We start from the raw sequence: 56,215 nt of genomic DNA, 5'->3' as shown, positions 1-56,215 counted from the left end.
CATTTTTTTCAATCAAAGATGATAAGGCTTGATTGATTGAATTTTGACAAACAGGTATCCCGCCACGATTTGAAATAAAGATAATATCGTCCTCTTTTAGATGCTCTCCATTGCTTAATTTCTTTTGTTTACACCAGGTCTTGTATTCTTTTAAAGGATTAAGTGTGTTATCATCAACGTGAATGGTTCGATAGCTATTTAACGTTTTCGGGGAACGGATTCCGTGTTCGTCTCGGGTCCATTCTATTTTTATGGTCTTGTTTTCAAAATCAATATCCCGCCAACGTAAACTATGTGCTTCACCTTTCCGCACACCTGTATTAGCTATAAACAAAATTAATGTTGACATTGTGAAGCTTGATTGTTTTTTAGTGGCAGTTAAAAGAGTATTTAACTCTGATTGGCTCAAGAAATTATCTAGTTTTTTACTTTTATCAGGAACAGTGATATGAGCTATATTATTTTCTTTTATAACTTTATTAGTTACAGCTGTATTTACGGCTATTCTAAAAATGTTATGATATAGCTTAACTGTACCTGATGAGTATGATTTTAAAAGTTTATTAATGAACTCTCTTTCGTATGTCATGCCGTCAAGCTTTGCTAGTTTGTATTTACCGATATTCGGTTTAAAAATATCTTCAATAAATCTTTTGCGGTCAGTGCGTGTGGTGATTTCCCAACCAACATGCTTGGTTTCATACCAAATATCAAGCCATTCTGATACCGTGATATTGCTATTTTCGACCTCTTTTGTGTCTCCATTACTAATAGCTATCCTTACTTCTAAAAGCTCTCTGTAAGCTTCATTTTCTTTCGTGAAGCTTTGCCTTGACTTTTCCCGACGATTACCCAAAGCATCATAATAGCGATGCCGGAACATCCAACGTTTTTCTTTTTTTGCTGTGAAATAATAAAACAGTTCCGGATCCTTCTTTGTTTTGTGTAACTCTGGTTTTTTTGACATTCTTATCTATCCCTTCGTGCGTGGACAGACGCTGTGTTTGGGGGATAGACAATTTTATCACCTCCTTAAATCATTGGTATTAATTATATATCGCTTTGCTTTCAGCGACAATTTGAGAACGGAACATCATATTTCTTTTTATATGGTCCATTCTTTTCTCACACAATTCTTCCGTTACTTTAAAATCGTTCGCCAAGTTTTGTATTAATAAAGGATCATCGAATTCATATTCCTTAACCATGTAGTAGGGGAGGGCAGCATACATTGTAAAAAGATTCGCATCCCATTCCTGCAATTCACGAAATGCTTTGGGCATCATGGACTGATGGCCGACATGTCGGAGGATATGGCAGAGTTCATGGAAAAATTGTTCACGTTGTTCTTCAATAGTAGATCTGGAATCTAATACAATAGACCGATATCGTCCAAATATGTCGTATCTAGCGTCCATTGGTCTGTAATGTAGGTAAATACTATAGATGCGAGCAATTCGCTCTAAATCGATATCCTGTGGCGTTTTTAACTGCATTCGTCGATATCGTGTATTTATCCAATCTTCTAAAGCTGTTTTTATGTAGGGCATTCTTAAATCATCCTTTCGCCAAATACAGGAATATACGTTCTGTTAATGGTGTAATAAAAGGTGTACAAATAAATGTACACCTTTTATGAGTTATTATTCTGAGTACACGGTATAAACTTTATCGCTGACTATTATAGTCCAATTCATAATTTGATAATCCCGGTTATATTCAATGCATTCTTTAAATATCAGGTCGCTAGAATTGTATTTGTGTGAGAAGTTAACCAAGATTATACTTTCATAGTTTTCTACTGATAAATCGAATGTTTCTCCTCCCTTTGACTGAATTTTTGCTATCAAGTCTAAATAATGATTTGTCGGTCTAAGTTTAATTTTTGTTGAATGTGACGATTGCATTTATAACTCATCCTCCTTTTTACCATATTCTTCTGTCCAGTATTTTAATTTTTCAATTACTCTTTCCTTTGCTACAGCATAATCAATGTTAGAGTATAATGATACGTTTTTTCCTGTTTGATCAAACAGTGACTGTCTAATATTTCTTGCTATATATCCTATATTATCAATTGGTTCATTGTCAACAAGTGAAGAGTCGCGATTTAGGTCAAAACCTTGTTTTTTAAGCTCAGATATCTTGAAAAACTCTTCAATTCGAGTGTTCAACCATCTAGTAAAATCTTCTCTTAGGGATTCAGAAACAATTAAATCTTCAAATTCAGAATAACTTTCATTAATATTCTGCTGAACATCTTTCTCAAATGCACTTAAGAGAATATCTGCTTCCTCTTTATTCAATACCCCATTTTCCACTTGCGTATCTAGTTTTTCTTTATAATCATTTAATTTGTTTTCCTGTTTAGATGTAATTTCACTTAAATGTTGTTTGTATTCTTGGTATCCAGTCGAAGTGAATGAGTCACTTCTTCCCAATCCTTCGGAAGAGTAACCGGAGACATTTAAGGTATTATTTACGGATACATTTGCTAAATCATATTCCTTCTCTTCAGAGTTAGATTTTTTTGATGATTCTTTTTCTACATAACCCAATTCACTAAAATCAAAAGTCAGTTGTTCTGATAAAAAGGCAGCTTGTTTTTTTATTAATTTCCCGTATTCTTCCTGATTTTTATAGTATTCCCATAGACTTTCTAATCCAAGTTCTTGGTGATATATAACATTACAATAATTATCTATAGGCATAATGTTCTCAGCGTGTATCTTTCTTAACCCTCTTCCAATCGATTGCGCATAAGGACCTAACGTTTTAAAAGGTCTGAACAAAGATATGATTGAAATGTTAGGATTATCGTATCCTTCACCTAACATTTGAATACTAACCATCACATCGTACTTTCCATTTGCATAATCAGTTAATCTTTGTTCAATCTCCCTCTCATTTAAACTCCTAGTACTAACATATGTCGCGCTCAAGCCTAAATCTTTATACCATTTACATACCTCTCTAGCATGCTCATCATTACAGGTAACTGCTAATACTTGATGTTTAGGGTAACTTTGTCTCTTTGCTGATAATACATCTTTAGTTCTTTCTATCACTTGTTTAGAACAAGTTTCAGACATTGCTATTGATTTACTTACAAACTCATTCCCTAATTCTTCTTTTGCTTCTTCAAGTGTGTATTGTTTATTGGTATCTTTATCGAAAAATACCAATTCCCCTGGAATATCTTCTTGTTTAACAATATTTTTAACTAGGCTATCATCAATCGCTTCACCTAGAGTATATTCAAAAATCGGATCGTAATCATGATTTGATATTTCTAATTTATCTCCTCTAAATGGAGTAGCAGTTAATTTTATTACTTTTGTTGCATCAAAATAACTTAATGTTTCTTGCCACATATTTGCTGCTACATGATGTGCTTCATCAATAATAATCATGTCAAAAAAGTCTCTTTCAACTAAATTTATTAAATTCACTTCTTCATTACTACTTACAATTTTATGTATATTAGTAACGACTACATCAGAAGCTTCTAGTTTTTTAATGGTTAACCCTTTCTCTCCTTGAATACGGGGATTGAAACCTTTATATAAATATGATTTTGGCAAGGAAAATCTATCATAAATAATATTTCTTTTCACCCAGAACGTTTGGTCGGGATTATTAACAGAATCGAAATGAGAAAATACTGTTTTCCTAACAATTTTTCCTGGAGTTATTATCAGTACTCTACCTTCAGCGATGCCAAAAGGGAGTAATGACATAACACCAGTTTTCCCAGTTCCTGTAGGCATGACTATGAGTGATTCTCTGTATTTGAAATCCGAAAACTCTGTGTAGTGGGATAATGCAGATCTGTAAGCATCTATTTGGGCGGGATATAGGTTACTGTTGTTAGTAATATTCGCTTTAATATCTTGAAATTTCATTTATAAAACCTCCAATAGAATTTTTACGAAAAAGAGAATAGTTGCAGTCACTGAGCAAAACAGACTAATGTCAAATAAATACCAACCCCTTCCAGAGAAATCCTCCTGATAAAAAGTACCTATTTACTATATATAAAAATCACACCAAAATAAAAGTTATCCTGGTGTGTTTTACTCGTTTTGTATTATTTCTGCATATCTGTCTTTAATATAATATTATTAAGTTATTGTTTATCTCAAATGCTGTTTATATGCTTATTTGTTGCATTTGTACGTACTTTTTTTACTTGAAATCAGTATGACTTTGCTCTTCATAACTGCTATAACCTGCAATTATTTGCTTTAAAACACAGTATGGTACTATTATTCTTTTAATCGGTATCAGATGAGGTGTTCTTATCTTTATTTTTCTTCTCTGCCTCAGATACGATAAATTGAAAATAGCTTTCCAATTGCTTAATTTCCTCAGGTCCCATCGATTTCCATTTCTCTATGTCGAAAAATCCAGATTGATCTATGTTGTATTTTTTGAGGAGTTTATTGATTTGTTCCAAAGAATCTTCTTGTTCTTCCTCTTGAGGAAAACTTGGATTATCTGTTCTACCTAAAAGATAATCAGTTGAAACATCATAAAAATCAGCTATTATCTCTAAGGTATCGTAATCAGGCTGTCTTGTTCCTTGCTCATAATTTGCAAGTTTACCACGTGAAAAGCCTAATCTTTCTGCAACCTCATATTGGCTATAACCCTTTTCTCTACGTAATAAAATCAATCTATCCTTTAACATTAAGCATCATCCTCTAGTTATATTATAGGAAACAAAAGGTTTCCAATCCATAAAAGACACAAAAAGTTTCTAAAAACCATTGACAGACACAGAGTGTTTCTATACACTAAGAATCAACAAGGAAACAAAACGTTTCCGGCGAGGTGAGGTGATTTTTATTGGTAAGAGAAAAGTTAATTGAATGCCGTGGTAAAGAATCCCGTAAAGATGTCGCAAAAGCATTGAATATCACGCCACAAATGCTAGGTGCTATTGAAAGGGGGGACAGAACACCGTCCTTAACATTGGCTAAAAAAATTGCTGATTATTATGGATTATCAATTGATGAAATTTTTTTTAATCATAACAGACACATTCCGTTTCTGTTATGAATTAAATTAAAATTAAAGGGAGGGGTTAAATTGCTAAAACTACATGATGATGAAAATGTTGTCATTCAGTCGGAACTTGGCTACTTCGAATTAAATTATGCCCAACTTGAATATGCAAGAAATCATGAAGATGGATCCGTCAATTAATAACGAAGCAACAGAAGGTATCGACTCATCATTAAATTTAACTGTAGAAGATGCAGAACAACTGGCATTTCATATTCTCGGTATCTGTGCTGCAGTTAAAAACGAATAAATTATATCCAGCCGACAGTTTCTAATTTAATTATAAGTCTTACCCTCAATGAATAATATTCCAATTCAGAATAAGGGGGTGAATTAGTGAAATACGGTGCGATTTTAAAAGCGTGCCGGACTCGATCAGATTTAAGTCAGGAGGAATTAGCACATCGGTTACACATCAACCAGTCTGATGTATCTAAATATGAGAACGGCACAAAGGAACCAACTATATCTTTATTCCAAGCATGGTTGAACAATACCCAAGCTCAGGAGGTAATGGTTGCATACTTATATGGCCTTGACGGGATTGCAATTATGCAGCAATTGATTGAAAGTCTACCGACAATAAGTACATTGGGGTCATTACTTTTAAGATTTATGTAAGAAAAAATAGATAATGAAATGGAGGGATGATGGTGATTCCGGCTGCAGAAGTAACGGTGAATATTAACCAAGAACAAGTTAAGGATTTTATTGAGGAACAACTCCAAAAACAAATAAACCAGCAACTGTTTCTAGTGGATATTAACAAGTTATCTGAAATGACTTGTATGTCGAAGTCATTCCTGGAACAAGAGATTCTCCATGATCCACGAATGAAATTACTGGAGCGTCGAAAAGAAAAAGGGAAACGATTTTGGTTTTATGAAGAAAGCTTAAATGTAATTCGCGAAATTATGGATGAATGGCAGTAAAAAAATAAAAAAACGCGTGGACAGACGCTTAATGTAATGGGGGCATGAAAATGACTCATGAAAAAATGACAAGAGAACTGCAATGTTATCACTACTGCATGGATACTGCTTTTGATCTAGTTGAAAGTAAACAATATGTGAAGGCAGCTGGATATTGAGATTTTAACAATGATTGATAGATCGAAGTTGAATAGGAACACTGGTGCTTCTGTATTATGCATTAATGACGGGGAGGGATTAAGTTGAATATAAAAGCAAACGAATGGTTAGAGATGAAGCCGATTGATAGGTACTTAGAAATCAGACGCGCTTACGTTAGAACACAATTAAAAAATAAAAAGGTAGCTAATTAGGAGGGGTTTTAGTGGATTGGAGCAAGTATACCGAGGATCTAACTAGAGAAGAACATCATATTTTTCTTCTCCATCTGAGTGGTGGAGTGCAAGGAATTGCGGAATATCATGAGGAAAATGGAGAAAGTGAAATTAAGTTAGCCTCTATAAAAAGAGTATTTGAAAATGCAAGGAGAGATGCAAAAAGATATGGGGATAAATATGCGAAAAAATTATAGAGATTACACAATCGGTGAGCTGTTGGATATGGGATATGAGATAAAAATGCAGAGATTTAATATCCCAACAATTAAAGAGGCTGAACAGGAAACGAGAATTTTCGATGGTGTAGAAATAAGCCTGGAAACTATTCGCCCTAGGGAAGATTGGGAAATGAATTTTTGCGTCGGAGAAAAAGAAAAGTTAAAAATCGTTAACAATGTGAAGCTAAAAAAATAACCCACGTTTGCAGACGTGAGTTACTAACTAATTTTGACGAATTAATTTAGTTAATTCAAGTTTACCACAACAGAATATTTTTGGGAAGGCTAGTCCTTCCTTCAGTGGGCAAGAACACCCCTTTTTTTCACACAATCCCCCTAGTTCTTGCTCGCTAAAGGGATGATTATCCCTTATTACATATTGGATTGGAAGGAGGATTAAATGTTGTATAAAATCGTCGGTCAAAACACCAAAAAAGTCTATGCGAAAGGTGATTATCGAGGGGATGCGTTGCGAAATTTGCAGCATAAATTTCCTTACACGAAAGACAATCATAGTAAGAGAGCGACGGCTGTACTTTATCCCGAACCTTTGCTGATCATGTGTAAGAAATAACCGTGGGTTTCTAACTAATACTGACGAATTGTAGGGGTTAATTATGATTGATACTTACAAGATATTATTGCCCAAGAGGATATTTGAACAGGCGAAATATGACAAGGACTTAAGGGGTTATATTCTGAATTACATGCTGCGTTACCCCCATTATGTATTTTTGTATGAAGAAAATGGGTTTGCAATATGTGAAAGAAAAGGAGTTGAATCTTAGAGTGCCTGCAGAGCCCATATTCTTTGAATCATATCAAATAAGCCCATGAGGAGGGACTGTAAATTGTCTCAAACAAAAAATATTCATCTACCTTTATCGCAACTTGGCAATGGATCCATACAAGGGAAACTAGACATTGAATTAGAGAAGGTTTTTGACAACATTCATGATAAAAACACCGAAGCTAAGCACAAGCGAACTATAACTATCAAACTAGAATTTCTTCCGGATGAAAATCGCCAAACAATTGCAGTAAACAGTGACTTCGTAACCAAACTAGCAAAAATTAAAGGAGTATCAACAACGGTTCTTACTGGAAAAGATATCAAATCTGGAAGGGTTGAGGCAAGAGAACTTAAGTCTTCCGTTCCAGGACAGACATATTTTGATGATGATTTGCAACAGAAAACAGATGTCGGTGATCCAGTGGATGAAGAGGAAAAAATAAAAGAAAAGAAAGTTATTAACCTACGGGAGGGTAATTAAAAATGATTAAAGACGCACTTCGATTTCTTATAAATGGTGGTATTAAGCCATCAGAAAGATTTGTTGACATGGTTGATGGAGATGGGATAGAACGTCATTTTGCAGTAGATGAAAGTGGTCAGCATAGAGAAATTAAACCTAGAATTGACCGGGCAGAAGAGACGCTAAACATTAATACATTAACTGGTTTATTAGATTATGTACATGCAAATATTGAAAGAATTGATCACAACTTATTTTTACAAGTTTATGATGAGAAAACAGTCCTTTTAAAGGGATTATTAGACAGTGAAGGTGGACGAGAAACTCTTGTAACAGCTAGAGCGATTGTTCCACAATTTAATTATGAACATTTTCAGGGTGTCGAAGAATTAATCGTTGGGCTGCAGTCTAATTTCGTATCGAATGAGGATTCCGGAGATAGGCCGAATGACCGTGGGCTCATTCTTAAAGTGATTGGAAACGTGAAGGAAGAAACTGTTCAGAACACGGGGGATGACGGCATCTCCCAAGCTGTAACAATTAGAAGTGGGTTATCAAGCGAAGACGATGTATTGGTTCCGAATCCGGTCACATTGATACCTTACCGGACATTTTTAGAAATCGAACAACCATCCAGTGAATTTATTTTTCGAATGAAAGGTGGTCCACGTGCTGCAATCTTCGAGGCAGACGGTGGAGCTTGGAGAAATCAAGCAATTATTAATGTCCGTGACTATTTGTCCGAACACCTAATAGAAGAAATTGAGAATGGAAGAATCACCATTATTGCTTAAATTCATATATCAAAAGGACCTTTAACCGGGTCCTTTTAAACACACCACTAGGAGGTACACAAATTGGCTAAATTTAGAATGGTTGAGACTGACTTCTGGAATGATCCAAGGGTTGTTGAGGAGATGACACCAGAAGATAAACTGTTCTTTTTATATCTTCTAACCAACCCAAACACGACACAGGTTGGTATCTATCAGATTACTAAAAAGCAAATGGCTTTCGACATCGGTTACTCCATCGAAAGTGTTAACTCACTACTAGATCGTTTCATACATCATCACGAAATTGTTATTTACAATCAGGAAACCAGAGAAATTGCTATTAAGAATTGGGGCAAATATAACCTAAAACGTGGTGGGAAACCAATGGAAGATTGTGTGCGTTCGGAATTGAGTGAGGTAAAAGATAAAAATTTAATTCCATATGTTGCAGAACGTGTTGAGAACATTAAGCTCAAGGGGTTATACGATACGTATGACGATACGTCCACGATAAGCCCACAAGAAGAAGAAAAAGAAAAAGAAGAAGAAGAATATACAGTCCGTGATTTGTTCAATCACTATTTATCTAAAAATATTATTAAACACATAAAAATAACGAATGCCATACGTTCAGCTATAAAAGCTAGATTAAGAGATTACTCCGTTGAACAGCTTATTCAAGCCATTGACAACTATGCAATTGTTTATTCCAGTGATGACTATTGGTTTACACATAAATACACGTTAGCTGATTTAATGCGTGATAAGGATGTCAGAAAGTTTATCGATGAGGCAGAGCCATTGAATAACTTCGCAAAACGAACTCCTCAAGGAGTTTCAGCTGCAAAAAGCAAGAGCAAGGAGGACTTTGATTTGTCATGAACAGAGAAAAAGTTTACGAAGTACTTAAATTAATAAGTGACGCTTATCCAAACTTTGACTTTGATCAGAGCAAGATTGATACCTGGGCAAGGTTACTAAAAAACCAAAATCCAGCAGTAGTCATGAATAATGCTGAGCGCTATGTTCTGGAAAACAAGTTTCCTCCAGCGCTGTCTGATCTAATTATAAAACCGCATGAAGCACATAATACAAATATTTTAAAAACCATTTCGGAATGGGAGCGTGATGCAGTTGGACGCAACCCTCGAAGCTGAGTACGGCTTGCTTGGCTGTGTTTTAAAGCAAGGAGAACTCATCAAAGAAATCACTTTACAAGAAAAACATTTCCACAATGCTAACAATCAAATTATATTTAAAACTTTACGAGAAATTGAGCAAGCAAACGAACCAATTGACCTAGTTTCTGTCGTTGTCCGATTAGGAAACACTAACTTATCCCGCATCGGTGGCAGAAAGCATTTATCTGACTTGATTAACAGTGTGGCCAGACTAGAAAGCTATAAGGCCTATGAGAAATTTATATTAGAATCTTGGAAAATACGTGAAGCCAGGAAAATTCAAGGGATGGAAATTCACAGCTTGGATGATCTGGCGGCTGTCGTTGAAAAGTACGATGAAATTGAGCTCGAAAATAATGATGATGACTATGATCACATTGAGGCAATGAGCCAGTTATATCAGAGCATCGAAGAGCAAGAGCCTGGGCTAAGTGGGATTGACACGGGATTCCAAGATTTGAACAGAATGCTAGACGGTTTCCAAAAAGGGGATTTAATCATTTCTGCAGCACGTCCATCCGTAGGGAAGACAGCTAAAATGCTTAACCACGCTAAAGTACACGGGGAAAACGGCGGAGTCTCTGCCATATTCTCGCTGGAAATGTTCAAGGACCAATTAAACAAACGAATGCTGTCCACGATTGGTCGTATTGATGGGCATAAGATGCGAAATCCGAAGCAATATTTTAATGCTGACGATTGGAGTCGATTCACAAATGCGATGGGGATTCTCAGCAACATGAACATGCATATCTATGACAAATCTGGACAGACCATTAATGAAATCCGGTCTAAAGTGAGTAAACTGAAAAAAGATTATCCAGACAAAGATATTTTAGTAATGATTGATTATTTACAACTGATTCGCAGTGATCGCCGTTATGAAAATAAAAATATTGAAGTTGGGGAAATCACTCGAAGCTTGAAAGAACTTGCTAGAGATATGGATGTACCAGTTTATCTTCTTTCCCAGCTATCCCGTGGCGTAGAAAGCAGACAAGATAAAAGACCTATGCTGTCCGATATCCGCGATAGTGGGAGCGTGGAACAGGATGCAGATGTTATCGAATTTTTATATCGGGATGATTACTATGATTCCAGTTCTGAAAAACAAAATATTATCGAAGTCATTATTGCTAAGCAGCGTAACGGAAAAGTAGGAACTGTAGAGCTTGCATTTCTCAAAGAATACAACTTATTCGCTGACTTGAAACATTGATGTAAAGAGGGTGGGTGAAGGAATGAATCTGAGGGAACTTTACACCGGGGCGATTGCAGAAAAATTCCACTCGCTCTGTTTATTAATTGAATTTCTCGTGTTTGAAAAACAAGTGCTGTCCTTTGAGTCCGATGCAAGAGAATTAGATTTATATTTCAGACCGAACAACCGAAGAAAAATGAATTATTTACTCCTTGAATATCGACAAAAAGTCGGATAGGAGGGAAAACTTGGGTACCGAGCAAATAAACGTGTACGAGATTCTAGGAAATGACACGGATCCAATTTATGAAAAAATATCTAAGTTAAAACAGGGAGAATCTATCCAAATTAAAGATTTAACTGTTTTTCTGAATCAATTCAAATTGTACGAGCTTTCGAGTGATTACCTGCATGAATGTTTTAGGAAAATGTGGGACTGTTATCAGTATGTTTGTCAGTTGCTTAATGTAAGAAAGGAGGAGGATAAAAAATGAATTGCTGCATAGATCCATACATGATTCAGGAGGATGAAGGAACATCTTATTGTGGTAATTGTTTCACCGAATATAATTTATCCGGCGAATATGATACGGATTATGATATTCATTACGGTGAAGATAAAATAATAGGTTGAAGGGGAGTGAGTGATATTTGGCTATTGTTGATGAAAGAAATGAAAAAGTAATAAGAAGAGTTAAAAGGCTCTTAGCTTTATCAGAAAATAATCCAAATGAAGAAGAAGCACAATCGGCATTCGTAATGGCCCAAAGAATTATGTTAGAAAATGATTTATCCATTTCCGAAATTGATATTGATGCTGATAATCAAAGACAGGTAGAGAGTGGACAGGTAACAATCCATAAAAAATTATATTGGTGGGAAAGAAAGCTTGCGAATATAATGGCGGGAAATTTCCGGGTTAAAAACTTTATAAATTGGAAGAGGCAACAGACTTCTAATAGAAAGAGCGCCATATGTTTTATGGGATATGAGTCAGATGTGAATTTAGCAAAAGAAATGTACTTATTGGCATATGAAGCTATTCTGCACTATTCAAATAAGTATGTTGAGGATTATTACATGGATCATTCCATAAATAGGAAACGTCGAATAACAATTGCGGTAAAAAATTCTTATATGAGAGGTTTCCTCGAAGGTCTTGAAAGTAAATTTGATGATCAAATAGAAGAATTAAGGTCGGAAGGTAATACGTTGATGGTGCTGATTCCTAAAGAGGTCGAAGAAAAGTTTGCCGAAGAAATAACCGGGAAGGCAGTACCTTTCAGGGTACCGTCTGTAGAAGAAAATCACGCCTACCATCAGGGATATGAGGATGGAAATCTCATTGACTATACCAAATCGACAATAGATGAGAAATAAAAAAAGCCAGGATTCCTCCCAGCCACTTCAAAAATAGTATACCATATATGGGAGGGTCCTGCATGAGATTACAAGATGTTGAAGTTAATCCGGTTACTAATAAGTTGGAAATTGATATAATGGATATACCTTCCAGTTGTGTGATAGTTATTTGTGATGGGAAAGCAAAACTAAGGGAACTCCCACCATTTGGCGAATATAAAATTGTCACACATCAAGGGAAAGTTAAACGGATGCGGAGGGAAGAGGGGGAGGAGTTTTAATGGAGTTATGGATAGCCCCAATATTTGCCTTAATCGGGACGGTGATAGGGGGATTTATTCCTGCAATTACAACTATTATGACCAACAAATCGACTACAAAACAAGCAAAAATAGAAACGCATGAAGCCTTCATCAGGAAAATAATGATTGAATTCGTTAGACCTTCTTGGGTAGTGTATAATGCAACTGACAATACTTTCGCATTTAAAGATTTTGCGAAGGTGCAAATAAAGTCAGTGAAGAATTTTTATGAAATGGAAATAATAAAAAGTTCACCGTTAGAACTACTGGAACTTTCATTGGACATAACAAATATCATAGAGAGATTAGACTTTGCGCTCGACTCAGTAGACAAGGTTAAACCAGAAACAAAACAAAAAGTGCTAATCGCATTGAATAACGAACGAAAAAGATTGAAAAAGAAACTAACAAAATTAGAGAATAAAATAAATAGAAATTTTATGTAGTTCTACCAGCCATCTGGAGGACACTAAGTAACGCTCATAGCGTTGTTTGGTGTCCTTTTTATATTATTAGGAGGGATTTGTATGCAATTGTCATTTAAACTACCTGAAATCGACAGAAATGGAACGAGAGCTGCAGTGGAATCAATATTAGAAAAATATCAGATATATTTACTGATGGATCCAGAAGAATTTGAACCAAAGATTACTTCATCCTTTAAATTAGTTTCCACAGCACCAAGTAATCAATTCCATTCTAGCACCGAAAAAACTGCAATTAAAAGAGTTGATACGGAAAGGAAAAGACGTGATTTCCTGAAAAGAATTCAAAGAGCTGTCAATCGGCTAGCCTATCAGGAACGATCTGTGATTATTAATCGTTATATGGCTGGTGATGATGTATATGATTATGAAGTATATAATGACCTTGGATTCAGTGAAAGGAAGTACTACAGAATCAAAGCCAGGGCTTTCTATAAGCTCGCCTTCATCTTACGTATAGAAGTTTATAAAAACAAGGATGGTGAGGCAGTATGAACTTTGTCCAGCCCATCCGGGACCCTGAATATATTAGGGCAATGAAAAGATATTTGAGGGAAAAAAGTGAAAGAAATTATATGATGTTCGTCACCGGAATAAATTCCGGATTGCGTATTTCCGATATTTTAAAGCTTAGAGTTCAAGACGTGAAGAGGCCATATTTTAATATCCTCGAGCAAAAGACGGATAAAATTAAAAGAATTGCAATGACTCCTTCCCTACAGCGTGAATTAAAGAAGTATGTTGCAGGGATGGAAGATCATGAATACTTATTCCAGAGCCGACAAGGCATCAATAAGCCAATCGGTCGTAGCATGGCCTACAAGATACTAAGAGATGCTGCAGAGTATGTCAGCTTGGACAGTGTCGGTACGCATACACTAAGAAAGACATTTGGATATCATTTTTATAAACAATATAAGGATCCAGCGCTGTTACAAGAGATATTCAATCATTCCAGTGAAGATATCACACTAAGATATATTGGAATCAACCAAGACATAATGGATAAAGCCATAAAAGACTTCAGAATATAGCACTTCTATTTAAATATAGAGGTGCTATTTTTATTTTGGCATAGGAATCTAAGGAACTCTTCAGTCTGCACATTGCTTAATGGAGGCTTGTTTCTTTGTTCTGGCTCTATGAGTTCTCTTCAAATAATCAACGGTGAACTCAATTTCCCGGAAGTGTGGTAGAATCAGGTGTAATAAGGGTTTTGCCTGTATTGGGGAGTTACACAGTATATAAGATATGGGTAACTGGTAAAGGGAGTAGAAGATGTTCAATTTTATAACGAAATTAATTCAAGAGTTTGTAAAGTATACCTCTAAATTTGTTCAGCAACTAGCGGACTTTATATATAAACCTATTAACATAATTGGAACTGCACAAAATGAATTGCTATCACAATTGTTTTCATTAATAACTGGAAGAAATAGCGGGTTAGAAAGATTAAACGAAAGTATTGAACAGACAAACAAATCTATTGAAGATAAGATAGAAGAAGCACAACAAGCATTAATCACTACATCTAGAGTGATTAATGAACTAAATGAATTAATAGATACCAATCAAAAAGAATTGAAGAGAGTAAAATCTGAATATGAACATATCAATGAATTAAATGAGATATCCTTAGAGCAAGCTAAACCTTTATTGAAAGAATTAGATAGTACAGTAAAAAAAGATAGCAAAAAGAACTTATGGATTAGTATTGCAATCTCATTTATTTTCTTTTTAGCTGGTGCAATTTTAGGACCCATAATTTATGATGTTTTCATCAGTTTTTTTAGTATTAAATAAGTGACAGACAAATGGCAGGATAATTGCAGGTTATAGGGAAATTAAACAGTTATGATTGTAGTGTCGAAAGAATTGCATAAACACGCTTCCCCTTTCACGAGCCACTCATAATCATTGGGTGGCTCAAATAATATTATTATAGTAATATGACATCAGGAGGGGATACGATGAAGAGGATATTATTTGTTTTAATAGCTGCATCGTTTTTGGTGGCTTGTGGAAGTAATGACAAAGAAGAAAAATCCGATGTAGGAAACAACGAAATGAATATTAAAGTACATGAAAACATAGGTGAAGAGATAGTTGAAGAGTCCTATGAGGCCATGAGTATAGTAGAAGAAGCTGTAAATAATGGAGCTGAAGTGAATCGAAAGATACTTAAAGATTACCAGGATAAGTATATTGAATTGTGGCATCATGAAGATGAAAGTCTGAGATTGACTAAAGAAGAAGCGAATCTATTCAAAATGACTAATACAATAATTGAGCTGTTGGATGATTTTGTTAATGAAGGGTTAGAATTTCCAAGTTCTAAGGATAGATTTTTAGAAATAATTCAACATGGAGATAGTGAGTAAATCAGGATGTAGTATCGAAAGAATTTGATGAAATACAATCCCTTCCCGAGCCACTCATAACTGGGTGGCTCAAATAATATGTTTATAGTAATATAGTGCTAGGAGGGGATGGCATGAGAAAATTACTATTTGTTTTAATTGCATTTTTATTTATAGTCGGTTGTTCAGATGATTATTCCGAAGAAGTTGAATCGGAGGAACCAGAAGATGTTAACACAAATGATAGTGAAGAGGTCGAAGAAACGGAAATCGAAACATTGGCTGAAAAAGATATTGAGCTGAATCTCATAGATAACGATGATCTAAAGATAGATTTATTGCGGGTTGCGCATGGAAGAGATGAATCAGCCGATTACGTTTCATTGAATATAGAAATAGAGAATAAACGAGATAGAACATTTGAATTATATATAAAAGAATTAAAGATAGATGGCGAAGAAGTCGATTCACTCCATATATGGATGGATGACGATGAGATTAAGCCAAGCGAAACTGTAACCACCAATATAAATGGTTATGAATACGAAGAGTTCACTGTGGAGGAACATGTCTCTGGAACAATAATTTATAACGATTATGAAGGAAATAGAAATGAAATCACATTTAGTGAATACGTAAACGAATGACACTTACTTGATTGTAGGTGTCTTTTTATTATGGGGAGGGGATGTCATTGGAAGTGTTATTAATCGACACAGGTAACCAACTGACTAATATCGGTTGGGTTTTAATCAAATATGTAACAATACCAATCGTGATTCTATTTATACTGGGTATCGTAATTAATAATTGGCATACAAAAAGAAAACTAAACAGGTAGGGGTGATAACATGAGTGAATTCCATTGCAACGTATGTGCAACAGAACTATCAACCGAACTCATTCAAACTGAAAAGAAATATGATATTGATGTTGCTTACGTTGATTGTCCAGAGTGTGACAACAGATTCAATATGATGTTCGACAACAAAGACACCACACGTATTAAGAATAAGATTAAGAAAGTAAAAGAGATAGAACACTACCTACAACTACAACTATACCGTGAGATGCTGCTAGTGGAGGATGAGTACTATAGACAGACCTACAATGATCTTCCTGTAGAGGAAAAGGAACTCATCGGTGAGTATCAATCTGATATAGATAAGCAGAAGCTAAAGGAATACAACAGGGCGATTAAAGATAAACGATATGACTTTAAAGACCTGTTGAGATTGATATGACCTATAGTACACCCGGTAGTAAAAAGAAATTCTATGGCTCGAAGGAGTGGCTGTGGTTACGGTGGCAGGCAATGAAGCGTGACAACTTCGAGTGTCAACAATGCAAGCGAGAAGGTCGAGTGACAATCGATTCAAAGAAAGAAGAAGGAAAGAAGAAAGAAATAGTTCTTAATGTTCATCATAAGAAAGAGATTGAAACTCATCCTGAATTAGCTTTAGAAATTGATAACTTAGAAACATTATGCATTACGCATCACAATATAGTTCATGGAAAAGGATTCAAACCGAAGAAAAAGAAATGGAATGACGAGAAATGGTGATACCCCCCTCAAAATATTTCGGCAAAAATGCGCCATATAGGGACCGAGGAGGGTATCCGAAAAACCAAATTCAGAACAAAACTACACGATAGGGGGGTGGGGTAATGTGACAGAACCACTTAGAGTTGACGTTGGTATAGATAAAATAAAGGATTCGCTCATGTCTCGCATAGACTATACTGATCCAGTTGAAGTTGAAAAAGTTGGTAGGTACTTGAAGCATATCGAAATGTATCGACGTATGGAACGGACAGTCAAAAGAGAAGGGGTATCCGTTAAGACTGAGAACGGAAGTCAGACGTTTGTAAAATCCCATCCCCTGTTAAATGAAATGAACAAAGTTAACGCATCTTTATTAAGTATTGAAAAGTCATTTAACTTCTTAGAAGGTAATGACAATCATAGCGCAGACGATCTGATATGATTAAACAAAAGTACGTTGAAGCGTATATCAATGAATACCGAAAAGGTAAGATAAAACTTAATAAAGAGCGTATCCGGTTAATTGAATACTTGGAAGAACATGTACTCAATCGTGATGATATATATTTTGATGAAAAACAAATCGAACAGTGCATTAAGTATTGCGAAAAGTGGTTTTTCCCTTTTCAATCATTCCAAAAGTTTATAACGGCGTTCCTGTTTCTAAAATATAAAGAAACGGATCGCCTTTTTTATCGTCGTTTTTTAATCATGATGGGTCGTGGTGGTGGAAAGAACGGTTATATATCTGCGATATCAAGTTATTTAAAAAGTGAATTGCATGGTGTTAAGAATTACAACATCTCTCTCGTGGCTAATAGCGAGGATCAGGCGAAAACATCATTTGAAGAAGTTTATAATGTCATAGATGAAAATGATACATTAAAAAAATCATTCCAACACGGGAAACAAAGAATAACAAACAGAAAAACTAAAAGCTTTCTACGATTCCGTACATCTAATCCTCAATCTAAAGATGGCGGCCGTGAGGGAATGGTTGTATTTGATGAAATCCACATGTACGAAACAGCAAAGACAGTGCGTGTTATGCGTGGGGGCTTAGGAAAGGTTCCTTTCCCCCGTGAAATGTACATTGGAACTGATGGTTATGTACGTGAAGGATTTATTGACAGTATGAAAAAACAAGCTGCGCGTATCTTAAAAGGGCAAGTTCCGAATGCCAACATGTTCCCATTCATTTGTAAGCTTGATGATCCTGATGAAGTAGATGACATGGATATGTGGGAAAAAGCAAATCCAATGCTAACCATCCCCTTAACTGACTACGCGGAAAATCTACTTGAGACAATAAAAGAAGAATACTTTGATTTAGAAGAAGATCCATCTGGTCGTGAAGAATTTATGACCAAAAGAATGAACTTACCAGAGGAGGATATTGAAAAGTCAGTTGCTCCCTGGGATGAGATTTGGGCAACCGGTTTTGAAACTGATTATGAAGAACCAAATCAAATACCTAGAGTTATTCCTAATTTAGAAAACAGAGTATGTGTTGGCGGTCTTGACTATGCACGAATTAAAGACTTTGCTTCAGTTGGATTACTCTTTAAGATAGATGGCAATTACGTCTGGAAAACTCATTCGTTTGTAAGGAGAGAGTTTTTGAAACAAGTTAAGCTGCAAGCGCCAATTGAAGAATGGGAAGAACAAGGATTATTAACAATAGTAGATGGTCCGGTAATTGATATTAAACATATTGTTAATTGGTTCGTAGCCATGCGACTGGAATATGGCGTAAATACAATTGTGGCCGATACGTTTAGATTGGATTTAGTCAAAACAGCACTTGAAGATGAAGGGTTTGAGCTTGTTTATATACGTAATCCAAAAGCAATACATTCATTGCTTGCGCCACGAATTGAAACTTTATTCGCGCAGCATGAGTTAATATTCGGAGACAATCCATTAATGCGGTGGGCAACTAATAACGTGCTCGTAGTAACTAAGAAAGACGGTAATAAGGAGTATTTAAAGAAAGATGAATTAACTCGTAAGACAGACCCGTTTCAAGCGTTTATACATGCCATGTTTAAGGCGGATGACATACTAGTGGACGAAGGGGAGTTTCTCTTGGCTGATATTAAATTTTAACAGAAAGGCGGTGATATATTGGGATTTTTAGATAAAGTTTTTAAACGAAATAAAGAGCTAGGTTATTCATTTGATCTTGATTTTATGGACTTATTCGCTGAAAAGTCAGAGCGAATACACATGAAACGATTAGCAATTGAAACTTGCATTTCTTTTTTAGCACGAACCGTTAGCCAGACTGAATTTAGAGTTAAGAATGGGAATGAGTATGTAAAAAGTGAACTTTATTACAGACTAAACACCAGACCGAATAAAAACATGACTGCTAGTACATTTTGGCAAAAGTTTATCAGTAAGCTAATTTATGACAATGAAGTTTTAGTTATCCAAGCTAATGATGGAGATCTATTAATTGCAGATGATTTTTATCACAAGAAATATGCAGTTTATGAAGATAGATTTACTGATGTAATAGTTAGGGATTATGAGTTCAAGGATTCTTTCAAACAATCAGAAGTCATTCATTTAAAATATGGAAACGAGAAACTGTCTAGTTTGCTAGATAGTCTTTTTTATGATTACGGTGATCTGTTTGGGTATATTCTAAAAGGACAAAAAAGGAAGAATCAATTAAGAGCCACAGTTGATATGGATATGTTAGCTGCCAAAAGTGGCGAGAAGCAAGCTAAATTACAGGAGTTTATCGATAACATGTACGAGGCTATCGAGAAAAAGGATGTTGCAATAATTCCACAACAGCCGGGATTTGAATACAAAGAGCAATCCGGTAATGGCATAGCTGGTCAATCTGTGGATGAGATAAATAAAGTTACTGGTGGTTATTTGGATCAAGTGGCAATTGCCATTGGAATACCGCCATCATTAATTAGAGGTGATATGGCTGATGTAGAAAAGCAAACTAAAAATTATATGTTTTTTTCTGTCTCTCCATTGCTTAAAAAAATAAAAGAGGAATCAGATGTTAAGTTTTTTACAAAAAAAGAACTTCTTAATGGCAATTGCATTGAGATTAGAAAGCCGTCATACAGGGATATATTTGATCTCGCTACTGCAGTGGATAAGTTGGTTTCAAGTGGAGTGTTCAATGGAAATGAAGTTCGTTCTGAGTTAGGTCATGAAACCACTGATGAACAGATACACAAGGAATACTTTATTACCAAGAACTATCAAAGTGGTAAAGAAGCGATTGAAGGAGGTGATAACGAGTGAAAAACATAAATATCAAAGGTCCTATTGTCGCATCTGACGAAAAATGGATATATGAAATTTTCGATATTGAAGCGACTTGCCCGAAAGACGTAACGTCTGTGTTGGATAATGCTAATGGAGAAGATATTCAACTCACGATTAACTCTCCTGGTGGAGATGTATACTCTGCATCAGAAATCTATACAGAATTAAAAGATTATGCTGGCAACGTTGAGTCACGAATTGTTGGAGTTGCGGCAAGTGCTGCATCTGTTATCGCTATGGCTGGGAAAGTTAAAATGTCTCCAACTGCACAGTTGATGATACACAATGCTTCCACCATAGCGATTGGTGATCATAATGAAATGGATAAGACATCTAACTTTTTAAAATCGGTCAATAAGTCCATCTCTACATCCTATCAACAAAAGACAGGATTAAACGAAGAAGAATTACTGAATTTGATGGATGAAGAAACATGGATGGATGCAGAAGAAGCAAAAGAAAAAGGATTTGTTGATGAAATTATGTTTGAGGATGCTCCGAAAGCTGTTGCTAGTTTACCAGGAGCGCTACCTAAAAATGTAATTGATAAAATGCGCACAGATGCTTTAAAACAACCAGAAAAAGTTAATCTCGAAGATATAAGAAATGTGGTTGCAGAAATGAAACAGGAAATAGTTAATGAATTAAAAAATGAAGAAAAACAAAAACCAGTTAAAAATAACTGGTTATTTTAATTTTAGGAGGAATAAGGAATGACAATTAAATTTAACAGTGTACTAGAAGCTAAAAATAACTTTGCTACGGTTAGCCAGGATCCGGAGGCTACCGCAGAAGATAAAACAGAAGCTCTTTCTAATTACATGGAAGCAATTCAGAAGGATGCAGAAAATCGAATTTTAGAAGAGGCGCGTACATTCGCGAATGATAACAACGTCTTGCAATCACGGGGGCAAAACGTTCTTACATCAGAAGAACGCAAATTTTTCAATGCTGTAATTGAAGAAGGCGGATTTACTGACGAGGATATCTTACCTAAAACTACTCAAGAACGCGTGTTTAAGGACATTGTAGAAGAACATCCATTCCTAGATGCGGTAGGAATTGAAAACCTTGGCGCAGTAACTGAGTTTATTTTTAGTGATCCAGAGGGTGCTGCTGTTTGGGGACCGTTATTTGCTGAAATCAAAGGTCAACTCAATGCTTCATTTAGAAAAGAAACAATCACTCAACTGAAATTGACGGCATTTATCCCAATTGCAAAGGATATGCTGAAGCTTGGTCCTGAATGGATTGAGCGTTATGTGAGAACTATCTTAACAGAAGCAATGCGAGCAGGTCTTGAGCGTGGATACATTGCTGGTAGAGGACCAGCGCAGAATGAACCTATTGGATTGCTGAAAAACGTTGATAAAGAAACTGGTGCTGTATCGGACAAGGCAAGTTCTGGAACATTAACGTTCAAACCAGGAAGAACAACAGTTAACGAATTAAAAGATGTGGTTAAAAAGCTATCTGAAAAACTTAATGCAAATGGGGAAGTTGCAGAAACTCCTAGGAAAGTAGAAAGCAAAATTGTGATGGTAACAAACCCATTTGATACATTTGACATTAAAGCGAACGCGACAACTCAAAATACTAGCGGTGCATACGTAACTAACTTGCCATTCAATCCAATCATGACTGAATCAGCATATGTGCCACAAGGTAAAGTGTTGTTTTTTGTTAAAGGAGAATATATTGCAGCAGTTGGTGGCGGAATTGATATTCAACGTTATAAAGAAACTCTAGCGCTTGAAGATGCAGATGTGTTTATTGCTAAACAGTTTGCAACAGGTAAACCCGTAGATAATAACGCAGCACAAGTTTACGACTTGGATGTTGATATATCTGATGAAGAAGGAAACGACACACCCTAATAATCCGCCTGCAATCGGACAGGCGGAAATTGGAAAAGATTTTGAAATACAATAAGAGGTGATATAAATGGCTACAAAAGAAGAATTAAAAGAAAAGTTTAGCACTGGTAAGATTCCTACCGGTGCTGATTTTGCTGAATTAATTGATGGTGTTGAAGGTCCTCAAGGTCCGGCTGGTAAAGACGGTGGACAAGGACCGAAAGGCGACAAGTGAGATAAAGGTGAACCCGGCGAAAAAGGCGCGGATGGTAAAGACGCCGAACCCCAATTCACTCCGGAACAAGTAGAGGCTATACTTGCATTGATTGATGGTGAAGAAGGCGGGTGATTTAAGTGATCACTGATGAAATTGTAAAAGATTTTAAAGAGAGAATGCATTTAGGAGACTTTGAGGACGACAACTTAAAGAGCATACTAAGTGCTTCGTATGAGGACTTAAAAGAAACATGCGGCAACTATACACTAGAAGACGAGACGTTCAAGGAATTGGTCTTTGAGCGCTCTCGTTATGTTTATAATGATGCTCTTGAGTACTTCGAGGAAAACTTTTTAACGAGAATCAATACGTTGTCTATGCGAAAAGCCTTGGAAAAGGGTGATTCAGATGAAGCAGAACAAATACAATCCTAATTTTCATACGGGCTTATTTCGCAATCGAATATCAATTATTCAAATGGTTGATACAGAAGATGAACTTGGTAATCAAATTGAAAAACCCGAAGAGTTTACAAAAGCATGGGCAATGATTAAGACGTTGAAAGGATCAGAGTATTTAAAAGCGGCCGCAGTTCGTGCCGAAAAGATATATCGTTTTATCATCCATTACACACCAGGCATCACTAACAAGATGGTTGTAAAATATGACAATCGCACGTTTGACATTATTGAACCACCTACCAATGATGATGAGATGGATCGTACACTTACCATCATCGCAAAAGAAAGGTTGTGATGATTTTGGTTAAAACAAGCATAGATAATTTAGCCAATGAAATCACGAGTGTTTTAACGGAATATACAACAGAAGTTGAGGTAGGCCTTGAGAAAGCTAAGGAAGATAACGCTAAATTAGGTGCTAAAACATTGAAAGTCACAAGTCCTAAAAAAACTGGTAAGTATGCAAAGGGTTGGCGCGCGAAGAGGATTGGCAAAGCTTGGGTCGTTCACAATGCAACCGACTACCAACTAACACATCTGCTTGAAAAAGGGCACGCTAAAGTTGGTGGGGGTCGCGTGCCTGGCAGAACTCATATTGCACCAGTCGAAGAGCAGGTTATTGTCGGTTATGAAAAACAGTTAGAGAAAATCATCAGAGGGTGATGAAGGAATGACTTTAATTGAATTAAAACGATTGCTAGACGCTACTGGCTTTCCAGTGGCTTATTCGCATTTCAACAAAGCTGTCGAAACTCCATTTATCACCTATCTAGTGGCTTACTCACCACACTTTCATGCAGACAATAAAACCTACCATAAGGTTGATTCAGTTGATATTGAGTTGTACACGGACAAAAAGGATTTACAAGCAGAACAAGCGTTAGAAGATTTACTTGATGAAAATGAATTGCCTTATGATCCGTATGAAGAATTTATAGAATCAGAAGAAGTTTTCAAAAAAACATATGAAGTGAGGTTATATTAATGGCTAACAAAGTACAATTTGGATTAAAAAATGTGCATTATGCACCGTATACAGAAACTGAAGGAAAAATCACATATGAAACACCAATCAAAATTCCGGGCGGCGTCTCTCTCACCTTAACACCTAGAGGGGAGCTAGCTGAATTTTATGCTGATAACATGCTCTATTATTCCGCATCGTCTAACGATGGATATGATGGAACGCTATCGATCGCTACAATTCCAGAGCAATTTGCTATAGATGCCTTAGGAGAAATTAAAGATGAAGATGATGGGGTATTAACGGAAAGAGCAGATGCAAGACAGAAAGAATTTGCCTTGCTATTTGAATTTGATGGTGATAAGAAAGCAACTCGTCACGTTTTATATAAGTGTTCCGCAAACCGCCCAACAATCACTGGGGAAACCACAACCAGCACGAAGGAACCACAACCTAACGAATTGACGTTTATTTCATCCGCAAGAGAAACAGATTATGCGGTTAAGACGAAAACAACAGCCGACACATCTAACGAAGTGTATGAATCTTGGTACGATCAGGTTTACGAAAAAGAAGTAATCCCAGAGGGGTGATTAGGTGGAAGCAACGATTAATATTGGCGAGGAAAAAGTAAGATTAAAAGCTAACGCCATCACAGCAATTCATTACAAAAATCAATTTAAATCTGACATCCTAAAAGACACGCTTAACGCTATGGGCGGAGTTGAAGCAATCCTTAAACTGCAATCTTTAGAGGGTGCAGAGGATTATGAAAAACTCCAATTCTTATTAGATGAAATAGATACGGTTTTAATTTATCAATTTGTATGGTCGTGGGCAAAAACAGCGGATAGAAATGTAGATCCATTTTATGAATGGATATCAAACGTAGATATGCCACCAGTTACTGAACTGTTATTAGAAGATGGATTCGTTGAGCTGTTGGTAGGTAATGTATATAGAAAAAAGTGAGTGAGACTCATGTCGATAATACATCTGAAAGCGATGAGGATGTGTTGACGACAGAGTCTTTTTTTATGACGTGCAAGATGGTCGGTCTAACACTTGAAGATTTAGACATGATGACAATTGGCGAATGCTTGGATTACGTCGAAAACTATGTGGATATAAAAAGTGGTAAGCAAGAAGAGAAAACCAGACGAGCCACACAAGATGATTTCGATTCATTTTAAGGTGTGATGATATGACTAATAAACCTGTTAGATGTCGTAAATGTAATAAATTAATGTTTTATATTAGCGACGATTTAAAAGGAAAAATTGAAGTTAAATGTACAAGATGTGGGAGCAAGGAAGTTATTGATAAATAGAGGGTCATTGAACCCCCATTAATTAACTGGGGGTGAGGTGATTTGTCGAAAAGAATTAAAGGAATCACAATTGAACTTGATGGAGACACGAAGGGTCTCGACAAAGCGCTAAAAGATGTTAATAAAGAATCAAGAGACATACAAAAAGAGTTGCGTGACGTTGACCGTTTACTTAAATTTAATCCAAAAAATACCGAACTTGTTGCCCAAAAACAGAAACTTCTGGGGGATCAAGTTCAGGCTACTAAGAAGAAACTAGAACAACTAAAAGGCTCACAAGATCAGGTAACCGAAGCATTTAAAAAAGGCGAAATATCGGAAGAACAATATCGAAACTTTCAACGTGAGATTGCCGAGACTGAAAGTAAGTTAAAACATTATGAAAATCAACTAAAACAAGTTGATAAAACACAGCGGTCTTTTGGCGATAAGATGGCTGCATCGGGTAAAAAAGTAAAAGAGTTTGGCCAAGGAATGACATCGGTAGGAAAAGAATTATCGATGAAAGTTACTGCTCCACTATCAGCTATCGGTGGGGTCGCTGCGAAAATAGGTATGGACTTTAAAGCTGGGTTATCAGAGGTACAAGCATTAAGCGGCGCAACTGGTGACGAATTAGCAAAATTAGAAGAGCGATCTCGTGAACTAGGAGCGTCCACAAAGTTTAGTGCTAAAGAAGTTACAGATGGCTTTAAGTACATGGCACTTGCTGGTTGGGATGTACAACAGTCTCTCGATGGTATTGATGGAGTTTTAAACTTAGCAGCCGCATCAGGTGAGGATTTAGGGCGCGTATCAGATATTTTAACAGATAGTATTTCAGCGTTTGGGGATGAAGCTAAGGATGCTGGTCGATATGCTGACGTTTTGGCGGCCGCGTCATCTAATGCAAATACAGATGTTGCGGGTTTAGGGGAATCATTCAAAATGGTTGCTCCGGTGGCTGGTGCATTAGGATATAGTCTTGAAGATACAGCAGTTGCGCTAGGATTGATGGCTAATGCAGGTGTTAAAGGGTCAAGTGCTGGTACAGCTTTGCGTAGTGCGCTAACGAACTTAGTTAAGCCCACAGCTGCAATGGAAAAAGAAATGGAAAAGCTAGGGATTAACATCAAGGACTCCAATGGCGAAATGAAGCCACTTGATGTTTTACTTGGTGATCTACGGGGGAGCTTTAGTAAATTATCAGAAGATCAGAAAGCTTCATCTGCTGCAACTATATTTGGTAAAGAAGCTATGGCTGGAATGCTCGCAGTTATTAATGCCGGCGAAGGTGATTTTGATAAATTAACTAAAGCTATTGCGAATAGTGAAGGTGTAGCAGAAGAAATGGCTGACACCATGCAGAATAATCTGCAAGGTAAATTAATTAATTTAAAGTCAGCGCTTGAAGAATTGGCTATAAAGTTATTTGACGCTTTAGAACCTGCACTAACAAGCATTATAGATGCAACGCAAAAACTTGTGGACTGGCTGAACGGATTAAGCAAAGAAGCTCAATTAATCGTTGTAGCTATTGGAGCCTTTGCAGCTGCTATTGGTCCCCTTCTATTAGTTTTAGGACCATTATTAACCATGCTTGGAGGGTTAATGACTGTTTTGCCAACTATAGCACCTGTGCTATTAGGGTTGGCGGGCCCGGTGGGTATTGTGGTGGGCGCACTAACAGCCCTGGGTGTAGCTTTTGCATTGACAAGAACCAAGGCTGATGAATCCTATAAGGCTCAGGAGGAGTTAGCTCAGAACAACTTAGAATTAGCTGAAACGCAATTAGAATCAACGCAAGCTGTAACTGAACAAATAGATGAAACGACAAAGTTAATCGATAAGACGAAAGAACAAATGGAAACCACAGATGAGCTTGTAGATACATTTGAGGATTTAATCGAGAAATCAAAATTAACTACAGATGAATTTGGTGAGTTTTTAACACTACAAACCGAATTAGAAAACACCAAATCACCACAGCGCATAGCTGAAATTGAAGAACGCATGGAAAAGCTGCGTGAAAAGTCTGGATTGTCTCGTGAGCAATTTGACAAGCTTCTTGAATCTAATAGTTTGCTTGCTGAACAGTTTCCCGAATCCGGTAAGGTAATTGATGATTATGGGAACATCATTGTGGATACTACCGGTAAACTTCGTGACATGACAAATGCAGAACTCGAACGTATGCAACTGGAAATCTATAACCAGATGATAGAGGACCTGCAAGCCGTAAATAGTGAAATTGACGGTTACAATAACCTGTTGGGTGAAACTCTCGAGTTAGAGGATGGAATTAATGAGACAAAGAGCGAAATTAACAATATACAAAATGAAATAAATGCTAATCAAGAGATCATAAAAAGCAATGACGAAGAGATATTGGCTTTAAAGGAACAGCAGAAGGATGCAAGCTTTTCGGAATGGTGGCAGTTAAATGAACAGATACATTCTCTCCAATCCCAAAACATTGAGTTAGATGCTAAAAACGGGAAGAACGAAAAGAACCTAGAATCCTTAGAAAGTGCGTTGGCAACAGATGAAGAATCATTGAATGTTAAGAAGCAAACGCGTGATGAAATATCAAATCAAATAGATAAGAATATGCAAAATTACGACGCGTATGTTGAAATCCTCGGCAAACAATATGACATCAATATCGAAAAGGGAAAAGAAAATAAATCGATTGATGATGCTATACAGAAAAGAAAAGATGAGATCAATCAATTAGAAGATAAAATTAAAAAAGAAGGCGACTCCAACGGTAAGCTAAAAGAATCGATTGATCATTTGAAGACGGAAAACAGCCAGCTAGAGGATGCTAAGACTAAGTTGAGCGGGATAAACAGTACATTAGACACTCAAACGTCCAAATACGACACCGCAAACAACAAACTCGCTAAGGTTAATGGTAAATTCCAAGAGGCTGGCGGTCTTACTGACAATAACATTAAAAAGACAGACATTTGGAATGGCAAATTGGACAAAAACCACACGAAAGACGTTAATGTCAAAACCAACAAAGATCCAGACAAAGAAAATGTAAAATGGAGCACTCCGATTAAGAAAGTTGTTAGTATCGTCACCGATGGTTTGAGTAAGTTGAAATTTTGGGCTAAGGGAACAAATTTCCATCCCGGCGGCAAGGCCGTATTAGGTGAAAAGGGACCGGAGCTTGTTGAACATGGCGGTAAAATGAGCCTAGCTAGTTTTGGTATGTACGATCTCCCTATGGGTGCTAAAGTTTTCACTCATGAGGATACTGTCAATATGCTTAGAAATGGCTTGGTAAGTGGTATCAATCAAGGCATCAGCCTACACAGAGCGTCTACTGGAAAATCGCTAACGAGCAATGGTTTTAATGATCAAGATATCTTAAATGCTTTAAACGAACAGAACAAACTGCTTTCCATGTTACTACAGAAAGAAACATCATTTAAAATCGGAGAACATGAATTTAAAAACTATGCTACTAAATTGATTGATTCCGGACTTGAAGAATTTAGTGATAAACGGAAAAGGGCTTGGGGGTGATCGTTATAATTTGGAAATCTAGTGATGTGTTACTTGACGGAGTCAACACCAAAGAGTTTAATGTAAAACCTAAAAGCCGTATAGAGATTCCCACTCCAGAACAGGATACGGAGCATGTGGAAATACGGGGGAGAAATGGGAGTTTGACAAAAAAATATGGGTATAAAGATACCATACTCCCCGTCGAATTTTATATTTTTCAAGGAGGATCTTTTAAAGACGTTTTTAGAGAAGCTAAGTTAAAAATGATTAACTCTAAAACATTTTTGTTAACAGATGATAAGAACATTTATTATAAAGTAAAATCCGTATCTATAGATAACGCTATAAATCCGCAAGATAACTTAGGAGAGTTTACTGTTATATTCCGATTAGACCCGTTCCAATACAAAGTGGCCGACTCTACCAGAACAATAACAAGCCGTACCACTTTAAATAATCCAGGCTATGAATCCCAGCCAATCATCACAGCGACCGTAGCCGGTACAGGTAAAATCTATATCAATGACCAAGTAATTACGATACAGAATATCAACGGCACAATCATCATCGATTCCGAACTCATGAATGCATATCGCAATTCGTCTGGCATTATCACCAATCTTAATAACCATATGATTGGTGATTTTCCTATCTTAGAGCATGGAAATAATGTAATTAATTTTGATGGAGATATAAGTAGATTGATAATAGATCCGAGATGGAGGTGGGTGTGATGTTGTATAATAGTTCTTGAGGTGATATTTTGAAAAAATTATATATGTTTAGTTCTATAATAATTATCTTTGTAACGGGAGCTCTGGTTTATTTATATCAAATTTATTTTGGATTAAACAAGGAAGCTTACGAAAGTGCTTTAAATAGTTTTATAGTAAGTTTAGTAATTCTTGTTGTTACTGTAATTGTTATCAACCTATTGTTTAGCCATCATCATGAAAGGATTAATAAGGAAAAAGAAAAGAAGGAGTATGTACAGGTATTAAAAAAAGCTCATGATGATTTGGTATTTCAATTAAAAACTTATATTATCACTTTTGTAAGTAAGGAAATGGCTAAAACATCACTTAAAGATAATAAACAAATTCACGTTATAGAACTCAATGATTTAAAATCTCAACTTGATCAATATATAACTCGAGATTTCTTGAAGAAAAGTATTGAAGTTACACAACCTGGAACTTTAAACCTCTTTGATTTTCAGACAGATAATGTAAAGCATACGGAATGGTTATTAGATAATAATAATAAAATGTTAGCTAGAATTCATAAGTATTTAATGTTATATTCAGGATTAATGCCTAAAAATATAATTAAACTAATAGTTGAAATAGAGTTGATTATAACTCGAGAAAGTGCTTTTATGGTACCAGACATTAAAAGTTTTCAAGATCAAATGAATCATTCCTTATTGAATGAAGAAAGTATAATAGTAATTAGGGATAATTTATCGAAAATGATTGATAAAATAATTGAATTAGAAAATTTTATTGACACCAAATAATTGGTGTCTTTTTATTTTGCAAGAAAGGAGGTAACCAATGTTTCCAAAACTTTATAATGCTAACGAAACGAGCTTTATCCATAACGGCTTAGGCTTGCTTACTGGTGCTGTTGACGTCGTTGCAACTGAAGAACTAAACGGAATGTTCGAATTAAAAATGGAATATGATCCAGAAGGGTTTCTTGCCGGTGAAATCCAGGAAGAAATGATTATCAAAGCCAAAGCCAATGATAAACAAGATGAGCAGCTATTTAGAATTTACTCCATCACCAAGAACCATGAAAATGATAATCTCATTATCGATGCCCAACATATCACGTATGACTTGGCCAATAACTTTGTGGAAGAATTACACGCTAACAATTTAACTAAAAAGCAAGTAATGGAATTAATCGGATCAGGTACTGCCTACCCGCATCCGTTTAATGTAACAAGTACAAATACAACTACGCAATCGAGCACTAGCTTATATCGTACTAATCCATTACAAATGGTAGCAGGTACACAAGGCTCTGTCCTTCAGACTTGGGGTGGCCAAATCGAGCGTGATAACTTTAATTTAATCATGCACGACAGACGCGGCAGTGATGATGGTGTACTGGTTACTTATAAAAAGAATCTAACTGGCCTAACAGCCAAGTTTGATATTTCTAATTTAGTAACCCGTATTTTTCCATTTAAATTTATTGAAGCAACCGAAGATGAACCGGAGCAATTAATCACTGTCCCTGGAAAGTATATTGATAGCCCACATATCAATGATTACGAAATGCCTTATATTCTTCCCGTGGATTTTTCCAGTGAAGAGGATATCGAAACTAGTCAAGATTTATTAAATGCGGCTAGTGGTTGGTTTGTCGAAACTGGAAGAGACAAGCTCAAAGTAGAGATGGAAGTACAGTTTGAACATCTTTGGGAAACGGAAGAATATAAAGATATCGCTGCACTTGAATTGGTTGGTATAGGTGACACGATAACGGTCAGGCATGGCAAATTAAAAGTTGATGGCTCTGCTATCGTGAACAGAATTGAATATGATGTCATTGCTCGTAAAAATAGATCCGTGGATGTCGGGAGTGTCAAAGCAAGATTCTCTGACCGGATAAATAATATTGATGATAGAACGAATGACATTAACGATAAGATTGATGAAATCGAGAAAGATCATAACGAATCCATTAAAAGAATCGATGGTAAAAACACCATTTATTATGGACCAGATGAGCCTACAGGAGATTTAGTGGAAGGTGATTTATGGTTTAAAGTTGTTGATGGCGAATACGTAGAAACCTATCGTTATGATGGTATCCAATGGCAATTAATTGTTAGTGCCGATGTAAAGGATATTGAAGAAAAAGCGAACAAAGCCCACGAAAGAGCCAACGATGCTGTCGATAGAGCAGATAAAGCTACAGAAGATGCCAATAAAGCGATTGAAAATGCTCAAAAATCATTTGATAAAGCCCAAGATGCATTAAATTCTGCCGATGCTGCAAAATTAGCAAGTGATGCTGCAGGTCGAGTAGCGAGTGATGCGGCAAGTCTAGCCACTACTGCAAGGGATGATGCTGATAAGGCAATGTCAGATGCACGGACAGCATTAGGTGGCGTCGATGATTTGCAGACAAATGTTAATAGCGAGTTCCAACGCATAAATGGGGAACTATCCAGTAAAATCAATCAAACAACATTTGATGGTCTCCAAGGAACCGTAACCAGTCACAGTACATTAATCCAACAAAACGCCGAAGGGATTACCCGGAAAGCTGATAAAACGTATGTTGATACGGTTAATAATACGGTTGAAAATCACAGCTTTCTAATAGAAGAAACTGCAGAAGGATTAAAAGCAAAGGCAAATCAATCTACTGTCAATACGCTCACGGGGGAAGTACAAGCCCATGAAGCGCAATTGCAGTTACATGCTCAGGAACTTTCCAGTAAGATGACTACCACTGATGCTGATGCAAAGTATGCAACTCAATCCCAGTTAACGCAGACAAGCAATCGGTTTAGTAGTGAGATTACTAGTGTGCAGGGTGAGATTGATGGGTTGGAGTATGAGAACAGGAATTTGTTAGTTGGTACAAGCGATGAATTTGTAAGATATGATAGAACAACTGGCTGGGGAGACCATCAACCTTACAATTCAGTTAAAGTGACACCGGGTGAAACCTATACTGCGCGTATTTATCTTAATAACATAAGTGGGGATAAGGATGTACAATTACGTCTTAGGGCGACTCCTGGCTCTGGTTATGTTGATTTCTCGGGAGAGTGGATTCAACCAGGTTCTGAAGGTTATTCGACAGTTACGTTTAAGGTGCCAGCGGACAGAAATACGCTAATATTTATGGCGGTTCGCTTTAATACTAATACGGCTTCTAGGAGTGTAGTAGATTTCAAGGAAGCTAAACTCGAAATAGGCACACGAGCCACACCACACAGTAAAGCACCCGAAGACATCCAATTTCAATTTTCCTCAATTGAACAAACAGTAGATTCTATTACTACCAGGGTGGGAGATTCGGAAGGTAACATATCGGCACTGCAACAAACTGCATCTAGTATTGCCACTCGCATTACTGATGCGGAGGGTAATATCAGCAGTCTTACTCAAACTGTTAAAGGGTTTCAGACTCGTGTGTCAGACGTGGAGGGTAACGTTTCATCTGTCACTCAATTGGCAACCGCTTTGCAAACAAGAATAACGGATGCTGAGGGCAATATCAGTAGTCTTACTCAAACATCTTCTAGTTTAGATAGTACGATTAAGAGCGTGCGAGATGATTTGGAAGGGTTGGAGATTGGTGGAAGGAATTTACTAACAGGAACTAAAAAAGAGCTAACATACGTAAACGTATCTGGTTGGGGGGATTTAACACCTAGCGGTACAAACGAATCTTCCTTATTTAGTCAGGGTATTATTGAAACAGGAGAAACCTATACATTTAGAGCGTTTATAGATGCTAGTCAATCAGCTTACCCTGTCAATATCTTTGCGAGAGCACCGAATTCGGGAAACCCCTATAGAGATTATTCAAGCAATAAGATTCCGGCAGGTCGTAAGGGATACGCTACTGTAACGTTTACAATTCCTTCAAATACGACAAATATTAGATTGTATGTAGTAAGGTTTAGTCAACGCGACACACCTAGCCAGAGGGTAGGATATGGTGAGTTAATACTGATAAAAGGTGATAAGGTATTAGCAGACTGGTCCCCAGCGCCCGAAGATCTAGCAACCCAATCCCAAATCAGCCAACTAGCCGACAATATTAATCTACGTGTCAAAGAAGGCGACGTAATTAACCAGATTAATATTGACACTAGCGGTGTTTTAATCTCTGGTAAACAATTAATCCTCGATGGGGACACAACAGTTACCGGCACTTTCAGGGTTGGTAACGCGAATATAACCGAATTAAATGCTGGTAAAATAACAGCTGGAACTCTAGATGTAGGTAAATTAACAGTAATTGGGCTAACCGCCAATAGTATTATTGGTGGTATTTTGCAATCCCAAAATAATAGCGTCACGTTTAATTTAAATAACGGAAATTTATCGATGGGGAATGCGCAATTAACTTTTGGTGGTACAGGTAATAATTTCAACGGGCGAATAGATTACAGCGGTGAGTCCTTCCGTTTTCAGCGTGATCCTTATACTTACTTGCACATTAACCGTGGTGGTTCTTCTGGTGGAGATGGGATATCATCCAGACGTAACTTGTTCGCTATGATGGCAAAGGGTACGAACATGATTCGCTTTGGATTAACGGATGATGGGTATGATCATGCGATTATTACGGGAGGTACAGTTGCTCTGAAAATGTTAGCAGGTTCAACAAGGCAACTTCAGATAAGGCACTATGGGGATAATGCTTATGCTGATTTGAGAGCTCAAGATATTGAAGCGATGGGGCAATTAACTGTATCACGAAATGTTACGTTTCAAAATCAGTTAATAGCAACAGAAAACTCCCATCTTTACATCCGGCCGCATGTTTCTAGTAGCAATGAAGTTAGAATTGCAGACACTGCTGGAAGATATCACCCACTGAGAGCAGCAAGTTTCCCAACTGGATCCCTAGCAGAATATAAAGAAGATATTCATGCCTGGAATGAATCGGCATTAGCAGTGATTAATCAAAGTACAATCTACCAATATCGATTAAAAGGTACTGAAAAGCTACGTTATGGCTTGGTAATTGGAGAAGGTTATAATACCCCTCATCATGTTATTGATGGCGACGGGGTGGAGCAATACGCCATGAACAGTATCAGCTGGAAAGCTATTCAGGAAGTAAATATGAAGGTCGATGATGAATTATCTATCCTAAGAAAACAAAATGAAGATTTAACATTAAAAGTTGCTCGTCTTGAAGCGAGACTGAATAAATTGGAGGTATCGGCATAATGAAAATTGAAATTAGAAATATTGATTTATCGAAAGTAATTAGTTTCCTGGAACGAGAGAATTTTAAAGGACTGAAGAGCGTAATGCGCTCGAAGCTCACCAACTATTTAAGCGAACAATTAACTGAAGTTGCCAAAGGAGAAGAAACAATCCGAGAAGATGGGAAGGATAAGCCAGAACAATGGTTGGAAACAGAGTTGAAAAATTTCTTTGACCAAACTGTTACCGTAGAAGGCGGGAACATGCTGAAGCCATTGAACGTGGTCAAATCAAAAATTAAAGAGTTAACTAGTGAAGAGTGTGAGCAAGAGTTCTCGGGGAACGATGCTTACGCTCTTTCTGTTTTATATGATGCGTTTGGGTTAGACCAAGAGGGAGGTGACAAATAATGCGTATCACAATCACAGGTATCAATTTTAAATATGATGGTGGATTTGATAAAGAATATACTGGAGTAGATTTGAATTTTATCACTTCCGGGTTTAAATTCAGTCATAACCAGGCTGTTCAGATCACTAAGGAGCAATATGAAGAAAGTCAGAATAACAATGATGCATTAAGGACGCTCATTGTTGAAAAAATACTTGCGGACGTTAACGGTTATGTTGAGGATTTAAACGAATATAAAGGAAGTTTGTCGGAATAAGCGAATAAAAAGAAGGACTTTTCCCCCTCTTGTCGAATAGGTAGATAGGAGGGGATAAATGTGAAATGCAAAAAGTGCGGTACTGAATTTAGGCCTGACGAGGTTTTTATGATAGTAGAAGATGGCGACGAAAAACAGCTTTGCGATGCGTGCGCCAATGAAGAATACAAGAAAAACAAAAAGTAAATATGTAATAGTGGACGAGCATCCCGTTTGGGGTGCTCTTTCTTTTGGGGAAATACGAGAAGTCCTACAAAATAGGACAAGGAGATGAATTTAAATGATTGGGGATGTTAATTTGGATCACTTAGAAGCAGCGAGATTTTTTCTTTTCGGAGATGTGAAGTTTCTCCATTTATTACTATTGCTAATGGCATTAGATATTATCACGGGACTATTCAAGGCTTGGAAAAATCAAAACTTATGGAGCCGTAAATCACTGTTTGGATATGCAAGAAAAGTTCTTGTACTGGTAGTGATTATCTTGGCCAATGTGGTTGATCAAATTTTAGGTTTACAAGGAGCGGTCACTTATGCGACGGTCCTTTTTTATATTGCCAATGAAGGATTATCAATTGTGGAAAATATGGCTCACTTAGGTGTACTGGTTCCAACTAATCTAGCTAAAAAATTAAAAACGATCGATAATAGTGGCGATACATTACCGGAAGAAATTAGAAAAGAATTTAGTACGAAAAAAGAAGATCAGTAAGACATCTCAACTACGAGGTGTCTTTTCTTTTGCATAAAATATTAAGGAGGAATTATTAATGGCTAAAATCGGTTTAGATATAGGTCATGGAGTAAATACGTTCCCGCCTAATAAAGGTGTTTATCGTGGCGGTAAAGGCTACGCAGAGCATAGTTTTAACGCTCAACTAGGCAAGCGTATAAAAGAATTATTGGAAGCAAACGGGCACACGGTAATTATGGGGCAGCAGCCCAATAAAAAAGACGTTCCTTTAACCACTAGGACAAATCTCTACAACCGTGAAAAAGTCGATATCGTTGTATCACTGCACGCCAATGCGGGGGCTTCAAGCGTGGAGGGTCGTTGCGTGTTTTATTGGGGGACATCTTCCAAGGGTAGAAGGTTAGCCACTCACATACGTGACGAGATTAAAAAGGCAGGTTATTCCACTCATGGGGACGGACTGCATGCGGGAGTGCTAGGAACGTGGACAAATTTACACATTACCAGAGAAACAAATATGCCGGCTGTTTTAATTGAGCATGGCTTTATGACAAATAATAAGGACTTTGAATTGATCTTTGGAAGCAAACAAGCACAATATATCGAGGACATGGCGGTAGCTGATGTTAAAGGGATCCAAAAATACTTTGGGCAAAATTTTAAGAGTGATAAACCATCCAAGTCCAAGCCAACTGCATCCAAGCCTAAAGCAAATCCTAAAATCCGTACAGGTGGTTTGAATGAAGCCAATATGAATAAAGTCACTCGTTGGCTAAAAGAAAACACGGATGGCTGGTATTATACGTTTCGCGGGTCTGGTGGTAACAATCCAGTATTGCGAACAGGAGGACTTAACGCGGCTGCACGAAAGAAATTCGGGGCTTGGCTAGACGGTGAGGGATTATGGTGGACAACAGAGTATACAGCAAACCACCGTACTCCCACATCCAACAATATACAGATTCGTACCGGGGGGTTATCTACTCAAGGAGCAGTTGGTCTGGTGTCAGCGTGGCTTACTAGGAATAAATGTTACTTCGTGGGTATCTCATCAAGGGGCAACCCAGTTATCGTAACAGGCGGCATGGGAACTAGAATCAGCAAAGAATTCACTGATTTATTGGATGAGCATGGTCTTTGGTGGAGGACTGTATAATAAGGTATAATTAAGGCGTTACAATATGTAGGAAACACACTATGCCCGGGACTGGAAACCCCGGGCTGTTTTTATTTTCCACCCATTTTATACACAATAACTTCACCAGAAAATTCTCTACACAACTTGTCACAACCCTCTTTACTTGGCGTATCCCCATAACCACTATAATTATTTCCTATCCCTTCATCACCGAAGATGTACTTCTCATATTCATCCCACTCTCTCCATTCAAATTGATTAACCAAGTGTCTGGTTATTTTCTGGTCATAATTAAATCCCCTCCTAACCCTACAATCGGAATGAGTTGTTAAGGAGGGGTGTGAATTTGAAATGAAAATTTAGAGAATTGTGGGAAATTCTCATTTCTTTTACTTGTCAATAATTCACCTCATTTTCCACTGAAAAATTATCTCAAATCCAACTATGTTTCCACCATATAATTTAAAATATGCTTTGAAAGGACTTAACGTATTTCTTAATAATTAACAACATTTATTACGAAATAATAGAAAAATGTTCTAATTAGTGTTATGATTTGTGTACACAAATGTATTGCATTTGTATTGCAACAATGAATTAAACTCAATTTGATTTAATTAAATGAAACAAATCACCTTATGTATAGTCATTAACTAATTGTAGCGAATACACAGTTGTATAAGGTGGTTTTATTTATATTTTATATAAAGGGAGGGTGGCTACTATGTATAGAGCTATGCAAATTGCAAACTATATCATCCACCTAGCTTTGAGAGGGAACATCGACGTCACAAACTTACACTTACAGAAGATTCTTTACTATTTACAAGCGGAATCATTATACCGAACCGGGGACCCCCTGTTTGGAGATAACATAGGAAAATGGCGGTTGGGTCCGGTTGTTCCGAATGTTTATCACGAGTATAAAGAATATGGTTCACAGCCGATACGTGGAATTGCTGAAGAAATTGTTTTTGATGAAGAAACAATGGAAGTCGAGTTTATTCAATTTAATGTAAATGAAATATCCGAAGATACAAAAGGTGCTATTGAACAACCCATAATTACGTTGCTAAGGCAAAATGCATTTGACTTAGTTGACAGAACTCATGAGCATAATCCATGGAGTGAATATAGAGAACGGATAGAGAATGGTGAAAGAGGTTTAGAATATACAAATGAAGAGATTCAAGAATATTTCACCCAATATCCTGAGAGGCTGAGTGAGGTTATGAGGAGTGTGCGCGAGGAATGAATCAGATTATTGATGAACTTTCGAACGTCAGGTTTTCGGACTCGGATGAACTCAATCCAGAGTCTTTTTTTTATAGGTTTAAAGAACATTATGAGGAATATCCCAGACATAAATATTCTGAAATAAGTAAAGTAGTATATAGATTTAACGATGATAGTATAGATGTACTAAGAATTAATTTATCAACAATAAAACATATCGCTTATGATCGTGATGATCCTGAAACGGCAACTAAAATAGAAAAGCTAATTGACCATGCTGATTTGGCAGAAAACCAGCGGAAATTAATGGAAGATGTCTCTAAGGAAACGGAAGTTTTTATGAAGGGCCTCCAAAGTATGTTAGAAAAAACGAGGAAAGAACTTATAGACACCAAAAAAGAAACTCTGGAAGCAAAAGAAGAACTTGAAAATACTAAAGAACAAATTACATACGCTCAAAAAAACTTGAAAGAAACTCGTGAAGAATTACAAGGAAACTACAAAAAAACAAAATCAGAGATTGAAGAATTACAAAAAGATAAATCTAATATTTACACACAGTTTGTAACAATATTGGGTATATTTTCCGCTATTATTTTCGCTTCATTTGGAGGATTGGAAATCTTAAGAAACGTATTAGGAAATATCGGTTCAACTCCTACAGCGAAACTATTAGTTTTTTCCAGTTTTAGTATTGCTGGAATTATGTCATTGCTTTTTGTTCTATTCAACGGACTATCCAAGTTGACAGGGAAAGGCATACGTAGTTGTAGCTGTGAAAAGAAAGGTATTGATTGCAAACATACCATTTTCAGCAAGCACCCCACAATAATGGTTGTTGGGTTTTTACTATTTTACACATCTATAATTGGTGCTTTTGGTTATATAGTTGATTATGAAAAAGTGTTTAATTTATACTCTATTCCAGGAATATTGAAAGACGGGTCTAGGTTTACATTCGTATTATTCCTTTTGATAGCACCCCTTGCGTTTTATGTTTTATTCTACCGAATGCGTAGGCGAGATAAAAATATGGAAGCATCCTAAACAAATCTCTCACGAGGGTTTGTTTTTTTGCCTTGAAACAGAACAAGTATTCGTATATAATAAAAAAATACGAACAATAGTTCTAATGGAGGGATAGCATGAAAGGAATATTTATCAGGTCAATGCAGCATAAAGAAAAAATCGTTATCTTTTATATGGATTCCAGCGGTAAAGTTACCGAGCGTTATGTACGTGTTCTGAAATTTAATGACAACCACATCTTGGTTTATTGTCACTACCGCAAGAAAGTACGCACGCTGAAGCTTGATAATATCCTTTCATGTGGTCCCGTAAGAAAGGTGGCTATATAATGGAAGATAGAGGAACAAAGAAATGGACGTCGATTATGCTGCCTGAGCACGTAAAAGCATTGAAAGAAATGTGGGCAGAAGACGAGTGGAAAGAGAAGCCAATGCTGGATGAACAGCAATTAACAGAAATAAATCTAAGGCTGCAGCTGGCTCTGCATAATGATTTGACGGTAGAGATTGAGTATTTTAAAAATCACGATTATCACAAAACAAGAGGTAAGCTTTTAGGTGTTGATCCGTTACTTAATTATTTGCGATTGGAAGAAATGGAATTGCCGTTAGACAGCTTGGTGAGTGTATGGATAGATTGAGAAAGACCGCTGCATTAGCGGTCTAATTTTTTAAGCATCTGTCCACGATTTATTTTGAATTTATATATCCCCCAGAAGTCCCCCCAAACCTCCCCCAAATCATTACATTTGAATACATTTATTTAATAACCACATAAATGTTAAAACCTTAGAAACATTGATACATCTTGACTTCATGCGATTAAATAATAACTATTGATAAGCGAATGTGTTATGATATATAATGTAGTGAATCTATAACCAAACAATATCATATAATTGAAACTGGAAAATCGTAAATAAGAGGTGATAGAGATGAGTTCGGATCAGATCCAATTAAATGCAAAAGATATTTATGAAAAAGATTTTAAGGTAGAATTTCGTGGATACAGCCAAAAGGAAGTAGATGAATTTTTAGATGTTATTATTCAAGATTATGATGCATTTCAACAAGAAATCCAACGATTAAGACAAGAAAATGACAGGATAAAGAAATCATCTATGGAGCAGCAACATACGAGAACACGAGCTCCCCAACAGAATACACAGGTGAACTATGATGTGTTAAAGCGCTTGTCCAATCTTGAAAAAGCGGTATTCGGCAAGAAGGTTTCCAACTCTGCAGAATAGCTGGCAGTATGGCCGTATATTGTCTTTCTGCTGATTTTATGCTAAAATTAGAAAAGCAGGTAGTTGAATACTCAGGTAATCGCTGCGATTTCGCAGAGGAAAGTCCATGCTCACACAGGCTGAGATGCTTGTAGTGTTCGTGCTTGACGAAACGATAAGTCAAGGTAGCCAATATAAATTGGTTAACGGCAGGAGGAATTCCTAAGTCCTTTGATATGGAAGACACTCCTTGAAAGTGCCACAGAGACGAAGCTGGATTGGAAACAATTCAGGTGGAACGAGGTAAACCCCGCGAGTGAGCAACCCAAACTTTGGTAGGGGCACTCTCGATTAGGGAATTGAACCGAAAGAGGGACAGACATTTGTCTGTAGATAGATGATTACACCCAATGTACGAGGGATTTAGACCACCGTTTGCAGTACAGCGGGACAGAACATGGCTTATCGAGTATTCAACGGTCTTCCGTAATGAATGATGGAACCTATTTCAGCTACATTTTGTAGTTGAAATAGGTTTTTTATTTTAAGAGCTATTATTAGAATTGAATTTTGTATAAATAAGGTAATTGCTGAAATAGCCACGTCCAGCTCCAGCGCCCAGCGACTATCAAACTTCACACTCCTCCAATCGATAAAGAAGACTTGCCGAGCGGTCTTTGTGGGGCTTAGTCGCCCTTATACCCTTGTGGTCAAAGTCAACATCAACTCAAAGAGAAAAGTGGAAGTTCGATTAAGTTCACTCACGTATGGGGCAACATCGAACTACCTTCCATCCTGGGAGGCACAGTTTGTACGTCGCTAAACGGGCACTTGCGCTTTTGTTCTTTTTACTTGATATGGTACACTAAAAATAATCTGTAAATGAAGGGAATTATCATGTATGCAAAAGGTGAAATTACTTGCAACAGCAGCGATGGGACTTGAATCAATTGTCGCGATGGAGGTAAGACAACTCGGTTATGAAGCTGAAGTAGAAAATGGAAAAGTAATCTTTGAAGCACCCATTTCTGCAATTCCACGCTGTAATTTATGGTTGCGTACAGCAGACCGCGTGAAAATTATCGTAGGTGAATTTGAAGCAAAAACATTTGATGAATTATTCGAAGGAACGAAAGCGTTAAATTGGGAAGATTATATTGCAGAAGATGGACAATTTCCTGTAAGTGGAAAATCAGTGAAATCTACACTATATAGCGTCCCGGATTGTCAGGCAATCGTGAAAAAAGCAATTGCAGAGCGATTGAAATTGAAATATGGAATGGTTTCTAAAATGCCGGAGACCGGTGCATTATTTAAAATAGAGATTTCCTTGTTGAAAGACGTTGCGGTCTTAACTCTGGACACTTCCGGAGCAGGACTTCATAAACGTGGTTACCGTGTCGGTCAAGGAGAGGCTCCTTTGAAAGAAACACTCGCTGCTGCTCTCGTTTTATTAACGAATTGGAGACCGGATGAGCCGTTTATTGATCCTTTCTGTGGTTCAGGAACCATTCCAATTGAAGCGGCGCTGATCGGTCAGAATATCGCGCCAGGCTTTAACCGGGAGTTTGTCTCAGAAGAGTGGTCATGGATTAGAAGTAAGTTCTGGGACGTGGCTTTAACGGAAGCAGAAGACCTTGCTAACTACGATCAGCCTTTAGATGTAATGGGTTCTGATATTAGTCATAAAATGATTGAAGCAGCAACTGAAAATGCCTTGGAAGCAGGTTTAAGCGATCTTATTACATGGAAACAAATGCAAGTAAGTGATCTTACGATTCATAAACAAAATGGATATGTGGTAAGTAACCCACCATATGGTGAACGGTTGAATGAACGGGATGAAGTCATTCAGATGTATAAAGATCTCGGTCAGGTAATGAAGGATCATCCATCTTGGAGTGTCTATATCATCACAGCATTTGAGACATTTGAAAAACAATATGGTCAGCAGGCAACGAAGAAGAGAAAGTTATTTAATGGTTTTATTCAAACGAACTATTATCAATATTTTGGTAAAAAAATAAAGGGGGAATAAATCATGCCGAAAAGCAATTCAGAAAAAGATTTTCTGGAATTTTTACAAGAAATTGATGCCTATCATGAATTAATTTCACTTGCACATTGGGATTTGCGGACGAAAATACCGAAAAAAGGTGTGGAAACCCGTTCAGAAGCAATCGGAGTTCTCTCTGCTAAAGTTCACGAAATGCAGACATCTGATAAAATGAAACATTTCATTGACGAACTAAAGCATAAGACAAATGATGAAGTCATTCAAAAAGCAGTTGAAGAATGCGAGCTGGATTATGAGCGAAACCGAAAGATTCCCGGGGCCGAGTACAAAGAATATGTCACGTTACAAGGACAAGCTGAGGCTGCATGGCAAGAGGCTAGGGAGAAAGAAAATTTTCAATTATTCCAGCCGTATCTGGAAAGATTAGTGGAATTCAATAAAAAATTCGCTAATTATTGGGGATACGAAGACCATATTTATGATGCTTTATTGGACCAGTATGAACCGGGAATGACGGTAAAAACACTTGATAAAGTATTCCCTGCACTGCGTGATTCATTGACTGAATTACGGCAAAAAGTGAATAGTAGCAAGGCGCATGTTGATTCATCGCTTGTACTTGGCTATTTTTCGAAAGAGCAACAGCGCAACTTCTCGATTGAAGTATTAAAGCAGATGAACTATGATTTTGAAGCGGGGAGACTCGATGACACGATTCATCCTTTTGAGATTACGTTAAATCTGCAAGACGTTCGAATTACGACGCGATATGATGAAAATGATTTCCGCATGGCAGTGTTTGGAATTATTCATGAAGGTGGCCACGCTTTATATGAGCAAAACATCAATCAGAAGCTTGCTCGCACACCACTTGCAACTGGAACATCCATGGGAATTCATGAGTCCCAATCTTTATTCTGGGAGAACTTGATCGGCAGAAGCAATGGATTTTGGCAGGCGAACTATGAGAAATTTAAATCCTTTGCACCAGACTTTTTCAATGATCTGGACACCCGCCAATTCTACCAAGCAATCAACGAAGTAAAACCAACATTAATCCGCATTGAAGCAGATGAGCTTACGTATGCACTCCATATTATGGTCCGTTATGAACTGGAAAAGGCATTGATTAATGGGGAAATCGAAGTGAAGGATCTTCCGGATCTTTGGAATGAGAAAATGGTTGATTATCTTGGAATTGAGCCCGCCAATGACGCGGAAGGGGTCTTACAAGATATCCATTGGTCAAGCGGAGACTTCGGCTATTTCCCATCTTATGCATTAGGTTATATGTATGCCGCTCAATTTTACAATACGTTGAACCAGCAGCTGGAGGTCGATTCGATTGTGCAGTCTGGCGATCTATCACCAATTACGAATTGGCTGAAAGAAAATATTCACCAATACGGTAAAATGAAAAAACCATTGGAACTGCTTCAGGACATCACGAACGAATCACTAAATCCGGCGCACTTAGTTAACTACCTGACAGAAAAATACAGCCGGATTTATAATTTCTAAATCTATTTAAGGTGTATTTTAAATGAAGAGTAAAAAAGGACAAGGATTCGTTTGCGAATCTTTGTCCTTTTTTCTGATTAGCTATTTCCAATCGGCCAGTCGAACGGCGCTGATCCTGGAGGCGCGTTTTGAATAACGTCCATCACTGGAACCGTGTATGCGAAAAGAATCAATACAATCGTAATTGAAATCCATAGCTTCCAGTTTTCTGTCCATTTTGGAGTGAACTCTGCATGATCTTCTTCCTGAGCAATCGGGAATTCTTCTTCTCCTTTAGGCGAGAAGAAAACCATTTTAATGAAAATGTACACCATTAATATAATTGCAATGAAGAGAATTGTACCACCGACTGCTTGAGCCATTTGATAAGCTCCCCATTCTGCAGCCTGTGCAGTTCCACCATAATCGGAGTAATCGGAACGTCGTGGCCCGCCAATTAAACCTTGAATATGCATAGATGTCGACATAATCAGCATACCGACTGTCCAAAGAATCGTTTGAATGATACCAAGCCGGTTAACCGATTTTGTTAACTTCCGTCCAGTCAGGTGAGGGATGAGCCAATAAGCAATCCCGAAAAATGTTAATATTACCGTCGTTGCTGCAGTTAAATGGAAATGTCCTGTAACCCATATCGTATTATGGACAAGCGTGTTTATTTGGTAAGAAGCATTAACAATTCCGCCAGCCCCACCGGGTATAAATGCTAACATGCCGATAAATGGTGCCAGGAATCTTACGTCTTTCCATGGTAAGTGTTTAAGCCAGCCAAACAATCCGCCATAACCTTTTTTCCGGCCAGTAATTTCGAACGTTGCAAACAGCGAGAAAGCCGTCATCAAACTCGGAATAACAACCATGAAAGTTAAAATAACTTGAATGAACTTCCATGTTGAGTCGAGTCCAGGTTCTGTTAGCTGGTGATGCAGACCAACTGGAATAGAAAAGAACAGGAATAGAATGAATGAGAATCTTGCCAATGTATCACTGAAGATTTTTCCGCCGATAATTTTAGGAATAATTGCATACCAGGCCATATATGCCGGTAATAGCCAGAAATAGACGAGCGGATGACCGAAGTACCAGAACAAAGTACGGCTCAGCAATACGTTTATTGTGTTTTTGTAGCCCAATGACCAGGGAATAAATTGGGCAAGCATTGCACTAGCAACACCAATCGTTGCAATACACCACATAAGCATGTTGATGACAACCATAAAGGCAAGCAGTGGTGATTTTTCATCTGGATGATTTTTCTTCCATACATAGAACTGACGGAAATTGACAAACGCATTAATCCAGCTTCCTACAACTACAAGGGTGATCCCGATGTAAAACACTGGATGTGCTTGCAGTGGTGCATAGAACGTATATAATACGTTTGCTTTACCCAATAAGACGGTAATTGCGGCACTTATCATTCCAATCGTCATGACCGCGAAGCCAATCCATGCCCAATTCAATTGTTTTTTTGAATATCCTACTGTTTTACCCATTAATGCATTTTGAAAACCAATGATGAAAAAGCTAGTAAGTACAAGACCTAGAATAACCCCATGAACAGTTAATATGGTGTAATAATTAATTCCCCAAGGTAATTCAAAGCTGCCGGAGCGGACAAGCACTTGTAACAGTCCCATTAATCCACCGATAAATAAAGAAATAAAAGCGACATACATATAGGACATGACGAGTCTGCGTTCATTTTTCGGTAAGCTAAGTTCCTTTGTTCCTCTGTTCGTAAATACATTCGTTATTTTAGCTGGTGCTGTTGCTGTTTCCATTACTCAACCACCTCCAATGTACCGTACATCAAGTGATGCCCGACACCACAGTATTCATTACATACAAGGGTATACTCACCAGGATTATCAAGCTGTACTTCAAGAGCACTTACATAACCAGGCTCAACCATCATATTAATATTTGTACCGGCGAAATTCAGACCATGCACGACATCAGGACTTGTAGCCTGTACGAGCACTTTTGAACCGGCAGGTAGTTCAATATGGTTGACAGGTGTGCCTGATTCATCTGTACCAAGATTATAGTTGAAAGCAGAAGCAACAACATTCAGTACGTATCTGCCCTCATCGACCTCTGTCAAACCAAGATTTTCTTCTCGGAAAGCTTCATTCATCTCCAAGTTCTCCGGATCGATCAACTCTCCATGGCTTTGCGGGTGTGTCCCAAGATAGAAGGCTCCAAAGCCTAGAATTAATAAGAACGCGATAAGACCAATTGTTCCGAGCCCAAGCCAATATTTTTCATACTTGTGTAAATGCATTTGTATCACTCCCATTTTTCTTTACCTGGATAGGAATAGCATAAATACCCCAAACCAAGTTACTAAGATAAAAATCCCCACAACTGAAACGGAGATTAGAGTTCCCTTTAGATTTGGTTCGTTTTCTGGACTGGATTCTAACTGTTTTTTCTTTTCAGTAGTCATTCCTTCATCCCTCCTAGAAGTTCTCTGTACTGCTATTTTCATCATACACAAATTGAAAATAGAATTTATCGCACTCAGACACTTTTCACAATTTGTTCAATACTTCGCATACTCATTGAAACAGTGATTTTACTAACCTTTTCGTTATAAAAGTATTTGAACACTTTGTGAAAAAATGAGGCGACGCTTACAATTAATTAGACAATAGAGGAAAATTATGTTAATGGAAACGGATGATGGAGTGTGGTATAAGAAAGGAAAAAAAGAACCCTGATAGGTGATCAGGGTTCCAGAAAACAAAAAAAGCAGTATTCTGTTTACGAATACTGCTTGCGAATTTTTATAATTTTGTTACGTTAGCTGCTTGTGGGCCACGTTCGCCTTCTACAATTTCAAAGGAAACTTCTTGACCTTCTTCTAGTGTTTTGAAACCTTCTTCTTGGATAGCTGAATAATGTACGAATACATCATTACCTTCTTCCAATTGAATGAATCCAAATCCTTTCTCTGCGTTGAACCATTTTACTACTCCGTTTTGCATGTAAACTCCTCCTAAAACCTTTCACGATAAAACGTGGTTATAGTACAAAGTAGAGGACAAAAAACATTAAAAGAGACAGCTTTCTAGAGAGTAGGATTACAATTACACCCACTTCTTTGGAAGCTGCCCTTGTGTTTAATGAATCCGTACTTCTGCTTTGTTGACACCATGATAACCCATTTAATTAGACTAGTCAAGAAATTCTCTGTATTTTTTTCTGAATGTTTTATAAATATAGGTTTACGGATAAAACGAATGAATCGAATGCATTCCTAAACAAAATAAAGTAATATAGAAAAGAGGAGGAAGGAGGATGGACGAAATCCAACAGCGGCAATTAAAAGAAATTCGTGAATTTACATATCAGCTATTCCATGACGATCCGACAGGACATGATTATGAACATATGCGACGTGTTGCTGTACTGGCTAAGGAAATTGCGAAAAAAGAAGACGGTGATCTCTGCTTATGTGAAGCTGCCGGATGGCTACACGATGTTGGGGACCGTAAACTATTTCCTGATCCTCATCAAGCGATCAATGAAATGAATGTATTTTTAGATTGTATCTCCATCCCGATACGAACGAAAAATGAGATTAATCATGTGATTTCAACCATTTCTTTTAAAACGGGTAAAACACCGTCTACTTGGACTGGAAAGATTGTACAGGATGCTGACCGGCTGGATGCTATTGGTGCAATCGGGATTGCACGGACTTTCCAGTATGGTGGTGCGAACAATCAATTGATCTATAAGCAAGGCGATTCTCATACGTCCATCCAACATTTTCATGATAAGTTATTGAAAATAAAAGATAGGCTCCATACTTCTTACGCAAAACAGATTGCAGAGGAGCGTCATCGCTGGATGCTTTTATTTCTGGATCAATTTCATAAAGAGTGGGGAACAGACAAAACAGACGGAAGGTAGAAGGGTAATAATCACGCTAGGAGGTTATCGACATGGTACAAGGAGAACAGGCATATCTTGATTTATGCCGTTTGATTTTAGATGAAGGAAATAAAAAAGCAGACCGGACCGGAACAGGTACGTACTCTGTTTTCGGCCACCAAATGCGTTTTGATCTAAGTGAAGGATTCCCATTACTTACTACGAAGAAAGTAAACTTTAATTTAATTGCTTCCGAATTGCTTTGGTTTATTAAAGGGGATACGAACATTCGCTATCTCTTAGAAAACAATAATAATATTTGGAACGAGTGGGCTTTTGAAAAATGGGTAGCCAGTGACGAATATGATGGACCGGATATGACGGATTTCGGTCGTCGCAGTCTGCAGGATGAGACGTTCAATCTGGAATACAAGAAACAGATGGCAATATTTAAGGATAAAATTTTAAATGATGATACATTTGCGAACAAATATGGTGACTTAGGCTTTGTTTATGGAAAGCAGTGGCGTCACTGGGAAACAAAAGCAGGAGAAGTGATTGATCAGCTGAAGAATGTCGTGGATTCGATTCGCAATAATCCGGATTCACGGAGACATATCGTGTCTGCTTGGAATCCGGAAGACGTCCCATTCATGGCTTTACCGCCGTGCCACACCTTATTCCAGTTTTATGTGGCAGATGGCAAATTGTCTTGCCAATTATATCAGCGCAGTGGAGACACTTTCTTAGGCGTGCCATTTAATATTGCAAGTTATGCACTTTTGACACATCTGATTGCCCATGAATGCGATCTAGAAGTAGGAGAATTCATCCATACGATTGGGGATGCACATATTTACTCCAATCATCTGGAACAAGTGAAAACCCAACTGCAAAGGGAGAGACGGCCGTTACCGAAATTGAAATTGAATACGGACAAGCAATCAATATTTGATTTCGAGCTATCCGATTTTGAATTAATCGACTACAATCCGCATCCAGCTATTAGAGCTCCGATAGCTGTATAGAAAGGGGAGTTTTGAGGATGATTTCCTTACTCGTAGCAATGGACCGTAATCATGTAATAGGGTCCAACAATGATTTACCTTGGCATTTACCGGATGATCTGCGTTATTTTAAAGAAACAACGACAGGTCATACAATCATTATGGGGAGAAAAACATTTGATTCGATCGGACGCGTTCTGCCGAATCGGAAGCATGTTATTCTTACAAGAGGGAACCATGAATTTCCGGAAGAAGTAGAAGTAATCCATGACTTGGAACCTATCAAAACACGGAATGATGACAATCCACAAGAAGAATATTTTGTGATTGGTGGCGGGGATATTTTTAAGCAAGTGCTTCCTTTTGCCGACATGCTGTACATTACATGGATTGATGAAGATTTTGAAGGGGATACATTCTTTCCGTCGTTCTCATTGGATGAATGGGAGTTGACCGAGAAAACGAGAGGGAAGAAGGATGAATCGAATCCCTATGACTATTATTATCTTGTTTATGAAAGAAAAAAGAATAAGGAGTAGAACTTGTACAGAGCCTTCTAATGCTATATACTTATGATTAGCATCAGGGATATTTATAATACGGAGATGATAGATATGCTGGCAAACATAGGATTTCCTGGATTGATTCTTATTCTAGTTGTTGCGCTTATTGTTTTTGGCCCAAACAAACTTCCGGAAATTGGTAAAGCTGCTGGTGACACACTACGTGAATTTAAAAAATCGGCGAATGATTTAACTAGTGATGTTACGGATGAAGTAAAAGAAGTTAAATCTATTGTGAACGATGACAGTAAATAAATGGAGTGAGAGAACATGCTAAGTAATATTGGAATTCCAGGTTTAATTTTAATTGTAATTGTTGCTCTTATTGTGTTTGGTCCAAATAAACTCCCAGAAATTGGTAAAGCGTTTGGCAATTCATTAAAAGAATTTAAGAATGCAACAAAGGGATTAACGGAAGATGAGGATAAAAGTAAACAATAATACATTAACAGTCCAAGTAAAATATTAAAAAAGAAGATGTAAGTTCTTACTTTACCTTACATCTTCTTTTGTGTGCTTTTTCGATTAGAGGTGGGTCTTAAATGGCTAAAGGAAATCAAATGGAAGGAAAAGAGATGAATCTTGTTGATCATCTCTCTGAGCTCCGCAACCGATTAATTGTTACAGCTTTATTATTTATCGGTTTATTCATAGTTGGATTTATTTATATTAAAGATATTTATTGGTTTTTCGTCAATGATATAGACATGGAATTAACTGCGATTAGTCCAACGGAAATTATTTGGATTTACTTCTCCATGGCAGGATTGGTAGCGATTGTAGGAACGATTCCGCTTCTTACTTATCAAATATGGGCTTTTGTTAAACCGGGCCTACTTCCACATGAAAGAAAAGCAACACTCGGTTACATACCTGCAGTTTTTCTTTTATTTATCGGCGGACTAGTCTTTGGTTATTTTATTTTCGTGGAACTGATTATGCCATTCCTGTTATCGTTGAATGATGGGATGTTTAATATTATGTTTACTGTCGATCGCTATTTTACATTTCTATTTCGTGTTACAATACCTTTCGCTGTGTTGTTCGAATTACCGATTATTGTTATGTTTTTAACGAGTCTCGGTATACTTACGCCAGCATTCATGATTAAAAATAGAAAGTATGCATACTTCGGCTTAATTGTAATTGGTGTATTAATCACACCTCCAGACTTTGTTTTACAGATCATTGTGGCTGTGCCGCTAATTCTTTTGTATGAAATAGGCGTACAGTTATCTAAGGTAGTATATAAGAGAAAGTTAAAAAAACATAAGGAATTTATGGAAGAAGAGGAACCATCAACCTGATGAAAAGAATAGATGGAGGTGTTTTCTTGAAGACATTTTATCAGCATCTGATGACTTTTCGGGGAATGAAAGTTCCAGATGAAAAATGTAAGCTAGCCGAGGGGGTTTTCCGTGATCATGATTTCCCAAAGCACTCAGATGATTATAACGAAATAAGTGATTATCTGGAATGGAATAGCCCTTTTCCAGATGCATTACGTACGTTTGATGAGGTTTGGGATTCCTATCATAATAGATAAATGAGGCTAAGGAATACTAGCCTCATTTTTTTATTGTGATATTTACAATGAGTTGAAGGGGGAGGGGAAGGCGCGTACCATCCTCTTTTTTTATATGGATTTGTTTTGTCTGTTGCTCTAGTTTCGTAATTGTTCCAGTTACTGTCTGTAAAGCAGAAGGGCTGTATATCGTAAATTCTGTTCGTAATTTGTCTAGATAAGCAGTCTGTAAATGCTGCTCCATTAACTCCATTTCCTGGGGATCAAGGAGCGGATTTTTGATTTTATTATCCTCGTTCCATAATTCTCTGAGTAGTTCAGCATGCTCCGGGAGCATCATCGTTGTCCATTTAATCGAGCCACGATTATTTATCATTCATCTCACCTCTTTAAAAATTATGCACGAACATTTGTTTGTTGTCAATAGTGAATAGAAGATAATTCAGGGATAAGAAATGAGGTTAATAAATTAAATCAAACGTTTGTTTTAAATAAATCAGACAAAAATCGACAAGAAGCTCATATAAAAACCACTATTGATGCAGTTTTTTGCTGATTCCTGCGCTTGCCCGGGAAATAATATATTGCCTACACTTTTTAATCAGTTGTTACGTACATTATAAAAGCAAGCATAGAAGGCAGGGGTGAGAAAATGCTCGGACCAATTCAAAGACGGCAAAATTATCCTTATAGGCAGCAACCACAAGGAATGAATTCCTTTATGTTCGGAACTCCTCAACAATCTCCAATGCCACGTAGCCGCTTTCCAGTAAGCTTACAAAAAATAACTTCGGGAAATTTATTACACAATCCTCAAATCAGTAAAGGAATTAGTGGTTTTTCGGGTATACTGAGTAATATACAGCAAGTTTTAAGAGTCGTAGAAACGACGACACCGATGATTAAAGAATATGGACCAATGTTAAAAAACTTACCAGCTATGTATCGTATGGTCAAAGCTTTCAAAAGCATAGATGATCTTCCGGAAGAAGAAAAGAAAGAGGAGGCAAATATAGAAAGGAATCCGGAAAAGGAAAAAAATATTGCAACAAGTAAAGTGAAAACAACGAAAAAAAAGAATAGCGGTTTATCTACTCCAAAGCTTTATATATAAAAAAACATGCAGTATACTTGCATTTTAAGTAAAAAAGCGGAAAAATAGATAGTATCACACTAGAGCACTGGAGGAATAATTCATGTCTAATTCATTAGAAAAAGCTACGTTTGCCGGCGGCTGTTTTTGGTGTATGGTTGAACCCTTTGACAGCCGTCCGGGGATTGAACGTGTCATTTCTGGATATACAGGTGGCGATGTGGAAAATCCTACCTATGAGCAAGTCAGCGCCGATACAACTGGACATGTTGAAGCAGTCGAAATTACATTTGACCCAGCTATTATGCCATACAAAGAACTCGTAGAAACGTTCTGGCAACAGATTGACCCGACAGATCCAGGCGGACAATTTAATGACAGGGGAGAATCATATCAGACAGCAATCTTTTATCAAAATGAAGAACAAAAGGCGATTGCTGAAGAATCGAAACAAGCTCTTGATGCAAGCGGCAGGTTCTCCAAGCCGGTTGTAACGAAAATTCTTCCGGCTAAGACGTTCTATCCAGCAGAAGAAGAACACCAGGATTATTATAAGAAACAATCATTCCACTATCGCTTATACAAAAAAGGTTCAGGGAGAGAAGACTTTATTAATAACAATTGGAAAGAAACGTATGATAAAGAAGATTTAAAGAAAAAATTAACGCCGTTACAGTACCACGTAACCCAAGAAAACGGCACAGAGTTGCCATTTAAGAATAAGTACTGGAATAACTTTGAAGATGGAATATATGTAGATATCATATCTGGAAAGCCATTATTCTCATCAAGGGATCAATACGATGCGAATTGTGGTTGGCCAAGCTTTACACGACCGATTGATCAATATGAAATCAAAGAAAACATGGATACATCCCACGGCATGATCCGTACAGAAGTTAGAAGTGGGTCAGCAGATTCCCATTTAGGACATGTCTTTGATGATGGGCCAGTTGAGGCTGGTGGATTAAGATATTGCATTAATTCAGCAGCGATGCGCTTCATCCCGAAAGAGAAGATGAAAGAAGAAGGGTACGAACAATATTTACACTTGTTCAATGATTAAAAACCAAAATGTTTACAATAAATTTATTATGTAAACTAAAAAGGAGCAAATAATGATTCACTTAGATTGGGAAAAAAGAACAGCAATTAAACAAATTGAATGTGTGCATACAGATGCAGCTAAATTCGTTGTCAATAATAAGTTAACTGCAGGCAAAGTTTATGATGTAATTAATGAAACAGATGAATTTTATTTCATCATTGACAATAGTGAGCGTGTTGGTGGATTTTTAAAAGATTATTTTAAAGAAATTTAAATCCTGGACTGGTTCAGAGTTTTTTAAGAAAAGCTAATAACCTTTGTTCGTTGGGAAAGGTTCATGTATAATTAGCTTGGAAAATGATTTAGCAGCAAAGGAGGCGTTCGATTTGGCATTTGTCATTACATCACCGTGTAAAACTGAAAAAGCTGGCGAATGTGTTGAGGTTTGTCCAGTTGATTGTATTGAAGAAGGCAAAGATATGTTTTATATCGATCCTGATATTTGTATAGATTGTGGAGCTTGTGAAGCAGTTTGTCCTGTAGAAGCGATTTTCATTGAAGATGAAGTTCCAGAATCGGAAACTGAATATATTACACTCAATCGTCAATTCTTTGAGGACAGATAAGAAAAGAGCATTTTAAAATAATTTTACACAATAAATAAGTCGTGCATATTATAGCGCGGCTTTTTTATTATGTTATATTTCCTGATTTTTATTAAAATATCTCACTATCAAGAGTATACTTTGTTATTGAGATAATAAAGTGTGTTTTTACTATAGGTTCTCATAATAAGTATTATGTTAACTAGGAGATAAAAAAAGCACTTTCATATAAAACTATGTGCTAATGAGACGAGATTTCTTATCCACTCTTCTACTTTGTTGGTTTAATGAAAGTTACAAGAAGCTCCCTTTAGATAAATCTAAAGGGAGAAATCGGTGGTAGTTATAAACTGTCTTGAAATATATCTAATCCTCCATCACAGCTCATTAACTCCTTATAGGCAACTTATAGTTCTTTTCAATTAAATACTTTTGAAGAATAGCCATGACAGTATCTTGGTTATTATTTAAGTAAAAATGATCACCTTCTATTAAATACAGTTCTTTAATGTATTTAATGTACTGACTCCAACTTACAACACTGTCTTTCTTAACGATATCTTTTGAACCTAATAATAGTACAGCTTTGCTGTCTAATTTCTTCCGTTCGAAACTTTTTATATGGTAGCCTTCTAGCACATCAAAATCAGATTTGATGATTGGCAAAAAAACATTCATAAAATCATCAGTTTCTAGAATTTCTTCGTTTATTCCTCCAATTTCCTTAAGTTGGTCTATCAGTGTTTTGGGACCTTTAACTTTATCCATTTTATGATCGGGAGATGACTTACTGGATAGGAACAAATAATTTACTTTCGTTCCGTACCTCTCCAATAAATTCACAGCAATTTCATAAGCAACGATTGCCCCCATACTATGTCCAAAAAACGAAAAGTTTTTTAATGTATTCACACCATATTCAGCAATCATACCCCTTAATATTGTATCTATTAAACTATCCATACTGCTGCACAGTTGTTTTATATTGAACGAAATTTTTGTAAAATAAATATATTGTATCTCCTTGTTTGTAGTATTTTGAAATTTCGTAAATTTGAAGTGGTGAAGTGAGCCCTGTTTTTAATATTTTTGATAAGCTTTCCTTTGCGCTAAATAAAATCTCTTTACTCAAGGTTCCCCCACTATTTTTAATCATTCTTTTTTCAAAATCTGTAAAATATGGCTCTAAAAATTCAGAGTCAGTGCTTGTTTTATTTTCCACGTCAATCCCCATTGGATGTCGTTGATCAAAAAGTAATACTCCTATTGTCTTTTCCGTATGTGTGATGGAGATTCCAATGTTAATTGAAGAATTATTGTTATTTACAATGACCGGTTGTCCAAAAACCCCTTTTAAAAGAGAAATGTTCCTAATTTCTCGTATCCCAAAGCCTAAAAATTCCATGATTGATTCTTTTGCAAGGTACAAACTCTTACTAGCTTCTATTCTTCGTTTCGTCCGATATATATTTAAGTCACTCCATTCTCGTTGATTAAATAATCTTGTCGCATTTTCAATATGAATGGAGCTTACATCTGAAAACTTAACGAAGGTTTTAAAAGTTTCTATACCATTCCCATAATATTCCATCATTTGAAATCAATTCACCTACCCCTATTAAATTTTTAGTCTCACTTTACAAAATTAATTCAATTTATTATCATTTTCGACAATACATTAACATAGCACTTAAAAAATGTCTATATAAAATGAAGAATTTTACCATAAATTAAAATTATTTTACATTTTATATATTTTAAGGTGTTTTTCCAATTAATATTATCACTATTGATAATATATTAACACAGCATAAATAGAACGTCCACTCAAAATAATGAATTTTTAGAAATTAACGTCATCTTTTCGCCTGAAAAAATTAGAAGACTGTTCGTACATATTTTCTAATCAGGAGATTACGCATTTTATACACCCTCCAACTCAGCTTTAGGGAACATCAAGTGAAATAATTTTTCAGATAAGACGATGGGTCAGTATGTCTTCCTCTTGCACATTTGATACTTTAGAACAAAAAAAGTCAGATAGTTCCTCTTCGGGTGGACTATCTGACTTGATATAAATGATAAATTTTAGCTTAAGTAATTTTTGATTATTATTTTGTTGAATTTCACTGCAGCTGATTATTTACCGTGGTAATCCAATATTCGTTTCAATCAACTAAATAGAAATAAAGCTTTTATATACTAGACTATAATAGTGTAACCGTCAAGTAGAATTAAGCAGTTTTTCACAATTAACACTCAACAGGTTTCCCCAATTAAGATTCAACACCTGTTTCTTGAAACAAAGCACGTCTGTACTTCATTCTGATGCTGTCTTGGTTC

Annotated in this window: 75 protein-coding genes and 1 other RNA gene (1 of these 76 cut by a window edge); 65 read left to right on the top strand and 11 right to left on the bottom strand. The window is 36.8% G+C overall.

Going from position 1 to position 56,215, the window contains the following annotated elements:
- From LZD48_RS00370 to LZD48_RS00355, 4 genes are all read right to left on the bottom strand, one after another.
- On the bottom strand, positions 1-967 hold the 5' portion of the coding sequence (locus LZD48_RS00370; RefSeq protein ID WP_235760752.1) for a site-specific integrase. 194 nt of this gene lie to the left of the window's left edge; the window shows 967 of its 1,161 coding nt (coding positions 1-967); its start codon is at positions 965-967; its stop codon lies beyond the left edge, outside the window.
- A gap of 79 nt (positions 968-1,046) precedes the next feature.
- On the bottom strand, positions 1,047-1,550 hold the full coding sequence (locus tag LZD48_RS00365) for an ImmA/IrrE family metallo-endopeptidase (RefSeq protein ID WP_235760751.1): 504 nt from the start codon (positions 1,548-1,550) through the stop codon (positions 1,047-1,049).
- 357 nt (positions 1,551-1,907) lie between these two features.
- Positions 1,908-3,905, bottom strand: a complete 1,998-nt coding sequence (locus LZD48_RS00360; RefSeq protein WP_235760750.1) for a DEAD/DEAH box helicase — start codon at positions 3,903-3,905, stop codon at positions 1,908-1,910.
- 371 nt (positions 3,906-4,276) lie between these two features.
- Positions 4,277-4,693 (bottom strand): helix-turn-helix domain-containing protein, encoded by a 417-nt coding sequence (locus tag LZD48_RS00355; protein ID WP_235760749.1) that lies wholly within the window; start codon positions 4,691-4,693, stop codon positions 4,277-4,279.
- Positions 4,694-4,851: 158 nt separating this feature from the next.
- Between LZD48_RS00355 and LZD48_RS00350 the strand changes: the two genes are divergently transcribed.
- From LZD48_RS00350 to LZD48_RS00095, 54 genes are all read left to right on the top strand, one after another.
- On the top strand, positions 4,852-5,064 hold the full coding sequence (locus tag LZD48_RS00350) for a helix-turn-helix transcriptional regulator (RefSeq protein WP_235760748.1): 213 nt from the start codon (positions 4,852-4,854) through the stop codon (positions 5,062-5,064).
- Positions 5,065-5,194: 130 nt separating this feature from the next.
- Positions 5,195-5,320 carry a hypothetical protein gene (locus LZD48_RS18670; protein WP_255770166.1) on the top strand — a complete coding sequence of 42 codons (126 nt, stop codon included), beginning with the start codon at positions 5,195-5,197 and terminating at the stop codon, positions 5,318-5,320.
- An 86-nt stretch (positions 5,321-5,406) separates the two neighbouring features.
- Complete coding sequence (locus LZD48_RS00345; RefSeq protein WP_235760747.1) at positions 5,407-5,691, top strand: helix-turn-helix domain-containing protein; 285 nt, start codon at positions 5,407-5,409, stop codon at positions 5,689-5,691.
- Positions 5,692-5,717: 26 nt separating this feature from the next.
- Positions 5,718-6,002 carry a hypothetical protein gene (locus LZD48_RS00340; RefSeq protein WP_310739753.1) on the top strand — a complete coding sequence of 95 codons (285 nt, stop codon included), beginning with the start codon at positions 5,718-5,720 and terminating at the stop codon, positions 6,000-6,002.
- Between the two features lie 364 nt (positions 6,003-6,366).
- Complete coding sequence (locus LZD48_RS00335; RefSeq protein ID WP_235760746.1) at positions 6,367-6,573, top strand: hypothetical protein; 207 nt, start codon at positions 6,367-6,369, stop codon at positions 6,571-6,573.
- Complete coding sequence (locus LZD48_RS00330; RefSeq protein ID WP_235760745.1) at positions 6,533-6,793, top strand: hypothetical protein; 261 nt, start codon at positions 6,533-6,535, stop codon at positions 6,791-6,793. The genes LZD48_RS00335 and LZD48_RS00330 overlap by 41 nt, the downstream gene beginning before the upstream one ends.
- 204 nt (positions 6,794-6,997) lie before the next feature.
- Positions 6,998-7,171: a hypothetical protein gene (locus LZD48_RS00325; RefSeq protein ID WP_235760744.1), complete on the top strand. Its 174-nt coding sequence runs from the start codon at positions 6,998-7,000 to the stop codon at positions 7,169-7,171.
- 277 nt (positions 7,172-7,448) lie between these two features.
- Positions 7,449-7,871, top strand: a complete 423-nt coding sequence (locus tag LZD48_RS00320) for a replication terminator protein (protein WP_235760743.1) — start codon at positions 7,449-7,451, stop codon at positions 7,869-7,871.
- Between the two features lie 2 nt (positions 7,872-7,873).
- A complete protein-coding gene (locus tag LZD48_RS00315; RefSeq protein ID WP_235760742.1) occupies positions 7,874-8,647 on the top strand; it encodes a hypothetical protein in 774 nt (257 codons plus the stop codon).
- Positions 8,648-8,710: 63 nt separating this feature from the next.
- Complete coding sequence (locus LZD48_RS00310; protein WP_235760741.1) at positions 8,711-9,511, top strand: hypothetical protein; 801 nt, start codon at positions 8,711-8,713, stop codon at positions 9,509-9,511.
- Positions 9,508-9,786: a replicative helicase loader/inhibitor gene (locus LZD48_RS00305; protein WP_235760740.1), complete on the top strand. Its 279-nt coding sequence runs from the start codon at positions 9,508-9,510 to the stop codon at positions 9,784-9,786. Before LZD48_RS00310 ends, LZD48_RS00305 begins: the two co-directional genes overlap by 4 nt.
- On the top strand, positions 9,758-11,029 hold the full coding sequence (dnaB, locus tag LZD48_RS00300) for a replicative DNA helicase (protein ID WP_235761080.1): 1,272 nt from the start codon (positions 9,758-9,760) through the stop codon (positions 11,027-11,029). The genes LZD48_RS00305 and dnaB overlap by 29 nt, the downstream gene beginning before the upstream one ends.
- Positions 11,030-11,051: 22 nt before the next feature.
- On the top strand, positions 11,052-11,249 hold the full coding sequence (locus tag LZD48_RS00295) for a hypothetical protein (RefSeq protein WP_235760739.1): 198 nt from the start codon (positions 11,052-11,054) through the stop codon (positions 11,247-11,249).
- Positions 11,250-11,501: 252 nt separating this feature from the next.
- Positions 11,502-11,645, top strand: a complete 144-nt coding sequence (locus tag LZD48_RS00290) for a hypothetical protein (protein WP_235760738.1) — start codon at positions 11,502-11,504, stop codon at positions 11,643-11,645.
- Between the two features lie 17 nt (positions 11,646-11,662).
- Positions 11,663-12,391, top strand: coding sequence for a DUF2786 domain-containing protein (locus LZD48_RS00285; RefSeq protein WP_235760737.1), 729 nt, complete (start codon positions 11,663-11,665; stop codon positions 12,389-12,391).
- 62 nt (positions 12,392-12,453) lie between these two features.
- Entirely contained in the window at positions 12,454-12,654 is a 201-nt protein-coding gene (locus LZD48_RS00280) for an XtrA/YqaO family protein (protein ID WP_235760736.1), read from the top strand.
- Complete coding sequence (locus LZD48_RS00275; protein WP_235760735.1) at positions 12,654-13,121, top strand: hypothetical protein; 468 nt, start codon at positions 12,654-12,656, stop codon at positions 13,119-13,121. The genes LZD48_RS00280 and LZD48_RS00275 overlap by 1 nt, the downstream gene beginning before the upstream one ends.
- An 81-nt stretch (positions 13,122-13,202) precedes the next feature.
- Positions 13,203-13,655 carry an ArpU family phage packaging/lysis transcriptional regulator gene (locus LZD48_RS00270; protein ID WP_235760734.1) on the top strand — a complete coding sequence of 151 codons (453 nt, stop codon included), beginning with the start codon at positions 13,203-13,205 and terminating at the stop codon, positions 13,653-13,655.
- The gene (locus tag LZD48_RS00265; RefSeq protein ID WP_235760733.1) at positions 13,652-14,194 is read left to right on the top strand and encodes a site-specific integrase; all 543 of its coding nucleotides are present in this window, start codon (positions 13,652-13,654) and stop codon (positions 14,192-14,194) included. The genes LZD48_RS00270 and LZD48_RS00265 overlap by 4 nt, the downstream gene beginning before the upstream one ends.
- A gap of 244 nt (positions 14,195-14,438) precedes the next feature.
- A complete protein-coding gene (locus LZD48_RS00260; protein WP_235760732.1) occupies positions 14,439-14,963 on the top strand; it encodes a hypothetical protein in 525 nt (174 codons plus the stop codon).
- Positions 14,964-15,130: 167 nt separating this feature from the next.
- The gene (locus LZD48_RS00255; protein ID WP_235760731.1) at positions 15,131-15,541 is read left to right on the top strand and encodes a hypothetical protein; all 411 of its coding nucleotides are present in this window, start codon (positions 15,131-15,133) and stop codon (positions 15,539-15,541) included.
- Positions 15,542-15,654: 113 nt separating this feature from the next.
- The gene (locus LZD48_RS00250) at positions 15,655-16,167 is read left to right on the top strand and encodes a hypothetical protein (protein WP_235760730.1); all 513 of its coding nucleotides are present in this window, start codon (positions 15,655-15,657) and stop codon (positions 16,165-16,167) included.
- A 204-nt stretch (positions 16,168-16,371) separates the two neighbouring features.
- The gene (locus tag LZD48_RS00245; RefSeq protein WP_235760729.1) at positions 16,372-16,764 is read left to right on the top strand and encodes a hypothetical protein; all 393 of its coding nucleotides are present in this window, start codon (positions 16,372-16,374) and stop codon (positions 16,762-16,764) included.
- Positions 16,761-17,084, top strand: coding sequence for an HNH endonuclease (locus LZD48_RS00240; protein ID WP_235760728.1), 324 nt, complete (start codon positions 16,761-16,763; stop codon positions 17,082-17,084). Before LZD48_RS00245 ends, LZD48_RS00240 begins: the two co-directional genes overlap by 4 nt.
- Before the next feature lie 160 nt (positions 17,085-17,244).
- Positions 17,245-17,508, top strand: coding sequence for a P27 family phage terminase small subunit (locus LZD48_RS00235; RefSeq protein ID WP_235760727.1), 264 nt, complete (start codon positions 17,245-17,247; stop codon positions 17,506-17,508).
- Positions 17,505-19,175, top strand: coding sequence for a terminase TerL endonuclease subunit (locus LZD48_RS00230; RefSeq protein ID WP_235760726.1), 1,671 nt, complete (start codon positions 17,505-17,507; stop codon positions 19,173-19,175). Before LZD48_RS00235 ends, LZD48_RS00230 begins: the two co-directional genes overlap by 4 nt.
- A gap of 15 nt (positions 19,176-19,190) precedes the next feature.
- The gene (locus LZD48_RS00225; RefSeq protein WP_438822736.1) at positions 19,191-20,345 is read left to right on the top strand and encodes a phage portal protein; all 1,155 of its coding nucleotides are present in this window, start codon (positions 19,191-19,193) and stop codon (positions 20,343-20,345) included.
- Positions 20,342-21,064, top strand: a complete 723-nt coding sequence (locus LZD48_RS00220) for a head maturation protease, ClpP-related (protein WP_235760724.1) — start codon at positions 20,342-20,344, stop codon at positions 21,062-21,064. The genes LZD48_RS00225 and LZD48_RS00220 overlap by 4 nt, the downstream gene beginning before the upstream one ends.
- An 18-nt stretch (positions 21,065-21,082) precedes the next feature.
- Complete coding sequence (locus LZD48_RS00215) at positions 21,083-22,246, top strand: phage major capsid protein (RefSeq protein WP_235760723.1); 1,164 nt, start codon at positions 21,083-21,085, stop codon at positions 22,244-22,246.
- A gap of 67 nt (positions 22,247-22,313) precedes the next feature.
- Positions 22,314-22,460, top strand: a complete 147-nt coding sequence (locus LZD48_RS00210; protein ID WP_235760722.1) for a hypothetical protein — start codon at positions 22,314-22,316, stop codon at positions 22,458-22,460.
- A 158-nt stretch (positions 22,461-22,618) separates the two neighbouring features.
- Positions 22,619-22,876, top strand: coding sequence for a hypothetical protein (locus tag LZD48_RS00205; RefSeq protein ID WP_235761079.1), 258 nt, complete (start codon positions 22,619-22,621; stop codon positions 22,874-22,876).
- Positions 22,851-23,198, top strand: a complete 348-nt coding sequence (locus tag LZD48_RS00200) for a phage head closure protein (protein WP_235760721.1) — start codon at positions 22,851-22,853, stop codon at positions 23,196-23,198. The genes LZD48_RS00205 and LZD48_RS00200 overlap by 26 nt, the downstream gene beginning before the upstream one ends.
- A 5-nt stretch (positions 23,199-23,203) precedes the next feature.
- Positions 23,204-23,566 (top strand): HK97 gp10 family phage protein, encoded by a 363-nt coding sequence (locus tag LZD48_RS00195; RefSeq protein ID WP_235760720.1) that lies wholly within the window; start codon positions 23,204-23,206, stop codon positions 23,564-23,566.
- A 7-nt stretch (positions 23,567-23,573) separates the two neighbouring features.
- Positions 23,574-23,888 carry a hypothetical protein gene (locus LZD48_RS00190; RefSeq protein ID WP_235760719.1) on the top strand — a complete coding sequence of 105 codons (315 nt, stop codon included), beginning with the start codon at positions 23,574-23,576 and terminating at the stop codon, positions 23,886-23,888.
- A complete protein-coding gene (locus tag LZD48_RS00185; RefSeq protein ID WP_235760718.1) occupies positions 23,888-24,460 on the top strand; it encodes a major tail protein in 573 nt (190 codons plus the stop codon). Before LZD48_RS00190 ends, LZD48_RS00185 begins: the two co-directional genes overlap by 1 nt.
- 4 nt (positions 24,461-24,464) lie before the next feature.
- Positions 24,465-24,839 (top strand): hypothetical protein, encoded by a 375-nt coding sequence (locus tag LZD48_RS00180; protein WP_235760717.1) that lies wholly within the window; start codon positions 24,465-24,467, stop codon positions 24,837-24,839.
- Positions 24,836-25,060 (top strand): hypothetical protein, encoded by a 225-nt coding sequence (locus LZD48_RS00175; protein ID WP_235760716.1) that lies wholly within the window; start codon positions 24,836-24,838, stop codon positions 25,058-25,060. The genes LZD48_RS00180 and LZD48_RS00175 overlap by 4 nt, the downstream gene beginning before the upstream one ends.
- 179 nt (positions 25,061-25,239) lie before the next feature.
- Positions 25,240-28,716 (top strand): phage tail tape measure protein, encoded by a 3,477-nt coding sequence (locus tag LZD48_RS00170; protein WP_235760715.1) that lies wholly within the window; start codon positions 25,240-25,242, stop codon positions 28,714-28,716.
- Positions 28,713-29,432 carry a phage tail protein gene (locus LZD48_RS00165; protein WP_235760714.1) on the top strand — a complete coding sequence of 240 codons (720 nt, stop codon included), beginning with the start codon at positions 28,713-28,715 and terminating at the stop codon, positions 29,430-29,432. The genes LZD48_RS00170 and LZD48_RS00165 overlap by 4 nt, the downstream gene beginning before the upstream one ends.
- A gap of 29 nt (positions 29,433-29,461) precedes the next feature.
- The gene (locus LZD48_RS00160) at positions 29,462-30,217 is read left to right on the top strand and encodes a hypothetical protein (protein ID WP_235760713.1); all 756 of its coding nucleotides are present in this window, start codon (positions 29,462-29,464) and stop codon (positions 30,215-30,217) included.
- 37 nt (positions 30,218-30,254) lie between these two features.
- Positions 30,255-34,637 carry a phage tail spike protein gene (locus LZD48_RS00155; RefSeq protein ID WP_235760712.1) on the top strand — a complete coding sequence of 1,461 codons (4,383 nt, stop codon included), beginning with the start codon at positions 30,255-30,257 and terminating at the stop codon, positions 34,635-34,637.
- Positions 34,637-35,026, top strand: a complete 390-nt coding sequence (locus LZD48_RS00150) for a hypothetical protein (RefSeq protein ID WP_235760711.1) — start codon at positions 34,637-34,639, stop codon at positions 35,024-35,026. Before LZD48_RS00155 ends, LZD48_RS00150 begins: the two co-directional genes overlap by 1 nt.
- Positions 35,026-35,283 (top strand): hypothetical protein, encoded by a 258-nt coding sequence (locus tag LZD48_RS00145; protein ID WP_235760710.1) that lies wholly within the window; start codon positions 35,026-35,028, stop codon positions 35,281-35,283. The genes LZD48_RS00150 and LZD48_RS00145 overlap by 1 nt, the downstream gene beginning before the upstream one ends.
- 60 nt (positions 35,284-35,343) lie before the next feature.
- Positions 35,344-35,469 carry a hypothetical protein gene (locus tag LZD48_RS18665; RefSeq protein ID WP_255770152.1) on the top strand — a complete coding sequence of 42 codons (126 nt, stop codon included), beginning with the start codon at positions 35,344-35,346 and terminating at the stop codon, positions 35,467-35,469.
- Positions 35,470-35,563: 94 nt separating this feature from the next.
- The gene (locus LZD48_RS00140; RefSeq protein ID WP_235760709.1) at positions 35,564-35,995 is read left to right on the top strand and encodes a phage holin family protein; all 432 of its coding nucleotides are present in this window, start codon (positions 35,564-35,566) and stop codon (positions 35,993-35,995) included.
- Positions 35,996-36,053: 58 nt separating this feature from the next.
- Positions 36,054-37,133: an N-acetylmuramoyl-L-alanine amidase family protein gene (locus LZD48_RS00135; RefSeq protein ID WP_235760708.1), complete on the top strand. Its 1,080-nt coding sequence runs from the start codon at positions 36,054-36,056 to the stop codon at positions 37,131-37,133.
- A gap of 706 nt (positions 37,134-37,839) precedes the next feature.
- Positions 37,840-38,370, top strand: a complete 531-nt coding sequence (locus tag LZD48_RS00130; RefSeq protein WP_235760707.1) for a Panacea domain-containing protein — start codon at positions 37,840-37,842, stop codon at positions 38,368-38,370.
- Entirely contained in the window at positions 38,367-39,398 is a 1,032-nt protein-coding gene (locus LZD48_RS00125; RefSeq protein ID WP_235760706.1) for a coiled-coil domain-containing protein, read from the top strand. The genes LZD48_RS00130 and LZD48_RS00125 overlap by 4 nt, the downstream gene beginning before the upstream one ends.
- Positions 39,399-39,496: 98 nt before the next feature.
- The gene (locus LZD48_RS00120; RefSeq protein ID WP_235760705.1) at positions 39,497-39,709 is read left to right on the top strand and encodes a hypothetical protein; all 213 of its coding nucleotides are present in this window, start codon (positions 39,497-39,499) and stop codon (positions 39,707-39,709) included.
- Complete coding sequence (locus LZD48_RS00115; RefSeq protein ID WP_235760704.1) at positions 39,709-40,020, top strand: YolD-like family protein; 312 nt, start codon at positions 39,709-39,711, stop codon at positions 40,018-40,020. The genes LZD48_RS00120 and LZD48_RS00115 overlap by 1 nt, the downstream gene beginning before the upstream one ends.
- A 294-nt stretch (positions 40,021-40,314) precedes the next feature.
- Positions 40,315-40,629, top strand: a complete 315-nt coding sequence (gene gpsB / locus LZD48_RS00110; RefSeq protein ID WP_235760703.1) for a cell division regulator GpsB — start codon at positions 40,315-40,317, stop codon at positions 40,627-40,629.
- Between the two features lie 67 nt (positions 40,630-40,696).
- Positions 40,697-41,078: RNase P RNA component class B (gene rnpB / locus LZD48_RS00105), an RNA gene on the top strand.
- A 431-nt stretch (positions 41,079-41,509) separates the two neighbouring features.
- The gene (locus LZD48_RS00100; RefSeq protein ID WP_235760702.1) at positions 41,510-42,646 is read left to right on the top strand and encodes a THUMP domain-containing class I SAM-dependent RNA methyltransferase; all 1,137 of its coding nucleotides are present in this window, start codon (positions 41,510-41,512) and stop codon (positions 42,644-42,646) included.
- 3 nt (positions 42,647-42,649) lie between these two features.
- The gene (locus LZD48_RS00095) at positions 42,650-44,146 is read left to right on the top strand and encodes a carboxypeptidase M32 (RefSeq protein WP_235760701.1); all 1,497 of its coding nucleotides are present in this window, start codon (positions 42,650-42,652) and stop codon (positions 44,144-44,146) included.
- A gap of 77 nt (positions 44,147-44,223) precedes the next feature.
- On the opposite strand, the gene LZD48_RS00090 is transcribed toward LZD48_RS00095, so the two are convergent.
- The 4 genes from LZD48_RS00090 to LZD48_RS00075 all read right to left on the bottom strand — a co-directional run bounded on the left by LZD48_RS00090 (position 44,224) and on the right by LZD48_RS00075 (position 47,139).
- On the bottom strand, positions 44,224-45,834 hold the full coding sequence (locus LZD48_RS00090) for a b(o/a)3-type cytochrome-c oxidase subunit 1 (protein WP_235761078.1): 1,611 nt from the start codon (positions 45,832-45,834) through the stop codon (positions 44,224-44,226).
- 95 nt (positions 45,835-45,929) lie between these two features.
- The gene (locus LZD48_RS00085) at positions 45,930-46,433 is read right to left on the bottom strand and encodes a cupredoxin domain-containing protein (protein WP_235760700.1); all 504 of its coding nucleotides are present in this window, start codon (positions 46,431-46,433) and stop codon (positions 45,930-45,932) included.
- Positions 46,434-46,454: 21 nt separating this feature from the next.
- Entirely contained in the window at positions 46,455-46,598 is a 144-nt protein-coding gene (locus tag LZD48_RS00080) for a cytochrome c oxidase subunit 2A (RefSeq protein ID WP_235760699.1), read from the bottom strand.
- 340 nt (positions 46,599-46,938) lie between these two features.
- Positions 46,939-47,139: a cold-shock protein gene (locus LZD48_RS00075; RefSeq protein WP_156855848.1), complete on the bottom strand. Its 201-nt coding sequence runs from the start codon at positions 47,137-47,139 to the stop codon at positions 46,939-46,941.
- Positions 47,140-47,452: 313 nt separating this feature from the next.
- Here LZD48_RS00075 and LZD48_RS00070 point away from each other — a divergent pair, with 313 nt between their 5' ends.
- The 7 genes from LZD48_RS00070 (at position 47,453) to LZD48_RS00040 (ending at position 51,147) form a co-directional block, all read left to right on the top strand.
- A complete protein-coding gene (locus LZD48_RS00070) occupies positions 47,453-48,070 on the top strand; it encodes an HD domain-containing protein (RefSeq protein ID WP_235760698.1) in 618 nt (205 codons plus the stop codon).
- A gap of 32 nt (positions 48,071-48,102) precedes the next feature.
- Positions 48,103-49,059, top strand: a complete 957-nt coding sequence (locus LZD48_RS00065; RefSeq protein WP_235760697.1) for a thymidylate synthase — start codon at positions 48,103-48,105, stop codon at positions 49,057-49,059.
- A 17-nt stretch (positions 49,060-49,076) separates the two neighbouring features.
- Positions 49,077-49,577: a dihydrofolate reductase gene (locus LZD48_RS00060; RefSeq protein WP_235760696.1), complete on the top strand. Its 501-nt coding sequence runs from the start codon at positions 49,077-49,079 to the stop codon at positions 49,575-49,577.
- Between the two features lie 75 nt (positions 49,578-49,652).
- On the top strand, positions 49,653-49,856 hold the full coding sequence (locus LZD48_RS00055) for a twin-arginine translocase TatA/TatE family subunit (RefSeq protein ID WP_235760695.1): 204 nt from the start codon (positions 49,653-49,655) through the stop codon (positions 49,854-49,856).
- Between the two features lie 15 nt (positions 49,857-49,871).
- On the top strand, positions 49,872-50,042 hold the full coding sequence (locus tag LZD48_RS00050; protein ID WP_235760694.1) for a twin-arginine translocase TatA/TatE family subunit: 171 nt from the start codon (positions 49,872-49,874) through the stop codon (positions 50,040-50,042).
- Between the two features lie 101 nt (positions 50,043-50,143).
- Positions 50,144-50,908: a twin-arginine translocase subunit TatC gene (gene tatC, locus LZD48_RS00045; protein ID WP_235760693.1), complete on the top strand. Its 765-nt coding sequence runs from the start codon at positions 50,144-50,146 to the stop codon at positions 50,906-50,908.
- A gap of 26 nt (positions 50,909-50,934) precedes the next feature.
- On the top strand, positions 50,935-51,147 hold the full coding sequence (locus tag LZD48_RS00040; protein ID WP_235760692.1) for a YozE family protein: 213 nt from the start codon (positions 50,935-50,937) through the stop codon (positions 51,145-51,147).
- Between the two features lie 22 nt (positions 51,148-51,169).
- On the opposite strand, the gene LZD48_RS00035 is transcribed toward LZD48_RS00040, so the two are convergent.
- Positions 51,170-51,502, bottom strand: a complete 333-nt coding sequence (locus LZD48_RS00035; protein ID WP_235760691.1) for a YolD-like family protein — start codon at positions 51,500-51,502, stop codon at positions 51,170-51,172.
- A 276-nt stretch (positions 51,503-51,778) separates the two neighbouring features.
- Here LZD48_RS00035 and vrrA point away from each other — a divergent pair, with 276 nt between their 5' ends.
- From vrrA to LZD48_RS00015, 4 genes are all read left to right on the top strand, one after another.
- Complete coding sequence (gene vrrA, locus LZD48_RS00030) at positions 51,779-52,240, top strand: VrrA/YqfQ family protein (protein WP_235760690.1); 462 nt, start codon at positions 51,779-51,781, stop codon at positions 52,238-52,240.
- A gap of 82 nt (positions 52,241-52,322) precedes the next feature.
- Positions 52,323-53,285: a peptide-methionine (R)-S-oxide reductase MsrB gene (gene msrB / locus LZD48_RS00025; RefSeq protein WP_235760689.1), complete on the top strand. Its 963-nt coding sequence runs from the start codon at positions 52,323-52,325 to the stop codon at positions 53,283-53,285.
- A 52-nt stretch (positions 53,286-53,337) separates the two neighbouring features.
- Complete coding sequence (locus LZD48_RS00020) at positions 53,338-53,541, top strand: DUF6501 family protein (protein ID WP_235760688.1); 204 nt, start codon at positions 53,338-53,340, stop codon at positions 53,539-53,541.
- A 112-nt stretch (positions 53,542-53,653) separates the two neighbouring features.
- A complete protein-coding gene (locus LZD48_RS00015) occupies positions 53,654-53,893 on the top strand; it encodes a ferredoxin family protein (RefSeq protein WP_235760687.1) in 240 nt (79 codons plus the stop codon).
- A gap of 366 nt (positions 53,894-54,259) precedes the next feature.
- On the opposite strand, the gene LZD48_RS00010 is transcribed toward LZD48_RS00015, so the two are convergent.
- Positions 54,260-54,802, bottom strand: a complete 543-nt coding sequence (locus tag LZD48_RS00010; protein WP_235760686.1) for a thioesterase II family protein — start codon at positions 54,800-54,802, stop codon at positions 54,260-54,262.
- Positions 54,803-54,827: 25 nt separating this feature from the next.
- Positions 54,828-55,466, bottom strand: coding sequence for a 4'-phosphopantetheinyl transferase superfamily protein (locus LZD48_RS00005; RefSeq protein ID WP_235760685.1), 639 nt, complete (start codon positions 55,464-55,466; stop codon positions 54,828-54,830).
- Positions 55,467-56,215 lie beyond the last annotated feature (749 nt).

This window comes from Oceanobacillus alkalisoli (assembly GCF_021556485.1).
Lineage (GTDB): Bacteria > Bacillota > Bacilli > Bacillales > Amphibacillaceae > Oceanobacillus > Oceanobacillus alkalisoli.
The sequence above is the reverse complement of the archived record's forward strand: the minus strand, read 5'-3'. Positions and strand labels throughout refer to the sequence as shown.

Excerpts from the sequence above, each read along its gene's own strand:
- vrrA (WP_235760690.1), top strand. The coding sequence starts at position 51,779 with ATGCTCGGACCAATTCAAAGACGGCAAAATTATCCTTATAGGCAGCAA.
- LZD48_RS00245 (WP_235760729.1), top strand. The coding sequence starts at position 16,372 with ATGAGTGAATTCCATTGCAACGTATGTGCAACAGAACTATCAACCGAA.
- LZD48_RS00255 (WP_235760731.1), top strand. The coding sequence starts at position 15,131 with ATGAAGAGGATATTATTTGTTTTAATAGCTGCATCGTTTTTGGTGGCT.
- LZD48_RS00060 (WP_235760696.1), top strand. The coding sequence starts at position 49,077 with ATGATTTCCTTACTCGTAGCAATGGACCGTAATCATGTAATAGGGTCC.
- LZD48_RS00250 (WP_235760730.1), top strand. The coding sequence starts at position 15,655 with ATGAGAAAATTACTATTTGTTTTAATTGCATTTTTATTTATAGTCGGT.
- LZD48_RS00155 (WP_235760712.1), top strand. The coding sequence starts at position 30,255 with ATGTTTCCAAAACTTTATAATGCTAACGAAACGAGCTTTATCCATAAC.
- LZD48_RS00280 (WP_235760736.1), top strand. The coding sequence starts at position 12,454 with ATGAGATTACAAGATGTTGAAGTTAATCCGGTTACTAATAAGTTGGAA.
- LZD48_RS00135 (WP_235760708.1), top strand. The coding sequence starts at position 36,054 with ATGGCTAAAATCGGTTTAGATATAGGTCATGGAGTAAATACGTTCCCG.
- LZD48_RS00010 (WP_235760686.1), bottom strand. The coding sequence starts at position 54,802 with ATGATTGCTGAATATGGTGTGAATACATTAAAAAACTTTTCGTTTTTT.
- LZD48_RS00305 (WP_235760740.1), top strand. The coding sequence starts at position 9,508 with ATGAACAGAGAAAAAGTTTACGAAGTACTTAAATTAATAAGTGACGCT.
- LZD48_RS00100 (WP_235760702.1), top strand. The coding sequence starts at position 41,510 with ATGCAAAAGGTGAAATTACTTGCAACAGCAGCGATGGGACTTGAATCA.
- LZD48_RS00065 (WP_235760697.1), top strand. The coding sequence starts at position 48,103 with ATGGTACAAGGAGAACAGGCATATCTTGATTTATGCCGTTTGATTTTA.
- LZD48_RS00145 (WP_235760710.1), top strand. The coding sequence starts at position 35,026 with ATGCGTATCACAATCACAGGTATCAATTTTAAATATGATGGTGGATTT.
- LZD48_RS00360 (WP_235760750.1), bottom strand. The coding sequence starts at position 3,905 with ATGAAATTTCAAGATATTAAAGCGAATATTACTAACAACAGTAACCTA.
- LZD48_RS00340 (WP_310739753.1), top strand. The coding sequence starts at position 5,718 with ATGATGGTGATTCCGGCTGCAGAAGTAACGGTGAATATTAACCAAGAA.
- LZD48_RS00085 (WP_235760700.1), bottom strand. The coding sequence starts at position 46,433 with ATGCATTTACACAAGTATGAAAAATATTGGCTTGGGCTCGGAACAATT.
- LZD48_RS00325 (WP_235760744.1), top strand. The coding sequence starts at position 6,998 with ATGTTGTATAAAATCGTCGGTCAAAACACCAAAAAAGTCTATGCGAAA.
- dnaB (WP_235761080.1), top strand. The coding sequence starts at position 9,758 with ATGCAGTTGGACGCAACCCTCGAAGCTGAGTACGGCTTGCTTGGCTGT.
- LZD48_RS00020 (WP_235760688.1), top strand. The coding sequence starts at position 53,338 with ATGATTCACTTAGATTGGGAAAAAAGAACAGCAATTAAACAAATTGAA.
- LZD48_RS00365 (WP_235760751.1), bottom strand. The coding sequence starts at position 1,550 with ATGCCCTACATAAAAACAGCTTTAGAAGATTGGATAAATACACGATAT.
- LZD48_RS00275 (WP_235760735.1), top strand. The coding sequence starts at position 12,654 with ATGGAGTTATGGATAGCCCCAATATTTGCCTTAATCGGGACGGTGATA.
- LZD48_RS00080 (WP_235760699.1), bottom strand. The coding sequence starts at position 46,598 with ATGACTACTGAAAAGAAAAAACAGTTAGAATCCAGTCCAGAAAACGAA.
- LZD48_RS00140 (WP_235760709.1), top strand. The coding sequence starts at position 35,564 with ATGATTGGGGATGTTAATTTGGATCACTTAGAAGCAGCGAGATTTTTT.
- LZD48_RS00215 (WP_235760723.1), top strand. The coding sequence starts at position 21,083 with ATGACAATTAAATTTAACAGTGTACTAGAAGCTAAAAATAACTTTGCT.
- msrB (WP_235760689.1), top strand. The coding sequence starts at position 52,323 with ATGTCTAATTCATTAGAAAAAGCTACGTTTGCCGGCGGCTGTTTTTGG.
- LZD48_RS00075 (WP_156855848.1), bottom strand. The coding sequence starts at position 47,139 with ATGCAAAACGGAGTAGTAAAATGGTTCAACGCAGAGAAAGGATTTGGA.
- LZD48_RS00270 (WP_235760734.1), top strand. The coding sequence starts at position 13,203 with ATGCAATTGTCATTTAAACTACCTGAAATCGACAGAAATGGAACGAGA.
- LZD48_RS00330 (WP_235760745.1), top strand. The coding sequence starts at position 6,533 with ATGCAAAAAGATATGGGGATAAATATGCGAAAAAATTATAGAGATTAC.
- LZD48_RS00130 (WP_235760707.1), top strand. The coding sequence starts at position 37,840 with ATGTATAGAGCTATGCAAATTGCAAACTATATCATCCACCTAGCTTTG.
- LZD48_RS00290 (WP_235760738.1), top strand. The coding sequence starts at position 11,502 with ATGAATTGCTGCATAGATCCATACATGATTCAGGAGGATGAAGGAACA.
- LZD48_RS00210 (WP_235760722.1), top strand. The coding sequence starts at position 22,314 with ATGGCTACAAAAGAAGAATTAAAAGAAAAGTTTAGCACTGGTAAGATT.
- LZD48_RS00090 (WP_235761078.1), bottom strand. The coding sequence starts at position 45,834 with ATGTCCTATATGTATGTCGCTTTTATTTCTTTATTTATCGGTGGATTA.
- LZD48_RS00200 (WP_235760721.1), top strand. The coding sequence starts at position 22,851 with ATGAAGCAGAACAAATACAATCCTAATTTTCATACGGGCTTATTTCGC.
- LZD48_RS00265 (WP_235760733.1), top strand. The coding sequence starts at position 13,652 with ATGAACTTTGTCCAGCCCATCCGGGACCCTGAATATATTAGGGCAATG.
- LZD48_RS00235 (WP_235760727.1), top strand. The coding sequence starts at position 17,245 with ATGTCTCGCATAGACTATACTGATCCAGTTGAAGTTGAAAAAGTTGGT.
- tatC (WP_235760693.1), top strand. The coding sequence starts at position 50,144 with ATGGCTAAAGGAAATCAAATGGAAGGAAAAGAGATGAATCTTGTTGAT.
- LZD48_RS18670 (WP_255770166.1), top strand. The coding sequence starts at position 5,195 with ATGGATCCGTCAATTAATAACGAAGCAACAGAAGGTATCGACTCATCA.
- LZD48_RS00355 (WP_235760749.1), bottom strand. The coding sequence starts at position 4,693 with ATGTTAAAGGATAGATTGATTTTATTACGTAGAGAAAAGGGTTATAGC.
- LZD48_RS00050 (WP_235760694.1), top strand. The coding sequence starts at position 49,872 with ATGCTAAGTAATATTGGAATTCCAGGTTTAATTTTAATTGTAATTGTT.
- LZD48_RS00070 (WP_235760698.1), top strand. The coding sequence starts at position 47,453 with ATGGACGAAATCCAACAGCGGCAATTAAAAGAAATTCGTGAATTTACA.
- LZD48_RS00205 (WP_235761079.1), top strand. The coding sequence starts at position 22,619 with ATGCATTTAGGAGACTTTGAGGACGACAACTTAAAGAGCATACTAAGT.
- LZD48_RS00190 (WP_235760719.1), top strand. The coding sequence starts at position 23,574 with ATGACTTTAATTGAATTAAAACGATTGCTAGACGCTACTGGCTTTCCA.
- gpsB (WP_235760703.1), top strand. The coding sequence starts at position 40,315 with ATGAGTTCGGATCAGATCCAATTAAATGCAAAAGATATTTATGAAAAA.
- LZD48_RS00035 (WP_235760691.1), bottom strand. The coding sequence starts at position 51,502 with ATGATAAATAATCGTGGCTCGATTAAATGGACAACGATGATGCTCCCG.
- LZD48_RS00295 (WP_235760739.1), top strand. The coding sequence starts at position 11,052 with ATGAATCTGAGGGAACTTTACACCGGGGCGATTGCAGAAAAATTCCAC.
- LZD48_RS00005 (WP_235760685.1), bottom strand. The coding sequence starts at position 55,466 with ATGATGGAATATTATGGGAATGGTATAGAAACTTTTAAAACCTTCGTT.
- LZD48_RS00120 (WP_235760705.1), top strand. The coding sequence starts at position 39,497 with ATGAAAGGAATATTTATCAGGTCAATGCAGCATAAAGAAAAAATCGTT.
- LZD48_RS00185 (WP_235760718.1), top strand. The coding sequence starts at position 23,888 with ATGGCTAACAAAGTACAATTTGGATTAAAAAATGTGCATTATGCACCG.
- LZD48_RS00260 (WP_235760732.1), top strand. The coding sequence starts at position 14,439 with ATGTTCAATTTTATAACGAAATTAATTCAAGAGTTTGTAAAGTATACC.
- LZD48_RS00115 (WP_235760704.1), top strand. The coding sequence starts at position 39,709 with ATGGAAGATAGAGGAACAAAGAAATGGACGTCGATTATGCTGCCTGAG.
- LZD48_RS00125 (WP_235760706.1), top strand. The coding sequence starts at position 38,367 with ATGAATCAGATTATTGATGAACTTTCGAACGTCAGGTTTTCGGACTCG.
- LZD48_RS00240 (WP_235760728.1), top strand. The coding sequence starts at position 16,761 with ATGACCTATAGTACACCCGGTAGTAAAAAGAAATTCTATGGCTCGAAG.
- LZD48_RS00095 (WP_235760701.1), top strand. The coding sequence starts at position 42,650 with ATGCCGAAAAGCAATTCAGAAAAAGATTTTCTGGAATTTTTACAAGAA.
- LZD48_RS00230 (WP_235760726.1), top strand. The coding sequence starts at position 17,505 with ATGATTAAACAAAAGTACGTTGAAGCGTATATCAATGAATACCGAAAA.
- LZD48_RS00315 (WP_235760742.1), top strand. The coding sequence starts at position 7,874 with ATGATTAAAGACGCACTTCGATTTCTTATAAATGGTGGTATTAAGCCA.
- LZD48_RS00055 (WP_235760695.1), top strand. The coding sequence starts at position 49,653 with ATGCTGGCAAACATAGGATTTCCTGGATTGATTCTTATTCTAGTTGTT.
- LZD48_RS00150 (WP_235760711.1), top strand. The coding sequence starts at position 34,637 with ATGAAAATTGAAATTAGAAATATTGATTTATCGAAAGTAATTAGTTTC.